The following is a 57212-nucleotide window of genomic DNA, read 5'->3' on the forward strand; positions in this document are numbered from 1 at the left end:
GCAGCGCTTCGACCTGCGTCTGGCGCGCTATCGCGCGGCCCGCAACGCCGGCCGCCGCGATGCCCTGGCCCAGCGCAGCGTCGAGCTGCTGGCGCTGGATCCCGACGACGCGGCGCAGGCGCGCGTGCAGGCCGAAGCGCTGGCCGGATTGGACGAAGCCGGGATAGCGACCGAACCCGCGCGCCGGCAGGCGCTGCTGCGCGCCTGGACCCGCGTCGGCGCGCTCGACGCGGCGGAAACGCTGCTCGATGGCGCGGCGATGGCGGCGCTGCCGCCGGAGCGTCTGGCCCAGGCGTGGCTGGAGCTGGCGTTGGCGCATCGCGACCGCGGCCAGCCGGCGGAGCAGGCCAAGCGGCTGCGGCTGGTGCTGGAGCGCTATCCCGAGCAGCCGCAGGCGCTGAAGGCGCGGTTCCTGCTCGAACACGAATTGCACGAGCCGACGTAAGGGACGTATCTCGCTGTAGGAGCGACGCGAGTCGCGACTGCGACAACGCAACTACGGCGAAACCTGCGCCGTAGTTGCGTTGTCGCAGTCGCGACTCGCGTCGCTCCTACAGGGCGAGTTCAAGCCGACGCGGGTTGCAGCGGCTTCAGCGCAGCCTCCAGCTTCTCGCGCAACGGCTCGTCCTCGCAGCGCGCGATCGCCTGTTCCAGCAACGCCCGCGCCTCGTCGTCGCGCCCCAGCCGGTCGACCAGCAACAAGGCCGCGTCGAGCGCCCAGCGCGGCGCGGCGGGGTGTTTGGGCGACTGCCGCAGCAGCGCCCGCAGCGTGTCGACGGCGGTCTGCGATTGACCGCTCATGCGCGCGCGTTCGGCCAGGCGCTCGCCGTGTTCGGTCTGCATCGGCGCGAAGTCCGGATCGGCGTCGAGCGCTTCGCGCAGCACGCCGAGGGCGCGGGCTTCCTGCTTCTCGATCATCAGCAGGTTGAGGTACTGGCGCGAGTGCTCGCTGCGTTCGGCCAGCGACGCGCCGGCGCTGCGCAGCAGGCGGTGGTAAAGATCGTGCACCGCCGGGGTCACCGCGCGGGTGCGGATCTCGCCGCGCAGATGCTCCATCGCCGCCGGGTTGTGGCCGTCGCGCACCAGTTCCTGCGCGCGCTCGAGCAGTTCGCCGTCGCGGTCGTACAGCGCCGGCAGGCGGTTGCGGTGCGCTTCGGGCTCGTAGCCCAGTTCCTCGTGGTACTGGTAGACCAGATAGCCCATCAGATGGAACGCGGCGAACAGGCCCCAGAACGACACCAGGGTCAGCAGCGGGCCGCCGAGCAGCAGCGGCACGAACTTGGCCATCCAGTAGCCGGCGGTGGCGACGCTGGCCTGGATCACGAACAACAGCCCGAACACCGCCAGGTACGGCCAGCCGACGCGGGCGACGATGCCGAAGGCGGTGGCCGGATTGAGCGCGTTGAGCAGGCTGCCGTCGATCGCCAGCGACATGATGCAGCCCGGCTGCAGGAATACGATCGCCGCGATCGCGACCACGCCGACCACCGGCCCGCCGAACAGCGCGGCGAGCAGGATCGCGACGATGTAGACGAACTGCATCGCCAGCAGCCGCCAGACCACGCCGCTTTCGATCTTGAGCACGCTCTCGGGCGGGTCCTGGTGGCCGTCGGCGGTGGCGCGCAGGATTTCGAAGGCGTACTTGTACGCGGCCATCCACACCAACAGCGCCACCAGCCGGCCGACGAGGGGCACGAAGGCGGCCAGGCTGCACAGGGTCAGGATCAGCAGGGTGATGCCGGACGCGCCGCGCAACGGGTACAGCATCATCGGCCGCAGCCGGTTCCAGAACGGGACCGGGCTGGCGGGCAACTGGGGCGTGGGCATGGCGGCTTCCGAACCGTGACGGGCGTTTGAGTTCGGCTACGGTAGCCGATTCCTGCCCTGGTAAACGGAGTCCCGCGAAAAAACGGCTCACCCCCTGTAGGAGCGGCGCGAGCCGCGACCGCGACAGCGCAACTGCGCCGAAACTGTCGTCGTGGCTGCGTTTTCGCGGTCGCGGCTCGCGCCGCTCCTACAGGGGGATACGGACCTTACTGGGCCGCGGCGGTGCGCTTGAGGCTGTGGTTGAACTCCGATTCGATCTTCTTGCCTTCCATGTCGAGCATGCGGATCTCGTCCTTGCTCAGCACTTCGAACAGGCTGTCGTCGTCGCTCTTGCTGTTGGGATCCAGGCGCACGCGCTTGCCGTTGTCTTCGGCGGTCCAGGTGCCGTCGCTCTTGGACGGGCTGCCGTCGCCCTTGCCCTGATAGATCCGGCTCAGCGCATAGCTGCCGTCGGCCTTGAGGTCCAGGGTGGTGTCGATGCTGCTGCAATCGGCGCAGGGCACGGTGCCGCGGAAGGTGCCGGCGAACGCGGCGGCGTCGGCGGCGGTCGGCTCGGCGGCGGCGACTGGGGCGGGCGCCGGCGCGGCCGGTTCGGCGGCCTTGGGCGCGTCGGCCGGGGCCGGAGCCGGCGCGGGTTCGGCGGGCTTGTTGCACGCGCTCAGCGCGAGCGTGGCGAGGCAGGCGAGGGCAAGCAGTTTCTGATTCACGTACGGCTCCTGTGCATGGGCGGTTTGCGAAAAGGGGCGGCGGTCGCGCGGCGAGGAGTGAGCGTAGAGGAGCGGGCCGCGGACGAAAGCGAGCCTTTGCTCACTTCGCGCGGCTGCGCGCCCGCTCCCGGCTCCTCAGCGCTTGCCGCCGAAGATGCCGCCGAGCAGGCCGCGCAGGATCTGCCGGCCGACCTGGGTGCCGACCGTGCGCGCGGTCTGCTTGGCCATCGTCTCGACCATGCCCTGGCGGCGCTTGGTGCCGAACACCGCGTCCTTGACCGCCTGGCCGAAGCCGCCTTCTTCCTGGTCGTCCTGCTCGCGGGTCTTGGCGGCCGGCGCCTGGGCCTGCTCGGCCGCGGTTTCGGCGCGCTTGGCCAGCATCTCGGCGGCCGATTCGCGGTTGACCGAGGTGTCGTATTTGCCGCCGATCGGGCTGCCGGCGCGGACCTGGGCGCGCTCGGCCTCGGTGATCGCGCCCATGCGGCAGCGCGGCGGCGCCACCAGGGTGCGTTCGACCGGCATCGGCACGCCCTTGTCCTGCAAGGTCGAGACCAAGGCCTCGCCGGTGCCGAGCTTGGAAATCGCTTCCGCCACGTCCAGCGCCGGATTCGGCACGAAGGTCTGCGCCGCGGTGCGCACCGCCTTCTGATCGCGCGGGGTGAACGCGCGCAGCGCGTGCTGCACGCGGTTGCCGAGCTGGCCGAGGATGTTGTCGGGGATGTCGTCGGGGAACTGCGAGCAGAAGTACACGCCCACGCCCTTGGAACGGATGATCCGCACCACTTGCTCGACCCGCTGCTGCAGCGCGGCCGGGGCGTCGTCGAACAGCAGGTGCGCCTCGTCGAACACGAACACCAGCTTGGGCCGGTCGAGGTCGCCGACTTCGGGCAGCTGTTCGAACAGTTCCGACAGCAGCCACAGCAGGAAGCTCGAATACAGGCGCGGCTTGAGGATCAGCGAATCGGCCGCGAGCACGTTGACCACGCCGTGGCCGTTCGCGGTGGTGCGCATCAGGTCGGCCAGCTCCAGCGCCGGCTCGCCGAAGAAGTGGTCGCCGCCGTCCTGCTCCAGGCGCAGCAGCGAGCGCTGGATCGCGCCGATCGACTGCGCGCTGACCAGGCCGTAGCTGGTGGAGATGTCCTTGCGTTCGTCGGCGACCAGGCCGAGCAGGGCGCGCAGGTCCTGCAGGTCGAGCAGCAGCAGGCCGCGGTCGTCGGCGAGCTTGAATACGATGTCGAGCACGCCGGACTGGGTGTCGTTGAGTTCGAGGATGCGCGCGAGCAGGGTCGGGCCCATCTCGCTGACGGTGGTGCGTACCGGGTGGCCGAGCTTGCCGAACAGGTCCCAGAACACCACCGGGCTGGCCTGCGGGGTCCAGTCGGTCACGCCGATTTCGCTCAGGCGGCTCTGCAGCTTGTCGTTGGCGGTGCCGGCGACGGCGAGGCCGGCGACGTCGCCCTTCACGTCGGCCAGGAACACCGGCACGCCCTGGCGCGAGAAGCCTTCGGCCAGGGTCATCAGGGTGACGGTCTTGCCGGTGCCGGTGGCGCCGGCGACCAGGCCGTGGCGGTTGCCCAGCTTGGTGTGCAGGAACACCTGTCCGCTTTCGGGGGTGGTTACGGCCTTGCCGATCAGGATGTCGTTCTGGGTATCGCCGGGGGTCGGGGCCATGTCCGTTTCCGTGGTTCGGGGGATGCTGCGGGGAACTCGCGAAGGGCCGATTCTAGCGGGAGGTGTGTTGGGTTCGTGAAGCGAGGTGGGATGTGGGGTACGGGGCTGTCTTTTGTAGGAGCGGCGCAAGCCGCGACCGCGCCAATGCGACTGCGACGAACGTCGCCTAAGCCGGTTGGCTACGTATGACGACAAGCCACAATCCAAAGCTTCCGGCCGCTTGCGGACGGAAGCTTTGGATTTTCGCTTGTCGTCACTCGTAGCCCCGGCAAGAGCAGCAACATCAAGTGAGTTCCGGCCTTCTCCGAAATGACGGGCTGATGGCTGCGACGCGTCGAGGCGTTACGGCGGAGTTACGCAGCTGCGGTTCCCCGAGGATGCAGGGCTTCGGAAACTGGCGGCAGGGCAACGTCGCTGCGGTTAGTCCTTGCCCCGGCCAGACCCCCGCCGTTACCCTGGCCCCCCGCAAAAAGGACCTGCCGCACGCCTCATGCCCGCCTATTCACGTCCCGCCCGCGCCTCGCGCGTCCCGGCCGGCTTCCGTGCGGCGGTCGCGCCGCTCGCCGCCGCGCTCGCGCTGTGCAGCCTCTCGCCGCAAGCCGCGGCCCTGTCCAAGCGCGATCAGACCGCGGTCGACGCGCTGAGCCAGCGCATGCAGTCGGCCGAAGCCCGTTACCAGTCGGCCCTGGTCAAGATCCGCAACGCCGACCCGACCGGCCGCCAGGACAGCGACGCCGCGCTGGAGGACATGGAGGACGTGATCGCAGCCTGCCTCAAGCAGAAGGGCTGCGCGCCGACCACCATGCTGGCCGGCTACAAGCGCCTGCTCAAGGCCAACGCCGACTCGGTCGCCAACACCGACGAGGACGCCGAGGACGCCGGCCAGCTCGACAGCGACAGCTTCGCCGCCGACGTGCCCGAGGCCGCGCGCGCGGCCGCTTTGCTCAGCGACGACGGCCAGCGCTTCGTCAAGATGGTGCAGTACAACCCGGCGGTGCAGGCCGGCATCCGCCGCTGGCTGACCGACCTGCGCGGCCCGCTGATGCAGAGCTACGACAACTATCAGTACATGCGCGGGCTGATGTGGCCGGAATTCCAGCGCGCCGGGCTGCCCGAGGCGCTGCTGTTCGGGATCATGGCCAAGGAATCCAACGGCCGCGTGCACTCGACCTCGCGCGTCGGCGCCGCCGGCCCGCTGCAGTTCATGTTCGCGACCGGCAAGCGCTTCGGCCTCGGCGACGACGGTTCGGGCTTCGACACCCGCTACGACCCCAAGCAGTCGGCGCAGGCCGCGGCCGAGTACTTGAACGAGCGCCTGGGCCAGCTCAACAACTCCATCGAGCTGTCGCTGGCGGCCTACAACGGCGGCGAAGGCCGCGCGCTGCGCATCAACAACGCCTCGGGCGGGCGCAACTTCTGGGACGAATCGGTCTACAACCAGTTCCCGGCCGAAACCCGCGACTACGTGCCGATGGTGGTCGCCGCGGCGTGGCTGTTCCTGCACCCGCGCGAGTACGGCCTGAATTTCCCCAAGGTCGACGGCAAGCTCGCGCAACTGCGCTTGAACCGGCCCAGCTCGATCTATGAGCTGACCATCTGCATGGGCGGCAGCGGCAGCCGCGACGGCTACATGCGCGCGCTGCGCAACCTCAACCCGCGCTACCAGGCCGACAGCTATCTGTCGGCCGGCACCACCCTGACCGCGACCACGCGCATGGTCAGCCTGTACAACCGCTGGTGCGTGCAGGGCAAGCGCGCGGAACTGGCGCGCACCCTGGTCGCCAGCGACGCCGCCAGCGCTGTCGTGCGCACCGGCCCGCTGACCGTGCTGCCGGCGCAGAGCGCGGGCGAGGACGGCACGCTGGCGTTCGCGGGCACCAGCGCCGCCGGCGTGCCGGTCACCATCGCCACCGGCCGTCCCGCGCCGGCGCCGAAGGCCGAGCCGAAGAAGAAGGCCGCGCCGAAGGACTACAAGGTGCAGCGCGGCGACACCCTGACCGAGGTCGCGCGCAAGTTCTCCTGCGACACCCGCGCGCTGGCCAAGGCCAACGGGCTGAAGGCGCCGCGGTATGCGGTCAAGCCGGGGCAGCGGATCAAGCTGAGCGGTTGCGGCGACTGAGGCGCATGCAGGCATGAGCACGGATGCGACTGCCGCCGGACCCGCCGCCCACCGGGGCGGCGAGTCGCCCGCCTTGCGCGATCTGTCGCCGCGGGCCCTGCGCCGCTGGACGTATCTGTCCCGCGCCTGGCTCGGCGCGATATGGGCGGTGCTGGTCGGGGCGTTTTCCTGGCTGATGTCGGGACATCAGCCGGTTTCCATGTGGCTGCTGGTCGGCGCCTCCTTGGCGGCGATGCTGTCGGTGGTGCCCGTGCACGAATGCGGGCATTGGTGGGCCGCGCGCCTGCGCCGCATGGCGGTGGCGATGGTCGTGATCGGCCCGCTGGAATTGCAGCCGCGCCGGCGCGGCGTGCGCCTGCGCTTGCTCGGACGCAAGAGCGCGCAGCGCGGCCTCGGCGGTTGGGTGGTCGCGCTGCCGGACCCGCGTCGCGATGTGCGCCGCGATGCGATGTGGATGGCCGCGGGCGGCAGCTTGGCCAATCTGCTGTTCGCCGCGGCGTGCATCGTCGCCGCGGTGTTGTTGCCGCCTTCCTCTCTGCGCCCGGTGTTGGCGCCGCTGGCTGTCGCGAACATCGCCATCGGCGTGCTGAACCTGATGCCTTATCTGATCGGCGGCCGCACGCCCAGCGACGGGTTGAATCTCTGGCGGCTTTCGCGCAATCGCTACGAAGACCTGCCCGGCTGGTCGCTGAAGCTGGTGCTGGGCCATTTCGCTGCGGGCTTGCCGGCGGATCGCCTGGATCCGGCGTTGCTGCGGCGCATGAGCAACGAGCCCGAGCCGATGCCGCTGATGCGCGATTGGCTGGAGTTCGATGCCGCGCTGCGGGCCGGCGCCGCGGACGACGCGGCCCGGGCGCTGGTGCGCGTGCGCGAACGAGCCGCGGGCTATCCGCCGCAGATGCGTGAGCTGGCGGCCGACCTGCTGGCCATGAGCGAAGTGCAGGACGTGTTTCATCGTGCGCTCGCCGGCGGCGATGACGATCCCGTGCGGGCCTTGTCGGCCCTGGATCTGCGCCAGCCAGGCTTGTGGCGCTCGCCGCAAGTGGCGCCGCGGGTGCGCGCGTTGGCGGCGGCGCTGCGCGGCGACGCCGCGGTCGCGCGGGTCGAGCTGGAACGTTCGCGGCGTTACGCCGAAAACGATCCGGTCCCCGGCGTCGCCGCGTATGAGGCGTCGCTGCGCGAGCGGATCGTTGCGCTGATGCCGCCGGCGGCGGCAACGGCCGGAGCCGCCGGATGAGCGGCCGCGTGCGCAGTTGGGCCGTCGTCGTCGCGGTGTCCGCCGTCCTCGCCATCGTTGGCGCCTACGCCGGCGGCGCGGCGATCTGGCTGCATTACCTGTTCAAACCCGCGACCACGCTGCTGATCGCGGCGATGGTGCTGCGCGCAGGCGCCGGCGCCGAGCCGCGCTACCGCCGCGCGATCTTCGCCGGCCTGTTGCTGTCGACCGCGGGCGATGCGTTCCTGATGTTGCCCGGCGACTGGTTCGTGTTCGGACTGGCCTCGTTCCTGTGCGCGCACATCGCCTATCTGGTCGGCCTGTGCCGGCGCGCGCGGCCGTTCGCCGCGGGGTGGCCGTTCCTGGCCTACGCCGTGCTCGCCGGCGCGGTGCTGGCGGTGCTGTGGCCGCATCTGCCCGGCGAACTGCGCGTCCCGGTGATCGTCTACGTGGCGGTGCTCGCGGCGATGGCGGCGCAGGCCGCGGCGGTGTGGCGGCGTCGCGCGGATGCGGCCGGCGTCGTCGCGGCGATCGGCGGCGCTTGTTTCGTGTTCTCGGACGCGACGTTGGCCATCGACCGTTTCGCCGCGCCGTTCGCTGCGGCGCAGGCGGTGGTGTTGGTGAGTTACTGGGCCGCGCAGTGGTGGATCGGGCGGTCGGCGGTGTTGGCGCGGGGTTGATCGCGAGAACAAGGGCGACGCAACTGCCTGTCGTCATTCCCGCGAAGGCGGGAATCCAGAGACTTCAGCGCCCTGTCGCGATGAAGCCCTGGATTCCCGCCTTCGCGGGAATGACGGTAGGCAGGTTGCGCTGTGTACTTGCACTTGCCCGGCGCGAGTTGGAGTCGCAACGCTCCTGCGGCTGGCATACTCGCCATCCGCTCAACGCACAGGACGTGCGCACCCGACCAGGATCGTCGAAAGCCGCCTCACGCGCCTTCGCCGTCGCGCCCTCACTGTCTCGCGCCCTCGCTGCCCGCATCGAACCGCACGTCGCGCGTTCGCGCGGCCGGGCGCCCTCGTCTTTCCACCACCCGCCAGGACCTCACGGATGACCGACCACCCTGCCTACGAAGTGCTCACCACCGCCGCCGTCGAAACCGAATTCAAGGTTTCCGGCTGCATCGAATATCCCTACCGCGAGTTCGCCGGCGAGCAGGAACAGCGCGTCTACCGCGGCGGCCTCAAGCTCGCCGGAGACTTTTGCAGCGAGCCGGGCGTGGACTGGAATCCGTACAACGTCATCGTCGACGGCGACCTGGAGATCGACGGGCAACTGCTCTGGAACGACTTCGGCGGCGGCTGCTACCTGCTGGTCACCGGCGACCTCAAGGCGCGCAATGTGGTGTTGCAGGGCTGCCCGAACGTGACCGTGCTGGGCGAGCTGATCGCCGAAGGCGCGGTCGCCGGCCGCTACGGCGACGACGGCGGCGTGCTCAACGTCGGCGGCCGCACCCGCGCGGCGCTGGTGTTGGCGACCAGTTATTTCCGCATGTCGTTCGGGCCGACGGTCGAGGCGACCCTGATCGCCGCGCCGCTCGACGTCGACATGGACGTGGATTTCAGCACCGACGAACTGCCGGCGCTGGTGCGGCCGGAGTTCCTCGACGCCGACGGCGAAGCCGACGAAGGCGCGATGTTCAAGGCGATGGCGCAGGGCTTGCCGGTGCTGCGCGACGACCTGCCGCCGGGGGCGCGCGCCGTGGCGAACTGAGCGCGCAATCTGCGCTACGCCCAACGCGGCGGCCCGGACTGTGGTCCGGGCCGCATCGCAGGCGGTTCGTGCGACGTCTTGTGCGGCGAGGCCGTATCGCGCCTCAGGCGGCGGGCCCGGCCGGTTTTTCGTCCGTTTCCTTCGCCGGAGCGTCCGGCGCCGACAGCGCCTCGCGCGCCTTGCGCCACCACCCGCCGGCGACATCGCCGGCCTGGCCCACGCCTTTTTGCAGCGATTCGCCCATCGGCTTGAGCGCCTGTTCGTCGGCGAAACGGGTCGCCGCGCGCATCGCTTCGGGGCCGTGCGCCTGCACCGCGTCCCAGGCCAGCGCGGTCAGCAGGCGCGGCATGAACGCGAACGAATCCACGTCGCCGCCCTTGGCTTCGACCTGGGCGGTGAAGCCGGCCAGTTCCTTGCGCAGGTCCGCCGGCACGCTCGGGTCTTCGCTGATCCGCTTGAGCGCGATCAGCGCGTCGCGCGGACGGCCTTCCTGCACCGCCACGCCGGCTGCGGCGATCTTGCCGAGCCACGGCGCGCGCAGCATCTGGCCGAGCGCGTCGGCGTGGATCTGGGCGCGGTCCCAGCGTTTCTCGCTGACCGCCAGGTAGCCCAGGCCCAGGTGCAGGGCCAGCATCTGTCCGGCCGGGCCTTTTTCGAAGGTCGTATCGCCTTGCGCGCTCCAGACTTTTTCGCTTTCGGCCTGGGCCAGTTGCGGCCACTGCAGGCGCTGGAACGCGACCGAGCGCAGCGACGCGGCGGCGAGGTCGTCGAACGCGGCGCAGTCCTGCGCCTCGACGATGTCGGTTTCGGCCACGGCGATGGTGGTCTTGTCGGCGCCGAGCGCGCCGTAGGCCAGCAGCAGATGGGCGATGCACAGGTCGGCGGGGCCGAGCTTGGGCAGGTCGGACGGCGCCATGCCGGCCTTGCCGCTGAGTTGCGCGCCGAAGCGGTACGCCTCCAGCGCGGCCGGCAGGCCGTTTTCGGAGACGCGGCGGTAATTGGCGTAGGTCAGGCCGTCGCGCAGGTCGGCGAGTTGTTCGGTTTCGCTTTTGGCGCCGCAGGCGGTCAAGGCGAGGGCGAGCGCGGCGAGGGCGAAGCGGCGTCCGATGCGGGTCATGCGTGTCCCCTCCGTGGGGTTTCGTGATCTACCTGTAGGAGCGGCGCGAGCCGCGACCGCGACACCACGCTTGCGACGTAGGTGTGGTGTCGCGGTCGCGGCTCGCGCCGCTCCTACAGGGAGTTTTCAGCGGGTACGGCGGGCCAAGGGCTGACCCAGGCGCACCGCAGTCTCGGCCTGCAACGCGGCGTCCAGCGTCGCCACGCCCGGCGGCAGCAGCACGATCACGGTCGAGCCGTAATTGAACCGGGCCATTTCCTCGAAGCGCTTGAGGGTGATGCCCTTGCCGCGATAGTCCTTGGTGGTGACGCGGTCGCCGTAGGCGGGGATCTCGACGCCGCTCCACACCGTTTCCACGCCCGAGACCAGCAGCGCGCCGACCATGACCAGCGCCATCGGCCCGAACTCGGTGTCGAAGTGGCAGACCAGGCGCTCGTTGCGCGCGAACAGGCGCGGCACGTTGCGCACCGCGTCGGGGCCGACGCTGAAAAGCCGGCCCGGCACGTGCACGGTTTCGCGCAGGGTGCCGGTCCACGGCATGTGCACGCGATGGTAGTCGCGCGGCGACAGGTACACGGTGGCGTAGTCGCCGTCGCGGAACGGCGCGGCCGCGGCTTCGTCGCCGCCGAGCAGTTCCAGCGCGGTGAACGAGCGGCCCTTGGCCTGGAAGATCTCGCCGGCGCGGATCGGCCCGCACTGGCTGATGCGGCCGTCGGCCGGCATCACCAGGGTGCGCGCGTCGCCTTCGGCGCGGCGCGCGCCGGGCTTGAGCGCGCGGGTGAAGAAGGCGTTGAAGGTCGGGTAGGCGCGCGGATCCGGATTGGCCGCCTCGTTGAGGTCGACGCCGAACTTCTCGGTGACCGTGTCGATCAGCCAGCGGCTGACCCGCGGGTCGTCGGAATAGGCCAGCATGCGCGCCAGGCCCGACAGGAAGCGGTGCGGCAGGACGTAGGTCAGGGTGGTGACGAGGCTCACGGCGCGGCCTCCGTCAGCGCGGCCATGTCGCGCGCGATCACGTTCGGATCGAACGGCGGCCGCACTAGGCCGGCCATGCGCCCCTGCGGGTCGAGCACGGCCATGCTGGCGCTGTGGTCCATCGTGTACTGGTCGGCCGGCGCGCCGGGCGGGGCCGGGACCTTGGCGAACACCATGCTCAGCGACTTGGCGAAGTTCTCCAACGCCGGCACGTCGGCGGTCGCGGCCAGGGTGTCCTTGTGGAAGCCGTGGGCGTACTCGCCGATCTTGTCGGGCGAATCGCGCTCGGGGTCGACCGAGACGAACAGCACCCGCGGGCGGGTCGATTCGGGGATCGCTTCCCAGGCCTTCTGCGCCACCGACATCTGCGCCAGCGTGGTCGGGCACACGTCCGGGCAGTGGGTGAAGCCGAGGAAGACCAGGGTCCAGTGGCCCTTGAGCTCGCCGGAAATCAGCTGGGTGCCGTCGGACTGGCGCAGCGAGAACGCGGGCAGGGTGCGCGGCGGGTCGAACAGGCGCACCGCCTGCGTTTGCGGCAGGTGCGAGCGCTTGACGCTGCCGAAGTATTTCTGCGCGGCCCACAGGCCCAGCGCGGCGGCCAGCGCGGCCACCAGGACGATGGCGGTAGTGCGGTTGAACATGGCGGTTCCAGCGTGAATGCCTGGCCATGATAGGGGATTCGGGATTGGAGATTCGGGATCGGCAAAGGCGGGCGGCGGGAGGGGGAGGGCTAGCCGGGCCGCCGGGCCGCCGATCCCCGAATCCCGAATCCCGAATCCCGAATCCCGAATCCCGAATCCCGAATCCCGAATCCCGAATCCCGAATCCCGAATCCCGAACAAAAGCTATACTGCGCCCCTTGTTACGCCCTGGACCCGCCGTGCCCGCTTCCGTTTCCTTCGAACAGCTGACCCTCGTCGACCTGATCCGCTACGGGGCCAGCCGCTTCAACGCGGCCGGGCTGAGCTTCGGCCACAGCTACGACAACGCCCTGGACGAAGCCACCCAGCTGGTGCTGCACGCGCTGCACCTGCCGCACGACCTGAGCCCGGTGTACGGCCAGGGCCGGGTCACCGGCGACGAGAAGGACGCCGTGCTGGCGCTGTTCCAGCGCCGCATCGACGAGCGCATCCCGGCCGCCTACCTGACCGGCGAGGCCTGGTTCGCCGGCCTGAGCTTCAAGAGCGATGCGCGCGCCCTGGTGCCGCGCTCGCCGATCGCCGAGCTGATCGAAGCCGGCTTCGAGCCCTGGCTCGGCGGCCGCGAAGTGCGCCGCGCCCTCGACCTGTGCACCGGTTCGGGCTGCATCGCCATCGCCACCGGCCACTACCACCCCGACTGGGAAGTGATCGGCGCCGACATCAACGACCAGGCGCTGTCGCTGGCCGCCGAAAACAAGCAGCGCCTGCTCGCCGACAACGTCGAGCTGCGCAAGTCCGACCTGTTCCAGGGCCTGCAGGGCGAGGTGTTCGACCTGATCGTCACCAACCCGCCTTACGTGACCGACGACGAGACCGACGCGCTGCCGAAGGAATACTCGTTCGAGCCGGAACTCGGCCTGCGCGCCGGGCACGACGGCCTGGACCTGGCGCTGAAGATCCTGCGCGACGCGCCGGACCACCTCAGCGAAGACGGCCTGCTGATCTGCGAAGTCGGCGAAGCCGAGCGCGCGCTCGGCGAACTGCTGCCGCAGCTGCCGCTGGCCTGGGTCGAATTCAAGGTCGGCCAGATGGGCATCTTCGTGGTCGAGCGCCACGATCTGGTCGAACACCGCGACGCGATCAAACGGCTCGCCGACGCGCGAGCCTGATCGAGCCGCTTCTCATCGAGCCGTTTCTCAAGATCACGCGCGTCGGCGGCTGGTAGCGCGGGGCACGAGCCTCGCGCGGCGCCGCAAGCGACGCTGACTGCACAGCATCGCCGGCGCGGACCGGCCGGAACTCGTAAGCGCCCCGCGGCGTTTGCGCGACTTCATCGCAATCGCCTGCGGACTCTTTGGAGGTCGTCGCAGGGTTGCGCGCGCCTTCGTTACAGCGGAAACCGGAGCGGTCGGCTATGGTGGCCGGAGCGGTGCGCGCGGAAGGTCGGCGTGGTCGCTGTTTGCGATTTCGGTGCTGCTTGCCTTCACCCCAGCCCTCTCCCGCAAGCGGGAGAGGGAGCAGGGTGGCCTGGACGGGCGACATTCGACCGATTACGCAAATTCACTGCCGCAAGCCGTGTCGCTGCAGGCTCAAGCCGCCCTGGCCGAAGGACTCCCTCTCCCGCTTGCGGGAGAGGGTTGGGGTGAGGGCGGCCGGCAGCGTTCTAAGCCACCGCCATCCGATCATTTCCGCCCGCCACAACCGCGCCGTACCATCGATCCGCCCTGCTGCGGCCGCGCGAACCGCGACCCGCAGCGACGACGAACCGCTTCATCCACACCACACCCATCCCCGCGATCATCGCCAACGTTCCACCCGGCACCCACCAGGATCCCCCGCAGTGGCCAGCAACAGCTTCGGAACCCTCCTCACCGTCACCACCTTCGGCGAAAGCCACGGCCCGGCCATCGGCTGCGTCGTCGACGGCTGCCCGCCGGGCCTGGAACTGGCGCCGGAGGAGTTCCGCCACGACCTCGACCGCCGCGCCACCGGCCGCAGCCGCCACACCTCGCAGCGGCGCGAAACCGACGACCTGGAAATCCTCAGCGGCGTCTACCAGGGCCGCACCACCGGCACCCCGATCGCGCTGCTGATCCGCAACACCGACGCGCGCAGCAAGGACTACGGCAACATCGTCGAACAGTTCCGCCCCGGCCACGCCGATTACAGCTATTGGCAGAAGTACGGCCATCGCGATCCGCGCGGCGGCGGCCGCTCCTCGGCGCGCGAAACCACCATGCGCGTGGCCGCCGGCGTCATCGCCAAGAAGTGGCTGGCGCAGCGTTACGGCGTGGCCGTGCGCGGTTTCATGAGCCAGATCGGCGAGATCGTGCCGGCCGGCTTCGACCTCGACGCGGTCGAGGGCAACGCGTTCTTCTGGCCGCACGCGGCCCAGGTCGAGGAACTGGAGCGCTACATGGACGCGCTGCGCAAGTCCGGCGATTCGGTCGGCGCGCGCGTCGACGTGATCGCCGACGGCGTGCCGCCGGGCTGGGGCGAGCCGATCTACGGCAAGCTCGACGGCGAACTGGCCGCGGCGCTGATGAGCATCAACGCGGTCAAGGGCGTGGAGATCGGCGACGGCTTCGCCAGCGTCGCCCAGCGCGGCACCCAGCACCGCGACGAACTGCTGCCGGCGGGCTTCGCCAGCAACCATGCCGGCGGCATCCTCGGCGGCATCAGCACCGGCCAGCGCCTGCGCTGTTCGGCCGCGTTCAAGCCGACTTCGAGCCTGCGCCTGCCGGGCCGCAGCCTGGACGTGCACGGCAACGAAGTCGAAGTGGTCACCATCGGCCGCCACGACCCCTGCGTGGGCATGCGCGCGACCCCGATCTGCGAGGCGATGGTCGCGCTGGTGCTGATGGACCAGGCGCTGCGCCATCGCGCGCAGTGCGGCGACGTCGGCACGATCACGCCGCGGATTCCGGCGCAGGCCGGCTTCGACGATGCGGGCGCCGGCGATGTCTGAGCGCCCGCGCGTCTGGGTCTCGCAGCCGCTGTTCGCCGACATCGTCGCGCGGCTGGGCGAGCACTTCGAGGTCGAAACCACCGACGCGGTCACCCAGCACGCGCCCGAGGCCGCCAACGCGATCCTGCGCCGCATGGACGGCGCGCTGGTGACCCTCAACGACCCGGTCGGCGCGGCGCAGATCGCCGGCGCGCCGCGCCTGCGCGCGATCGCCAACGTCGGCGTCGGCTACAACAACCTCGATCTGGCCGCGCTCAGCGCCGCCGGCATCCTCGCCAGCAACACCCCCGACGTGCTGACCGAGACCACCGCCGATTTCGGCTTCGCCCTGATGATGGCGACCGCGCGCCGCATCGGCGAGGCCGAGCGCTGGCTGCGCGAGGGCCACTGGCAGCGCTGGAGCTTCGACAGCCTGCTCGGCGCCGACGTGCACGGCGCGACCCTCGGCATCCTCGGCATGGGCCGGATCGGCCAGGCCATCGCGCGTCGCGCGACCGGCTTCGGCATGCGCACGCTGTACCACAACCGCAGCCGCTTGCCGGAAGCGGTGGAAGCCGAGTGCAAGGCGCAGTACGTCGGGTTCGACGAACTGCTGGCGCGCGCCGATCACCTGATCCTGGTGCTGCCGTATTCGCCGCAATCGCATCGTCTGATCGACGCGGCCGCACTGGCGAAGATGCGGCCGCACGCGACCCTGACCAACATCGCCCGCGGCGGCATCGTCGACGAGGACGCGCTGTGCGACGCGCTGGAGCAAGACCGCCTCGGCGCCGCCGGCCTCGACGTGTACGAAGGCGAGCCGCGGCTCAATCCGCGCCTGCTGCAGCAGCGCCGCGTGGTGCTGACCCCGCACATCGCCAGCGGCAGCTTGGCCACGCGCCGGGCGATGGTCGCGCTGGCGGTCGACAACCTGATCGCCGCGCTCGGCTTCGGCCCGCGCGCGGGCGATCCGCCGAGCCCGCTCAATGCCGTTGTTCGGGATTAGGGATTAGGGATTAGGGATTCAAAGCGAAGGGTCGGCGGCGACGCAGCCGCCTTGCGAATCCCGAATCCCCAATCCCGAATCCCCGCTTCACCGCTTCACCGCTCCACCCGCCGGAAATGGGTCCGGCGGTCCCCACAAGCCAGGTAACTCAGAACAGATGAACGCCAAGACGTCCTGCAATGTCGCCGTAGTCGGTGCCACCGGCGCGGTCGGTGAAACCATGTTGAAGGTGCTGGCCGAGCGCAAATTCCCGATCGGCAAACTGCACCTGCTGGCGAGCGAGCGTTCGGCGGGCGAGAAAATCGAGTTCGAAGGCCAGACCCTGGTGGTCGAAGACCTGGCCAAATTCGACCCGCGCGGCGTCGACATCGCCCTGTTCTCGGCCGGCGGCTCGGTGTCGAAGGAATACGCGCCGAAGTTCGCCGCCGCCGGCGCGGTGGTGATCGACAACTCCTCGGCCTTCCGCTACCAGGACGACGTGCCGCTGGTGGTCAGCGAGGTCAATCCCGACGCGCTGAAGAACCGTCCGCTCGGCATCGTCGCCAACCCGAACTGCTCGACCATGCAGCTGATGGTCGCGCTGGCGCCGATCCACCGCAAAGCCAAGCTCGAACGCATCAACATCGCCACCTACCAGTCGGTGTCGGGCACCGGCAAGCGGGCGATGGAGGAACTGGGCCGGCAGACCGCGGCGCTGCTGAGCTTCCAGCAGGCCGAGCCCGAGATCTACCCGGTGCAGATCGCCTTCAACGTGATCCCGCACGGCGGCGACTTCACCGACAACGGCTACACCACCGAGGAAATGAAGCTGGTCTGGGAGACCCGCAAGATCCTCGGCGACGACAGCATCGGGGTGAACGCGACCGTGGTGCGGGTGCCGGTGTTCTACGGCCACTCCGAGGCGGTGCACATCGAGACCCGCGACAAGCTCTCCGCGGTCGAGGCGCGCGCGCTGCTGGAAAAGGCGCCGGGGCTGGTGGTGGTCGACGAGGCCAAGGGCGGCGGCTACCCGACCCCGGTGACCCACGCCTCGGGCGAGGACCCGGTGTTCGTCGGCCGCATCCGCGACGACATCTCGCATCCGCGCGGGCTGTCGCTGTGGGTGGTCGCCGACAACATCCGCAAGGGCGCGGCGACCAATGCGGTGCAGCTGGCCGAGCTGGTGTGGAACGAGCGCTGAGGCGTTCGTCGGAGACATGAAATCGGGCCCTGCGGGGCCCGATTTTTTGTGCGCGGCGCGGCCCTGCCGGATCGCTTGGGTTTTTCTGGCGGGGCCTGAAGGCACTCCCGCGACAGCCAGGGCCCAGCCGGCCGGCCATCGGCACGGGCGGCTTCCCCACCGCCAGTCAACGGCTTAGGATGAAAACTTAACGAACGCGTTGCACATTCAGCCCGTACACCTTTAGAGTCGCCGCCTGACTTCGGATTGGGACCGCTCGTGAGATCAGGTTTCGCACGCTCCGCTTTGGGCCTGGCGCTGGCATTGGCCAGCGGAGCGGCCTGCGCGTTGGGTCTGGGCCAGATCGAGGTCAAATCGCGCGCCGGCCAGCCGCTGCTGGCGGAGATTCCGGTCATCGCCAGCGGGCCGGAAGAACTGGCCCAGCTGCGCGCCGGCCTGGCCTCGCCGGAGACCTTCCAGCGCATCGGCCTGGAGCCGCCGCAGGGCATCGTCACCGACCTGCGCTTCACCCTGGCGGTGGACCGCGCCGGCAAGCCGGTCATCCGCGTCACCAGCACCCAGCCGGTGCAGCAGCCGCTGCTGACCTTTTTGATCGAAGTGGACTGGGGCCAGGGCCGCCTGACCCGCGAATACTCGGCCCTGCTCGACGCGCCGCGCACCGCCTCGGCGCCGATGCAGCCGCCGATCCAGGCCGCGACCGGCGCCAATCCGAACACTATCGAACGTCCGCTGGAGGCGCCGCTGCCGTTCGGCGCGCAGCCGCTGCCGGCCGAGCCGCTGGCGGTCGAGGGCCAAACGCCGGGTTACGACCCGGGCAATCTGGCCCAGGCCCCGGCGTTGCCGCCGGAGGCCGTCGCGGCCCAGCCCGAGCCGATGCCTCAGCCCGAGGCCGCGCCGGCGCCCGTACCGGCGCAGCGCCCGAACGCCGGCCGCATCGCCCGCGAACCGCGGCCGCAGCCGGCCGCGAGCGCGCCGAGGATTCCGGCCGACGGCGAAATCACCGTCGCCCAGGGCCAGACCCTGTCCGGCATCGCCGCGCAGATGGGCGGCGCGCAGAGCCTCAACCAGACCATGATCGCGCTGCTGCGGGCCAATCCCGAGGCCTTCGTCGGCGGCAACATCAACCGCCTGCGCGCCGGCGCCGTGCTGCGCCGTCCCGGCGGCGGCGAGACCGCCGCGATCGACCCGCGCGAAGCCAACGAACTGGTGCGCGCGCAGATCCAGCAATGGCGGCAGTCGCCGCAACGCGCGGTGCCGCAGCCGCTGACCGTCGACGCCGACCGCGTCGCCAAGGCGCCGGTCGCGCCGGCCGCGCGCGACGCCGGCCGCGCCAGCGACGCGCGCCTGGAAATCGTTCCGCCCGGCGCCGAACGCGCGAAGGCCGGGGCACAGTCCGGCATCAGCGCCGGAGGCGAGGGCCAAATGGTGCGAGAACAAGTGCAACAGGCCAACGAAACCATCGCGGTGCGCGAGCAGGAACTGGCGGACCTCAAGAGCAAGGTCGCCGAACTCGAGAAGCTCAGCACCGACCAGCAGAAGCTGATCGCGATGAAGGACAGCGAGCTGGCCGCGACCCAGCAGCGTCTGGCCGAGAACCAGGCGCGCGCCGACAGCGGCTCGCCGCTGCCGTGGATCTTCGGCGGCCTCGGCCTGCTGGCGCTGTTGGCCGGCGGTTGGGTGCTGAGCCGGCGCGAGCCGAAGCGGCCGAATTTCCGCGCCGCCGGCCCCGCGCCGTTCGGCGCGCCGGAGCCGGCGCCGTTCGCCGCGCCGGCGGAGCCGCCGGTGGATCCGGTCGAAACCCTGCGGCGCAAGCCCGGCGGCGTGGCGGTGGTCGATCCGGTCGCGCAGTTGCTCGGCCGCGAGCGCGACGAGCCGGCGGCCGACATCGACGACGAAGCCGGGCGCGACGACGCGCCGCGGCATGCGCTGGACGAGCCCGGGTTCGCAGGCGCCGGGTTCGAGACGCGCCGCGAAGACACTCGTGTCGACGAACCGCGCGCCGATGCGGCGCACGCCGATGCGGCGCATGCCGATTCAACGCATGCCGATGATGAACCGGCCGGCGCCGCGTCGAGCGCCGCGCCCGCCGAACCGGCCGTGCCGCCGCAATGGACCGCGCCGGTCAGCGAACCCAAGGCTTCGGCGCGGGTGCCGACCTGGCATGCGGGCGGCGCGACCCGCACCGCGGGCGGCGATGAGTCGGTGGCAGCGGCTTCGTCGGGCCCGGCGCCGTTCGGCTCGACGGCGTCTTCGCCGGCGCGGGTCGATCCGGTGCCGGTGGCGCCGGTCGCGGTGCCGCCTGCGGCGGTTCAAGCGCCGGTGGTTGAACGGGCTTCGGCCAAGTCTGCGGCGGCGGGGCCTTCTGCGGCTTCGGTTGGCCTGGAACGTATCGAACTCGCCCGCGCCTACCTCGACCTCGGCGATGAAGGCAGCGCCCGCCAGTTGCTCGGCGAAGTGCTGATCAACGGCGACCACGCCGCGCGCCAGCAGGCCGCGCGCCTGCTGCGCGAGCTGGAGGCCGCCGGCGGAGACCGGATCGGCTGAGTCGGGGCAGGGCGGCAGAGCAGGGCATGAACGATTCCGACACCGCGACCGTCGCCGCGCCGCTGCGGCGCTACGCCCTGGGCGTGGAGTACGACGGCAGCGAATTCTCCGGCTGGCAGCGGCTGGTGCGCCCCGGCGAACCGGACCTGCGTGGCGAAGCCACCGTGCAGACCACCCTCGAGCAGGCGCTGAGCTTCGTCGCCGGCACCGGCATCGACGTGGTCTGCGCCGGCCGCACCGACGCCGGCGTGCACGCCGCGTGCCAGGTCGTGCATTTCGACAGCCCGGTCGAGCGCGACCCGCGCGGCTGGACCCTCGGCGCGACCTCGCGCCTGCCGCCGTCGGTGTGCGTGCGCTGGTGCGTGCCGGTGGCGCCGGACTTCCACGCCCGTTTCTCGGCGCGCGCGCGCCGCTACCGTTACCGCATCCTCAACCGGCCGGTGCGGCCGGCGCTGCAACGCCAGTACCTGAGCTGGGAGCGGCGCCCGCTGGACGCCGACGCCATGCACCGCGCGGCCCAGGCGCTGCTGGGCGAGAACGATTTCTCGGCGTTCCGCACCGTGCACTGCCAGGCCCCGCACGCGCGCCGCGACCTGCAGTCCATCGCGGTGCGCCGGGACGGCGACATCGTGGAAATGGAAGTCCAGGCCAACGCCTTTCTTCACCATATGGTGCGCAACATTGTCGGAAGCTTGCTGCCGGTCGGCCGCGGCGACCGGCCCGAGGGCTGGATCGCCGAGTTGCTGGCCGGGCGCGACCGCACGGTCGCCGGTCCGACCGCTCCGTCGGCGGGACTGGTGTTCGTCGGGCCGCGCTACCCCGCCGAATGCCAGTTGCCTGCCGAGGTCCGCCTTTGAATCCGTCCCGCACCCTGTTCCGCACCCGCATCAAGTTCTGTGGTTTCACCCGCCCGGGCGACGTGCGCCTGGCCTGCGAGCTCGGCGCCGACGCGATCGGCTTCGTGTTCGCCGCCGGCAGCAAACGCCGGGTCGCGCCGGAGGAGGCGCGGGCGATGCGCCAGGCGCTGGCGCCGCTGGTCGACGCGGTCGCGCTGTTCGCCGACAACCCGGTCGAGGAAGTGCGCGAGGTGGTGCGCCAGGTCCGGCCGAGCCTGCTGCAGTTCCACGGCAACGAAGACGACGCCTATTGCCGCGGCTTCGGCGTGCCGTACCTCAAGGCCATCGCGATGGGCGGCGAACTGGCCACCCAGCACCCCTCGGCGCTTCTGATGCGCTATCCCGGCGCCGCCGGCTTCCTGTTCGACAGCCATTCCGAAGGCGGCAGCGGCGGCAGCGGCAAGACCTTCGACTGGAAGCGGATCCCGGTCGGCGTGCAAAAACCCTTCGTGCTGGCCGGCGGCATCACCCCCGACAACGTGTTCGAGGCGATCCTGGCGACCCTGCCGTGGGGCGTCGACGTGTCCAGCGGGATCGAGAGCGCGCCGGGGCTCAAGGACGGCGACAAGATGCGCCAGTTCGTCGAGGAAGTGCGGCGCGCGGACTGTCACGTGGAGTGAGCGCCTTTGGCGCTCACGGGATTGGGGATTAGGGATTCGGGATTGGCAAAGGCGGCGGCGCTGCGCCGTGCCGCCTGTTTCCGGGTCTTCAGCGCTATGCCCCGGTGCCCATCCCGAATCCCGAATCCCCAATCCCGAACTTTGCCGACCCCGTCACCCCGGAACCGGACCGCCATTCCGAGGTCGCCGAAACGGTACGGTCGACCCGTCGATGCCCTAAACTCCCAGGTTCCGCCGCGCGTGGCGCGGTGCTCCTGTAGTGATGGCCGCTGCCGATGTCCGCCGAACCCGCCGCCGATCTGCCGATCGATTTCTACGCCTACCCCGACGCCAACGGCCACTTCGGCCGCTTCGGCGGCCGTTTCGTCGCCGAGACCCTGATCGCGCCGATCGAGGAACTGGCCCGGGCCTACGACGCGGCCCGCGTCGACCCGGCCTTCATCGCCGAATTCGAGCGCGACCTGGCCCATTACGTCGGCCGGCCGAGCCCGATCTACCACGCCCAGCGCCTCAGCGACGAAGTCGGCGGCGCGCGGATCCTGCTCAAGCGCGAAGACCTCAACCACACCGGCGCGCACAAGATCAACAACACCATCGGCCAGGCGCTGCTCGCCAGCCGCATGGGCAAGACCCGGATCATCGCTGAGACCGGCGCCGGCCAGCACGGCGTCGCCAGCGCCACCGTGGCCGCGCGCCTGGGCCTGGAGTGCGTGGTCTACATGGGCGCCACCGACATCGAGCGGCAGAAGATCAACGTCTACCGGATGAAGCTGCTCGGCGCGACCGTGGTGCCGGTGACCAGCGGTTCGCAGACGCTCAAGGACGCGCTCAACGAAGCCATGCGCGACTGGGTCACCAACGTGCGCGACACCTTCTACATCATCGGCACCGTCGCCGGCCCGGATCCGTACCCGCGCATGGTCCGCGACTTCAACGCCGTGGTCGGGCGCGAGGCCAAGGCGCAGATGCTGGCCGAATACGGCCGCCTGCCCGACGCGGTGACCGCCTGCGTCGGCGGCGGCAGCAACGCGATCGGCCTGTTCCACGCCTTCCTCAACGACCGCGATGTGCGCATCGTCGGCGCCGAAGCCGCCGGCGACGGCATCGACACCGGCCGCCACGCCGCCTCGCTGGCCGCCGGCCGCCCCGGCGTGCTGCACGGCAACCGCACCTATGTCTTGTGCGACGACGACGGCCAGATCGTCGAGACCCATTCGGTCTCCGCCGGCCTGGACTACCCCGGCGTCGGCCCCGAGCACGCCTTCCTCAAGGACACCGGCCGCGCCGAATACGTCGGCGTCACCGACGAGGAAGCGCTGGCCGCGTTCCGCACCCTGGCGCGCACCGAAGGCATCCTCGCCGCGCTCGAATCCAGCCACGCCATCGCCCAGGCGATCAAGCTCGCGCGGACCATGCCGAAGGACCAGATCGTGCTGTGCAACCTGTCCGGGCGCGGCGACAAGGACGTGCATACGATCGCCGGTCGCGAAGGCCTGCATTTCTGATCGACTGCCTTCTCCCGCGTGCGGGAGAAGGCGCCCGCAGGGCGGATGAGGGCAGCGCGCGAGCATCCGGCGCTTCGTCTTCCGCTGGCGGCCCTCACCCCAACCCCTCTCCCGCAAGCGGGAGAGGGGCTTAAAAAAAGCAAAGCAAAAAACCTTCAGCCATGAACCGCATCGACGCCAAGTTCCAACACCTGCAAGCCACCGGCCGCAAGGCGCTGATTCCGTTCCTGACCGCCGGCGATCCCTCGCTGGAAGCGACCGTGCCGGCGATGCATGCGCTGGTCGAGGCCGGCGCCGATGTGCTCGAGCTCGGCGTGCCGTTCTCCGATCCGATGGCCGACGGCCCGGTGATCCAGCGCAGCTCCGAGCGCGCGATCGCGCGCGGCGCGGGCCTGGGCTGGGTGCTGCAGGCGGTCGCGCAGTTCCGTCAGGACGACGCGACCACGCCGGTGGTGTTGATGGGCTATCTCAACCCGATCGAAATCCGCGGCGCGCAACGCTTCGCCGCCGATGCGGTCGGCGCCGGCGTCGACGGCGTGCTGCTGGTCGACCTGCCGCCGGAAGAAGCCGCCGAGCTGCGCGCGGCGTTCGCCGCGGCCGGGCTGGCGCTGATCCTGCTGGCGTCGCCGACCACCACCGACGAACGCCTGGCGCTGCTGTGCGACGGCGCCCAGGGCTACCTGTACTACGTCAGCTTCGCCGGCGTGACCGGCGCCGACCGCCTCGACGCCGGCGCCGCCAACGACCGCCTGCACCGGATCCGCCAGCGCGCCAAGGTGCCGGTGGTGGCCGGCTTCGGCATCAAGGACGCGGCCAGCGCTGCGGCGATGGCGCGCGAAGCCGAGGGCGTGGTGGTCGGCAGCGCGCTGGTCGCGGCCCTGGCCGAGGCCGGTTCGGCCGAGGCCGCGGCGCGCACCGCGCACGCGTTCCTGGCTCCCCTGCGCGGCGCGCTCGACGCCGCCTGAACAGCGGCGGCCGGAGCCCGCGGCCCGCTGCGCTAGACTGCTGCGTCGGAACGGCACCGGCGCGGCGCATACGCTCCACCGCCTGTCCATTCTTCGTCAGTCAGAACGCCGTCCATCAAACGTCGTCAGTCAAAACAGGAAGATCCCAACGCATGTCGTGGCTCAAGAAACTCATGCCGTCCGGCATCCGCACCGAGACCGGCGCGGCCAAGCGCCGCAGCGTCCCGGAGGGCCTGTGGGAGAAGTGCGAGCGCTGCGGCGCCGTGCTCTACCGTCCCGAACTCGAGGAAAACCTCGAGGTCTGCCCCAAGTGCAGCTTCCACATGCCGATCCGCGCGCGCGCGCGCCTGAGCGCGTTCCTCGACGCCGGCAGCGGCGAGGAAATCGCCGCCGAGCTGAGCCCGGTCGACGTGCTCAAGTTCAAGGACCAGAAGAAGTATTCCGAGCGCTTCAAGGCCGCGCAGAAGGCGACCGGCGAGCGCGACTCGCTGATCGCGATGGCCGGCACGCTGAAGCAGCGTCCGCTGGTCGTCAGCGCGATGGATTTCGCCTTCATGGGCGGCTCGATGGGTTCGGTCAGCGGCGAGCGCTTCGCCCGCGGCGCCGAGCGCGCCCTGGCCGACGGCGTGCCGATGGTCTGCTTCGCCGCCAGCGGCGGCATGCGCATGCAGGAAAGCCTGTTCTCGCTGATGCAGATGGCCAAGGCCTCGGCCGCGCTGGGGCGCATGCGCGACGCCGGCCTGCCGTTCATTTCGGTCATGACCCATCCGACCTTCGGCGGCACCACCGCCTCGTTCGCGATGCTCGGCGACCTCAACCTGGCCGAGCCCGGCGCGCTGATCGGCTTCGCCGGCCCGCGCGTGATCGAGCAGACCGTGCGCGAGAAGCTGCCGGAAGGCTTCCAGCGCAGCGAGTTCCTGCTCGAGCACGGCACCGTCGACCAGATCTGCGACCGCCGCGAAATGCGCGACCGCATCTCGCACCTGCTGGCGCTGCTGACCCGGCAGCCGCAGCCCGAGGACGACGTCGAAGCGGCCTGAGGCCGCTTCGACAGGCTCGGCTGATTTGATATCGGCGATCCCCAAAAGCGACGCCATCGGCGCGAACGCGCCGGTCGCGTCGCTTTTGACGTTCGGGCCCGCGGAGCCTCCGCAGCCCGCGATCCGAAACCTGCGAACTGTGAGCGCCGAAGCGCAACGCGGCGGCGTTCAGCCGCGCGCCGGCGCCGCGCGCCGCGCATGCGGCACACTCCTGCGGCGGCGCTCCCCCGACGGCGCGTTCATGTCCGTTCGCCGCATCATCGCCAATCCCCGTTCCCCTCATTCCCCGTTCCTCTCATTCCGATTTCCCGACTCAATCCTATGACCCGCAAATATTTCGGCACCGACGGCATCCGCGGCCGCGTCGGCGAGGGCGCGATCTCGGCCGACTTCGTCCTGCGCCTGGGCAACGCCTACGGCCACGCGCTGCAGCGCCGCGACTGGCGCAACCCGATGGTCATCATCGGCAAGGACACCCGCATCTCGAACTACATGTTCGAAGCCGCGCTGGAAGCCGGCCTGGTCGCCGCCGGCGTCGACGTGCAGCTGATGGGGCCGATGCCGACGCCGGCGGTCGCGCACCTGACCCGTTCGCTGCGCGCCGACGGCGGCATCGTCATCTCGGCCTCGCACAACCCGCATTACGACAACGGCATCAAGTTCTTCTCCGCCGACGGCGAAAAGCTCGACGACGACACCGAACTGGCGATCGAGGCCGCGCTGGAGCAGCCGTTCAGCACGGTCGAATCCGAACGCCTCGGCCGCGCGATCCGCACCCGCGACGCCATCGGCCGCTATCTGGAAGCGTGCAAGGGCTCGGTCTCGCGCGGCTTCGACCTCAGCGGCCTGCGCATCGCCCTGGACTGCGCCAACGGCGCCACCTACCAGGTCGGCCCGCTGGTGCTGCGCGAGCTCGGCGCGCGCGTCGACGCCATCGGCGTGGACCCCAGCGGCCTCAACATCAACGACGGCGTCGGCTCGACCCATCCGCAGACCTTGGTCGCGAAGGTCAAGGCCAGCGGCGCGGACCTGGGCATCGCCTTCGACGGCGACGGCGACCGGGTCATGTTCGTCGACAGCGAAGGCCGCGTCTGCGACGGCGACGACCTGCTTTACATCCTCGCCACCGACTGGCAGGACAGCGGCCGCCTGCGTGGCCCGGTGGTCGGCACGCTGATGACCAACTACGGCCTGGAGCGCGCGCTGGAACAGCGCGGCATCGGCTTCATCCGCGCCAAGGTCGGCGACCGCTACGTGCATCAGCAACTGATGGCGCACGGCGGCATGCTCGGCGGCGAAGCCTCCGGCCACCTGCTGTGCCTGGACCGCACCAGCACCGGCGACGGCATCGTCAGCGCGCTGCAGGTGCTGGAAGTGCTGACCCGGCGCAAGCTGTCGCTGCGCGACGCGCTGGCCGGGTTGCAGCGGGTGCCGCAGAAGACCGTCAACGTGCGCTACGAGGGCACGAGCAAGCCAACCGAAGCCGCGTCGGTGAAAGAAGCGCTGAAGCTCGCCGAAGCCGCGGTAGCCGGCCACGGCCGCGCGTTCCTGCGTCCGTCCGGCACCGAGCCGGTGGTTCGCGTGACCGTCGAAGCCGACGACGCGACGCTGATGCAGAACACGCTCGATGCGCTGTCGGCGGCGGTGAAAGCCGCGGTCTGAGTCTTTTCGCTCATGCCGTAAACGACGAAGGCCGCTTGCGCGGCCTTCGTCGTTTCTACCGGTTCTACCTGTAGGAGCGACGCGAGTCGCGACCGCGCCAACGAAACGACGGCGCACGCCTCAACGCCGTTGCGTTATCCGGCCGGCGTCGGCCCGGAGCGCCAGACCTCCATCGCCCGCCGGCGTTTCATTGCCGCGGTCGCGGCTCGCGCCGCTCCTACAGGGGGGCGCCGAAGCTGCAGATCAACGCTGCTGAAACCGCGTCAACATCTCCCACGACTGGCTCACCGCCGCCGCATCCACCTTCGCGTCCGGCAGCGGCCGGTAGTTGCGGTCGACCACCGTCGCCGCGCCGTAGTTGTCGAACAAATAGATCCGCTCGCCATGGCGGATGCCGCGCTGCGACCAGCTTTCCACCAGCAACGGCCGGTCCGGCTTGCCCGGACCCAACAGGTCGCGCCCGGTGCTGTAGTCGGCGCTGTCGTTGCGGCAGCCCAGCGCATGCGTCATCAGCGTCGGCACCAGGTCTTCGTGCGAGGTGACGTGGCCGATCTTGCGCGCGGCCTTGCCCGGCCAATACAGCACGAACGGGGTGCGCAACTGGTAGTCGGAGAAGTTGCCGTTGTGGCCCCAGTAGTTCTGCTTGAGGTCGTTGAACTCCTCGCCGTGATCGCCGGTGACCACCACCACGGTGTTGTCCGCGAACGGCCCGGCTTGCAGCGCGCGCACGAACGGGCCGATCAGCGAGTCGGCGTAGTGCGCGGCGGTGCGGTAACGGTTGAAGTCCGGCAGCGGGTCGTGGTCGGGCCCGAAGTCGATCGGGTTGATCGATTCGGCCATCGGCTTGAACAGCGGCGGATAGCCCTTGGGCATGTAGTAGGGCTGGTGGGTCGAATCCAGGAACACGAAGCCGAAGAAGCGCTGCTGCGGCGCGGTCGCGGCGATGTCGCGCTGCAGGTCGGCGAGGATCGCGCGGTCGCGCTCGGCGCTCTTGCGCTCGCTCGGGCCGTTGACCAGGCGGTCGCGCACCTCGGAGAACACGGTGCGGTCGAACTCGGGGTTGTACAGCGGCGCGCTGCCGTAGATGTGCATCGCATAGCCGTCTTTCTTCATCTGGCCGATGAAGGCCGAACCGCGCTGCTCGGCCAGCATCGGATGCCAGTAACCGCCGGGCAAGCCGTAGAGCAGGCCGAACAGGCCGAAGCGGGTGGCGTTGCCGGAGCTGTAATGGTCGTCGTACCACTGCGAACGCTGCGCCAGCGCCCAGGTGTTGGGCATCACCTGCGGGTTGAGCGCGTCGTGGCGCAGCGATTCGAGCAGGATCACCACCACGTTGAGCTTCGGCGCGGTCTCGCACTGCAAGGGCTTGAGCGGGTACTTGAGCAGGCCTTCGCCGGCGCTCGGCGCGCGCGCGTTCGGGTCGCTCTCCACGCCGAAGCGGCGCAGCGAATCCTTCAGCGTGATCGGCTGCGCCCACGGGATGTACGGCAGCTGCGACAGGATCACCCGGTCGCCGCGCGCATCGTAGTAGGCGACCATCGCCTGGCCGAACAGCATCACCGCCGCGGCCAGCCACCACGCGCGCACGATCCGGGTCAGTCCCTGGCGCCGGCGCAGCGCGCGCCACCACAGCCAGGCGGCGGCGATTTCCAGCGCCAGCACCAGCGTCACCGCCAGCGCGATCAGCGCCCACACCGAGCCCGACAGCACCACCTGGTCCTGCATGGCGCCGCCGAACACCATGTTGGCGACCATCGCGTTGAGGTGGAACCGGTACAGCGCGAACACCTTGGCGTCGGCCGCCAGCAGGCAGATCCACGCCGCCTGCAACACCACCGCGGCCGCGGTCATCGCGCCGTAGCGGCGGGTCAGCACGCCCAGCAGCAGCGGCAGCAGGCCGAGCAGGGCGCCGAAGAAGACGAAGTGGCCGGGCAGGGCTAGGGTCAGGAACAGCGCCGCCTTCCAGTGCCCGGCCAGATGGGCGAAGGGAATGTTGAAGGCGGCGATGGCGATCGCGGCCGCGGCGTTGGTCAGGGTGAAGCCGGTCAGCCAGGCCAGGGCGCGGCGCGTCTGGAAGGCGGAAGCGGCGGCGGGTACGTCCATTCGGTACGGCGCTCGAAGTGGCAGGGGCCGGGTCGGGCGGCGACTTTAGCGTGTAACAAAGCCCCGGAACACCGCCGGAGGGCGGGCGGTCGCCCGCTCGGGTGAACGGCGCTGGCGGCCGTTCAGCCGGCACCGGCGAGGACGGCCGGCGCGTGTGCCGGACGCGGCCGGCCGGGGTGCCGGAACGGTCGCGGCGCGGCGCCTGTCGCGCGTCCGGGCCGGCTTGAGCGAAGATAACGGCTTACCCGGAAGACACAGACCAGGCAGGAACGCACAGTGAGTCAGATTCCCACCCTCGACATCCGCCGCTTCAGCGACCCCAGTAACGGCAGCGACCGCGAGGCCTTCGTCGCCGAACTCGGCGCGGCCTACCGCGAATGGGGCTTCGCCGGCATCCGCGGCCACGGCATCGGCGACGCGCAGATCGACCGCGCCTACGACGTGTTCAAGCGCTTCTTCGCCCTGCCCGACGAGGTCAAGCGGCAGTACCACGTGCCCGGCGGCGGCGGCGCGCGCGGCTACACCCCGTTCGGCGTGGAGACCGCCAAGGACTCCAAGCACTTCGACCTCAAGGAGTTCTGGCACGTCGGCCGCGAGATCGCGCGCGACTCCAAGTACGCCGCGGACATGCCGGCCAACCTGTGGCCGAGCGAGATCGCCGAGTTCAAGGAGGTCGCCTACGGCCTGTACACCACCCTCGACAATCTGGGTTCGCGCGTGCTCAGCGCGCTGGCCCTGCACATCGGCCTGCCGGAGAACTACTTCGCCGACAAGACCGACTCGGGCAATTCGATCCTGCGCCCGATCCACTATCCGCCGATCACCGCCGACGATATCCCCAACGTGCGCGCCGGCGCGCACGAGGACATCAACCTGATCACCCTGCTGGTCGGCGCCAGCGCCGCCGGCCTGGAAGTGAAGTCGCGCCAGGGCGAGTGGGTGCCGTTCACCGCCGACGCCGACACCATCGTGGTCAACATCGGCGACATGCTGCAGCGCCTGACCAACCACGTATACCCCTCGACCACCCACCGCGTGGTCAACCCGCCCGGCGAACAGGCGCGCCAGCCGCGTTATTCGACCCCGTTCTTCCTGCATCCGAATCCGGATTTCCTGATCGACGTGCTGCCGTCGACGATCACCGCGGACAATCCGAAGCGCTATCCGGAGCCGATTACGGCGCAGGGGTATCTGGAGGAGCGGTTGCGCGAGATCAAGTTGAAGTAAGGCAAGACAAGAAGCAAAAGCGGGAATAAAGCGGGGAATGGGGATTGGGGAACTGTGAGGGCGCGGGTGATTGGTTTTCTGCGTCCTTCGGCCGGATGGCGTTTGCTGGTGTCGGCCCGAAGACCACGATCTCTTGAACAAGAAAAAGCCGGCTTGCGCCGGCTTTTTCTTTGCGGGTCGAACCGGGAGATCCGGCGGATCCAGGAAGCAGGAACCGAACCACAGTTCCCAAATCCCTAATCCCGCTTCATTCCCCGCTCTCAATCAGCACCCGATCGCCGTGCACAACGCCACGATGTTGTCGTCGTTGAACCGCGCGCCGACCCAGGCGGTGCCGAACGCGCCGATGTGCGGGCCGCTGACGACGCTGTTGACCTGGTTGCCGGCGTTGGAATTGGGCGTGTAGTTGATCAGCCACGCGCCGCCGCTGGCGCCGTAGGTCATGTCGCAGCCCTGCACGACGACGTTGGTGCCTTCCGACGGCGCGTCGTAGGTCTGGCCGGCGCAGATGTTGGTGTACTGCGTGCTCAGGTTGCTGGCGTAGCCGTGCGAGTAGGTGTACAGCGAATACGGCTGGTTCCAGGCGCGGCCGAGCCAGCCGACGTAGTTGATGACCGGAATGCCGGTGGTCTGCTCGCCGGTCAGCTTGATCACCGCCACGTCCCAGCGCCGGGTGCCCTGGCTGATCCAGTTGGTCGGCACGCGCGCGGTGCTCCAGCCGAAGCGGCCGTACGGCGCCTCGCCGTAGCGTTCGGCCGGCACGAACACGAAGTTGGAGTTCCAGCCCGCGCCGAAGGTGTAGACGCAATGCGCGGCGGTGGTCAGCACGTTGGTGCCGCTGGAAACCTGCGCGGTGCAGTACGAGCTGCCGCCGCCGGGCACATTGAAGTACAGCTTGCCGATCTTGTTCCACGGCGAAGCCTTCCACTGGCTCTCGTAGTAGTTGCCGGGGAAGCGGGTGTAGGCGTAGTGCGCGCCGTCCTTCTCGCCGCCCACGGCCGCGGCCGGCGCGGCGCCCTTGCGCGCGTCCAGCGCGTCGAGCTTGTTCCACACCTGCGGAAAGTGCTGGCGGGCGAGGTAGTTGTTGAACGCCGGCGCGGCGCCGCCGGGGGCGCTGGCGGCCGGGCCGGTCGGCGCGTCGACTGCCTTGAGCGCGGCGGCGTCGGGTTCGCCGCGGGTCGTCCAGACCAGCGGCTTGACCGCGGCGCGCTGGCGCGCGGTCGCGAACGGCGCGGCCTGGGCGGCCTTGGCCGCGGCGGCGCTGCCGGGCTTGGGCGCGTCGAGCGCGGCGACGTCGCCGTGGGCGGTGCGGATGATGGTTTCGCCGGCGCTGGCGGCGCCGGCCAGGGTCAGCAGGGCCAGGCCGGCGAGGGCGGCGAGGCGGCGGGCGGGGGCGTGCGGGGCGTTGCGATGCGGCTTCATGTCGGAAACTCCTTGAGGTATCGCTCCATGGGCGACGGATGGATCGTCGGTACAGCGCCGCCGCGCGCCTCGATCCGTGCGGCGCGGGCGGCTCCGGGCGAACGCCGGGCGGGCTCGTACAGGCGAGTCCGGCCGGTTGCGCGCTCGCCGCGGACGGCGGGGCGGGCGGTTCGTCGGTGGCGGGAGCCCTAGGCGGGCGGCCACCCCAGGAAACGCCGGGGTCGGGGCGGGCAGGACAGCCGTGGGCGATGGACAGGTGCGGCGCCGATGTCGTCGCAGCGCGGTCTGGGACGGCTGCGGTGCAGGCGGGGCAAGGGTTTCGGGCGAAAGGCCGGGGTGGCGGCGGGGGCGAAATGTTGCGTCGGTGCAACAGCGGCGGCCGACGAACGGGTGGGGCGACGGGCGCGGGAAGGGTTCGTCGGCGCGCAATTGGCGCGGTCGCGGCTTGCGCCGCTCCTACAGTCGGATCACGCAGCGGCCGCAGCCCCCTGTAGGAGCGACGCAAGTCGCGACCGCGGGGTCTCGTCCTCGCGCCGAACCCTTCACCCCTCGCGCAAACGCACCCCGGCCGCGCGCAACGCCTCGCGCCACGCCTCCAGCTTCATCGCCGCGCCCTGCGAGGCATTGGCCGGGCTGGTCGACGGCAGCCGCACCAGGCTCAGGTCCGGCCGCGCCAGGGTCGGCGCGACGAAGCGGCGGAAGCTCTGCTCGGCCTTGGCGCCGTTGAACAGGATCGTGCCGACCTGCGGATGGCGGGTCAGGAAACCGGGAATATCGTTGGCCACCGCGGTGTCGTCGCGGATCGCCGAATCCAGGCTGCCCTCGCGTTCGCACTGCGCCAGCACGTCCCACAGCGCGATCCCGGCCGCGGCCAGCGCCGCGACGCGTTGCGGAAACTCCAGCTCCGGGCCCGCGCCGACCAGTTCGCCCATGAACGGCCAGAACCGGTTGTGCGGATGCGCGTAGTAGCGCCCGGCCGCGAGCGAGGCGGCGCCCGGCATGCTGCCGAGGATCAGCGCGCGGGCGCCGGGGACTTCCATCGGCGGAAAGCTGCGGACCAACATGGGCGGCGCTGCCGAAGCGGGGGAACCGAGGATGTGAGGGCGCCGCGCCGCCGCACAACCGCCGGCGCCGGCGCGGCTGCGTTTCGCCGATCGCGCCCAGCCATTAGACTGCGCCCCGTCCACGCATCAACGGAGAAGCCATGCGCCGCAGGATCGTCGCCGGAAACTGGAAGCTGCACGGCAGCCGCGAGTTCGCTTTCGCCCTGCTCGACGAAGTCGCCGCGCAGATCCCGCCGGCCGGGGTCGAGCGGGCGATCCTGCCGCCGCTGCCGTACCTGGGCGAGCTGGTCGAGCACTACGGCGAACGCGGCCTGGCCTTCGGCGCGCAGGACGTCAGCAGCAACGTCAAGGGCGCCTACACCGGCGAAGTCTCCGCGGCGATGCTCAAGGAAGTCGGCGCGGTCTACGGCCTGGTCGGCCATTCCGAGCGCCGCCAGTACCACCGCGAGAGCAGCGAACTGGTCGCGCGCAAGTTCGCGGCCGCCCGCGACGCCGGCCTGGTGCCGATCCTGTGCGTCGGCGAGACCCTGGAGGAGCGCGAAGACGGCAAGACCGAGTGGCGCCTGCAGGAACAGCTGGCGCCGGTGCTGGAGTTGCTGGGCGTGGCGGCGCTGGACGGCGCGGTCGTCGCCTACGAGCCGGTCTGGGCCATCGGCACCGGCCGGACCGCCACTCCGGAGCAGGCACAACAGGTCCACGCATTCATCCGTAGCGAAATCGCTTCGCACGATGCTAGAATCGCTGGCTCGCTTCCGATCCTTTACGGCGGAAGCGTGAAAGCCGACAACGCCGCCGCGCTGTTTTCCCAGCCCGACGTCGATGGCGGACTGGTCGGAGGCGCCTCCCTGGTTGCGTCCGACTTCAACGCCATCGCTGCCGCGGCGGCGCCCTGATCGCAACGAACGGCGAACTCCGCCGCCCCGGAACGGTCGTAACGAGCTGTCACTGAGCGAAGAATCCGAACGATGCTGTTGTTCCTCAACGTCATCTATGTGTTGATCGCGATCGCGATGATCGCCCTGATCCTGATGCAGCGCGGCGCGGGTGCGCAGGCCGGCTCGGGTTTCGGCGGCGGCGCTTCGGCGACCGTGTTCGGTGCCCGCGGTTCGTCGAACTTCCTGTCCAAGTCGACCAAGTGGCTGGCGATCGCGTTCTTCGCGATCAGCCTGTTCATGGCCTGGCAGGCGAGCCGCACCGCCCCGGCGCAGCTGGGCAAGCCGGACATGGGCCTGATGGGCCAGGTCAAGGAACAGCCCGCAGCGGCTCCGGCCGCCGCGCCGGCCGCGGTTCCGCAGGCTCCGGCCAGCGGCGTGCCGCAGGTCCCGGCGAATGTCCCGGCCGCGCCCGCCACGGCTCCGGCCGGCGGCGCGACGGTTCCGGCGCCCGCGCCGGCGGCCACTCCGGCCGCGCAGCCGGCGGCGTCGGCGCAGCCGGCAGCCCCGGCAAAACAGCCGGCTAACGGCGGCTGAATAAACAGGTTAAAATACGGTTTCAGCCCCGCCCGGACGGCAGGGCAGGTCAGCGATGACCTAGGCGGCGCGGGTTCCCCGCAATGCCCGGCCAGGATGGCGTAAGCAGGTTGGCAGTGCCCAGATGGCGGAATTGGTAGACGCACTACCTTGAGGTGGTAGCGACTTAGGTCGTGGGGGTTCGAGTCCCCCTTTGGGCACCACATCCAACCGATAGCCGAACTAGAAGCTGTTTCAGCAATTCGCACCACGGTACGCAGGTGCGGCACGCACGGCGGGCCGCTCCGCGCGTCCGAACGTCTGGGCGCCGCGGCGCCAAGCCAAGGGTTCGCGTGACACGCGCCCCCATGTAGCCGAACAAGTAGCCGAGAGAACACCGCGTGCTGGCCGAATACCTGCCGACTCTGTTGTTCCTGATCGTCGCCAGCGGTATCGGCGTCGCCCTGTTGGTAGTAGGCAATGTGCTCGGGCCCAAGCGCCCGACCGCGGAGAAACTGTCTCCGTACGAATGCGGCTTCGAAGCCTTCGAAGACGCGCGCATGCAGTTCGACGTGCGCTACTACCTGATCGCCATCCAGTTCATCATCTTCGATCTGGAAATCATCTTCATCGTGCCCTGGGCCACCGTGTTCCGAGATCTCGGCGTGGTCGGCCTGATCGAGATGGGCATTTTCGCCAGCATGCTCCTGCTCGGCTTCGTTTACGTCTGGAAGAAGGGAGCGCTCGAATGGGAGTGATCCAAACCGTCGGCGACACCGTCTCCGGGTTGATGCACAACCCGCTGCCGGAAGGCCGCCTCGACGACATCCTGCGCCCCGAGGGCGAGAACCCGCTGCTGCAGCAGGGCTTCGTCACCACCAATCTCGATACCCTGTGGAACTGGGCGCGCACCGGCTCGATGTGGCCGATGACCTTCGGCCTGGCCTGCTGCGCGGTCGAGATGATGCACGCCGGCGCCGCGCGCCTGGACCTGGACCGCTACGGCGTGGTGTTCCGCCCGTCGCCGCGCCAGTCCGACGTGATGATCGTGGCCGGCACCCTGGTCAACAAGATGGCCCCGGCGCTGCGCAAGGTCTACGACCAGATGCCGGACCCGAAGTGGGTCATCTCGATGGGCAGCTGCGCCAACGGCGGCGGCTACTATCACTATTCCTATGCGGTGGTGCGCGGCTGCGACCGCGTGGTCCCGGTCGACGTCTACGTGCCGGGCTGCCCGCCGACCGCCGAAGCGCTGGTCTACGGCATCCTGCAGTTGCAGCGCAAGATCCGCCGCGGCACCAACTTCGGCGACGCCAAGCAGGGGCTGCGCGAATGAGCCCGGCCGATCTCGCCCAGCGCCTGGACGCGCGCTTCCCGCAGGCCAACATCGTCGTCGCGCAACCGCGCGGCGAAATTACTTTGGAAGTCGCCCACGACCAATGGCTCGACGCCGCGCGCGCCCTGCGCGACGAATTCGGCTTCGAGCAGTGCGTCGACGTCAGCGGCGTGGACTACCTGACCTACGGCAGCGACGAGTGGGACACCGACGTGTCCTCGGAAGGCTTCTCGCGCGGCGTCGAAGGCAAGAGCGCCGGCCGCTTCCGCTGGGGCGAAGAACCCAACGGCGCCGAAGACTACAAGCCGGCGCGGCGCTTCGCCGCGGTCGCGCACCTGCTGTCGTACCAGCACAACGCGCGCCTGCGCCTGAAGACCTACGCGCCGAGCGACGACCTGCCGGTGGTCGCGTCGCTGACCTCGGTCCATCCGGGCGTCAACTGGTTCGAGCGCGAGGCGTTCGACCTGTACGGCATCGTGTTCGAAGGCCATCCGGACCTGCGCCGGATCCTGACCGACTACGGTTTCGTCGGCCATCCGTTCCGCAAGGATTTCCCGCTGATCGGCAACGTCGAAGTGCGCTACGACGCCGAAAAGCGCCGCGTGGTGTACGAGCCGGTGTCGATCGAGCCGCGCGTCGGCGTGCCGCGCGTGATCCGCGACGACGCGCGTTACCAGACGGCGCAAGGCGAAATCTCGCAGCGCGAGGTGAAGTGAGATGAGCAACCCCGCCAGCGACATGCCCCTGGTCAACGCCAGCACCTCCGGCCTCAACAACGCCGAAATCCGCAACTACACCTTCAACTTCGGTCCCCAGCATCCGGCCGCGCACGGCGTGCTGCGCCTGATCCTGGAGATGGACGGCGAAGTCGTGCAGCGCGCCGATCCGCACATCGGCCTGCTCCATCGCGGCACCGAGAAGCTCGCCGAGTCCAAGCCGTTCAACCAGTCGATCGGCTACATGGATCGCCTCGACTACGTGTCGATGATGTGCAACGAGCACGCTTACGTGCGCGCGATCGAGACCCTGCTGGGGATCGAGGCGCCGGAGCGCGCGCAGTACATCCGCACGATGTTCGACGAGATCACCCGGATCCTGAACCACTTGATGTGGCTGGGTTCCAACGCGCTCGACCTCGGCGCGATGGCGGTGTTCCTGTACGCCTTCCGCGAGCGCGAGGAGCTGATGGACTGCTACGAAGCGGTCTCCGGCGCGCGCATGCACGCGGCCTACTACCGTCCCGGCGGCGTCTACCGCGACCTGCCGGACCGGATGCCGAAGTACAAGGAATCGCCCTGGAAGAAGGGCGCCGGCCTCAAGCGCTTCAACGAGTGGCGCGAAGGCTCGATGCTCGATTACCTGGATGCGTTCGCCGACGACTTCCCCAAGCGCGTCGACGAATACGAAACCCTGCTGACCGAAAACCGCATCTGGAAGCAGCGCACCGTCGGCATCGGCGTGGTCTCGCCCGAGCAGGCCCTGGCCTGGGGCATGACCGGCCCGATGATCCGCGGCTCCGGCATCGCCTGGGACCTGCGCAAGAAGCAGCCCTACGCCAAGTACGCGGAAGTCGATTTCGACATCCCGGTCGGCGTCAACGGCGACTGCTACGACCGCTACCTGGTGCGCGTCGCCGAGCTGCGCGAATCCACCCGCATCATCAAGCAGTGCGTGAAGTGGCTGCGCGCCAATCCCGGTCCCGTGATCGTCGACAACTTCAAGGTCGCCCCGCCCAAGCGCGAGGAGATGAAGGACGACATGGAAGCGCTGATCCACCACTTCAAGCTGTTCTCGGAAGGCTATTGCGTGCCGGCCGGCGAGACCTACTGCGCCGTGGAAGCCCCGAAGGGCGAATTCGGCTGCTACCTGGTCTCCGACGGCGCCAACAAGCCGTTCCGCGTCAAGCTGCGCGCGCCGGGCTTCGCCCACCTCTCGTCGATGGACGAGATCGTCAAGGGCCACATGCTGGCCGACGTGGTGGCGATGATCGGCACCTACGACATCGTGTTCGGCGAGATCGATCGCTGATCTTGCCGCACTGAAGGTTTGTCCCAGATCGGGCGCCGGGGGCGCGCGGTCGCAGAGGAAAGAAGAAATGAAGGCGACAGGCAATTTCGAGGCCGCACAGCACGTCGATCCGATGGTGGCGTTGTCCGATGCGACGCGCGCGCACATCGATCACTGGCTGACCAAGTTCCCGCCCGACCGCAAGCGTTCGGCGGTGCTGCAGGGTCTGCACGCGGCGCAGGAGCAGAACGGCGGTTGGCTGACCGACGAGCTGATCGCCGCGGTGGCCAAGTACCTGAGCCTGCCGCCGGTGTGGGCGTACGAGGTGGCGAGCTTCTATTCGATGTTCGAAACCGAAAAGGTCGGCCGCAACAACGTCGCCTTCTGCACCAACATCAGCTGCTGGCTCAACGGCGCGCAGGACCTGGTCGCGCACGCCGAGAAGAAGCTGGGCTGCAAGCTCGGCGAATCCACCGCCGATGGCCGGGTCTTCCTCAAGCGCGAGGAAGAATGCCTGGCCGCGTGCTGCGGCGCGCCGGTGGTCGTCGTCAACGGTCATTACCACGAGAAGCTCGACGCGGCGAAAGTCGACGAGCTGCTCGACGGTCTGAAGTGAGGTCGGGCGAGATGGCGCACGGTCACCACGATTATTCCAAGGGCTACGGCCCGGTCGGCCCGGCTCCGCAGGAGCACCAGGTCGTCTACACGACGCTGCATTACGACACGCCCTGGTCGTACGAGAACTATCTCAAGACCGGCGGCTACAGCGCGTTGCGCAAGATCCTCAGCGAGAAGACGCCGCAGGACGAGATCATCAACGCGGTCAAGGCCTCGGGCCTGCGCGGCCGCGGCGGCGCGGGCTTCCCGACCGGCCTGAAGTGGAGCTTCATGCCCAAGGGCAGCGGCACCCAGAAGTACATCCTGTGCAACTCGGACGAATCCGAGCCGGGCACGGCCAAGGACCGCGACATCCTGCGCTTCAACCCGCATTCGGTGGTCGAGGGCATGGCGATCGCCTGCTACGCCACCGGTTCGACCGTGGCCTACAACTACCTGCGCGGCGAGTTCCATCACGAGCCGTTCGAGCATTTCGAGCAGGCGCTGAAGGAAGCCTACGAGAACGGCTGGCTCGGCAAGAACATCCTCGGCAGCGGCGTGGACATCGACATCTACGGCGCGCTCGGCGCCGGCGCCTACATCTGCGGCGAAGAGACCGCGCTGATGGAGTCGCTGGAAGGCAAAAAGGGCCAGCCGCGCTTCAAGCCGCCGTTCCCGGCCAACTTCGGCCTGTTCGGCAAGCCGACCACGATCAACAACACCGAGACCTACGCCTCGGTGCCGGCGATCCTGCGCAACGGCGCGGAATGGTTCGCAGGCCTCGGCAAGCCGAACAACGGCGGCCCGAAGATCTTCTCGGTGTCCGGCCACGTCGCCAACCCGGGCAACTTCGAGATCCGTCTCGGCACGCCGTTCTCCGAGCTGCTGCAGCTCGCCGGCGGCATGCGCGAAGGGCGCAAGCTCAAGGCGGTGATCCCCGGCGGCTCCTCGATGAAGGTGCTGCCGGCGGCGACGATCATGGAATGCACGATGGACTACGACTCGCTGCAGAAGGCCGGTTCCGGCCTCGGCTCGGGCGCGGTCATCGTGATGGACGAGACCGCCTGCATGGTCCGCGCCTGCCAGCGCATCGCCCGCTTCTATTTCAAGGAAAGCTGCGGCCAGTGCACGCCGTGCCGCGAAGGCACCGGCTGGATGTACCGCATGCTGACTCGCATCGCCGAGAAGCAGGCGACCCTGGAAGACTTGCAGATGCTGCGCGCCGCCGCGGGCCAGATCGAAGGCCACACCATCTGCGCGTTCGGCGAAGCCGCCGCGTGGCCGGTGCAGGGCTTCCTGCACCACTTCTGGGACGAGTTCGAGTACGCGATCGTCAACAAGCGGTTCCTGGTGGACGATCAGGCAGCCGGCACCGTGGTCGAGAAGAAGGTGGCGGCATGAGCGCGCAGCCCGTAAATCCGAATCTGCCGCCCGACCACGTCACCGTCTTCATCGACGGCGTCGAAATGGCCGCGCCGAAGAATTCGATGATCATCCATGCCGCCGACAAGGCCGGCATTCCGATTCCGCGTTTCTGCTACCACGACAAGCTGGCGATCGCCGCGAATTGCCGCATGTGCCTGGTCGACACCGAGGTCGGCGGCCGCGCCGCGCCGAAGCCGTCGCCGGCCTGCGCCACCCCGGTGATGGACGGACTGAAGGTGTTCACCCGCAACGAGCGCGCGCTGAAGTCGCAGCGCAACGTGATGGAGTTCCTGCTCGCCAACCACCCGCTGGACTGCCCGATCTGCGACCAGGGCGGCGAGTGCGAGCTGCAGGACGTGTCGATGGGCTACGGCCGCTCGGTCAGCCGCTACGCCGAGCGTAAGCGCGTGGTGCCGGACGAGGACATCGGTCCGCTGGTCGCCACCGAGATGACCCGCTGCATCCAGTGCACCCGCTGCGTGCGCTTCACCGCCGAGATCGCCGGTACGTATGAACTCGGCGGCATGTACCGCGGCGAGAACCTGCAGATCGGCACCTTCGACGGCAAGCCGCTGACCACCGAACTGTCCGGCAACGTCATCGACGTGTGCCCGGTCGGCGCGCTGACCAACAAGGTGTTCCAGTTCAAGGCGCGTCCGTGGGAACTGACCGCGCGCGAGTCGCTCGGCTACCACGACGCGCTCGGCAGCAACCTGTTCCTGCACGTGCGCCGCGGCGACGTGCTGCGCACCGTGCCGCGCGACAACGAAGCGGTCAACGAGTGCTGGCTGTCGGACCGCGACCGTTACTCGCACCAGGGCCTGTACGCGGAAGACCGCGCCCAGCGTCCGCTGGTGAAGGACGGCGGAGAGTGGCGCGAAGCGTCTTGGGAAGAAGCGCTGGGCCGCGCCGCCAAGATCCTGCGCGACAACGGCGGCGACAACCTCGGCGTGCTCGCGCACCCGGCGACCTCGAACGAGGAGGGCGCGCTGCTGGCGCGTCTGGCCGAAGCGCTGGGCACCGGCAATATCGATCACCGCATCTCGCAGCACGATTTGTCCGACGCAGCCGTGGCCGAAACCTTCGCCATGCCGGTCGCCGAAATCGAGCAGGCCGACGTGGTGATCGTGGTCGGCAGCAACCTGCGCCATGAACTGCCGCTGGTGCAGCAGCGCGTGCGCAAGGCTTACAACCGCGGCGCCAAGGTGCACGTGGTCAATCCGGTCGACTTCGATTTCACTTTCGACCCGGCCAGCAAGCGCATCGTCGCGCCGTCGCAGCTCGCCGCCGCGCTCGGCGACGAGGCGCTGCGCGAGATCGCCAAGGGCGGCAACCACGTCGCGCTGATCGTCGGCGGCGTGGCCGAGAACGGCCCGTACGCGGCCGCGATCCGCGCCGCGGTCAAGGCCTTCGCCGAAGCCACCGGCGCCAAGCTGTGCCGCATCCCGCAAGGCGCCAACGCGGTCGGCCTCGCCCGCCACGGCGTGCTGCCGAGCGCGCGCGACGCGGGTTCGATGCTCAGCGATGCGCGCGCCGCGTACATCGTCTACGGCATCGAACCGGGCCTGGATTTCGCCGACACCGAAAGCGCGCTGCGCGCGCTCGGCGCGGCCCAGGTCGTGGCCTTCAGCCATTACGCCTGCCGTTCGACCAAGGCGGTGGCCGATGTGATCCTGCCGATCGCGCTGCTGCCGGAAACCGATGCGACCCTGACCAACCTCGACGGCCGCGACCAGCAGGCCAGCGCCGGCGGCAAGCTGCCGGGCCAGGCCCGCGCCGGCTGGCGCGTGCTGCGCGCGCTCGGCGGCGAGCTGAGCGCGGCGGGTTTCGAGTTCACCGACTTCGCCGGCCTGCGCGCGAGCATCGCGCCGCGCACGGTCGCGCCGGCCGCCGGCCGCGCGCCGAACCCGGCGGGCGAGGGCCTCGAACTCGCGGTCTCCACCGCGATCTACCGCAGCGACGCCACCGTGCGCCGCGCGCCCGCATTGCAATCGCATCCGCTGAATCTCGAGCCGCGCGCCGTGCTCAATCCGGCCGACGCCGCTGCGCTGGGCTTCGGCGACGGCATGGTCGGCAAGTTCGGCGCCGGCGCCGGCACCGCGACCCTGCCGGTCGCGATCAGCGCCAAGGTCGCGCCGGGTACGGTGTGGATCGAAAGCGGCCACGGCGCGACCGCGCCGCTGGGCGCGGGCCGCGTGCAGGCGGGGAGGGCCTAAGCCATGACGGACGGAATGTTCATGACCCACGTGGTCGACCCCCTGCACAACTTCTTCCTGTCGCTGGGTATGGCCGGCGCGGTGCTGTGGATCGTGCTCAAGATCCTGCTGATCGCCATGCCGGTGATCGTCACCGTGGCGTTCTACGTGGTCTGGGAACGCAAGCTGATCGGCTGGATGCACGTGCGCCACGGGCCGATGTACGTCGGCATGGGCATCCTGCAGGCCTTCGCCGACGTGTTCAAACTGCTGTTCAAGGAAGTGATCCAGCCGGCCAAGGCCGAGTCCTTCCTGTACAAGCTGGCGCCGTTGCTGGCGCTGGCGCCGGCCTTCGCGGCGTGGGCGGTGGTGCCGTTCGACGCCAAGATGGTGTTGTCCAACGCCAACGCCGGCCTGCTGTACCTGCTGGCGATGACCTCGCTCGGCGTGTACGGCATCATCCTCGCCGGCTGGGCGTCGAACTCGAAGTACGCCTTCCTCGGCGCGATGCGCGCCGCGGCGCAGGTGGTGTCGTACGAAATCGCGATGGGCTTCGCGATGGTCGGCGTGATGGTCGGCGCCGGCAGCCTCAACCTCACCGACATCGTCATGGCCCAGTCGGGCAACGCCGGCGCGCTGGAATGGTTCGCGCTGCCGATGCTGCCGCTGTTCGTCGTGTACTTCATTTCCGGCGTGGCCGAGACCAACCGCGCGCCGTTCGACGTGGTCGAAGGCGAGTCGGAAATCGTCGCCGGCCACATGGTCGAGTATTCGGGGTCGGCGTTCGCGCTGTTCTTCCTGGCCGAATACGCGAACATGATCCTGATCAGCTTCCTGACCTCGATCTTCTTCGTCGGCGGCTGGCTGAGCCCGTTCCAGGGCCTGGGCATTCCGTTCCTGTCGGTCGACGGCTGGTGGTGGCTGCTCGCGAAGGTGTTCTTCTTCGCCAGCTGCTTCATCTGGTTCCGCGCCTCCTTCCCGCGCTATCGCTACGACCAGATCATGCGTCTGGGCTGGAAGGTGTTCATCCCCTTGACCATCGCCTGGATCGTCGTGGTCGCGTTGATGTCGTACTACGGCATCTTCCTGCCGGGACAGTGAGGCGGAGCAACTCATGAATCGCATCGTTTCCTATTTCAAGAGCCTGCTCCTGATCGAGCTCGCGCAGGGCCTCGGGCTGACGCTCAAGTACCTGTTCAAGCCCAAGTACACGCTGATGTACCCGATGGAGAAGACCCCGCAATCGCCGCGCTTCCGCGGCGTGCACGCGCTGCGCCGCTATCCCAACGGCGAGGAGCGCTGCATCGCCTGCAAGCTGTGCGAAGCGGTGTGCCCGGCGTTGGCGATCACCATCGATTCGGAGAAGCGCGCCGACGGCACCCGCCGTACGACCCGCTACGACATCGACCTGTTCAAGTGCATCTTCTGCGGATTCTGCGAGGAATCCTGCCCGGTCGACTCGATCGTGGAGACCCACATCCACGAGTACCACTTCGACCAGCGCGGACAGAACATCGTCACCAAGCCGCAGCTGCTGGCGATCGGCGACCGTCTCGAAACCGAGATCGCCGAACGCCGCGCCGCCGACGCCGCCTTCCGCTGAGTGCACGCCATGGATCTCGCCCAGATCGCCTTCTTCGTCTTCGCCGCCTTGGCCACGCTTTCGGCCGTGGCCGTGATCAGCGTCAAGAACCCGGTCCATGCCGCGCTCAGCCTGGTGCTGACGTTCTTCTCGGTCGCCTGCGTGTGGATCATCGCCGGCGCCGAATTCCTCGGCGTGGCCCTGATCCTGGTCTACGTCGGCGCGGTGATGGTGCTGTTCCTGTTCGTGGTGATGATGCTCGACATCGACGTCGCCCCGCTGCGCGAAGGCTACGTGCGCTACCTGCCGGTCGGCCTGCTGGTCGCGGTGGTGATGCTGGTCGAGATGCTGACCCTGATCGGGGTCAAGGCCGCGCTGGTCGCGCCGCTGACCGCCGATCCCTCGGGCGGCTCCAACACCAAGTGGCTGGCGATGGCGCTGTTCACCGACTTCCTGCTGCCGTTCGAGATCGCCGCGGTGATCCTGACGGTCGCGGTGATCGCCGCGGTCATGCTGACCCTGCGCCGCCGCCCGGGCGCCAAGCACCAGAACCCGAGCGAGCAGGCGCGCGTGCGCGCCGCCGATCGCATCCGCATCATCAAGATGGACGCCGTCAAGCCCGCCGCCGCTCCGGCGCCGGCCGCGGACGCGGCGCAGGAGGCCAAGCCGTGAGCGAATTCTTCGGGTCGGGCCTCGCCCTCGGCCACTTCCTCGCCCTGGGCGCGGTGCTGTTCTGCATCAGCGTCGCCGGCATCTTCCTCAACCGCAAGAACGTGATCGTGCTGCTGATGTCGATCGAGCTGATGCTGCTCGCGGTCAACATCAACTTCGTCGCGTTCTCGCGCCAGCTGGCCGATCCGGCCGGTCAGGTGTTCGTGTTCTTCATCCTGACCGTGGCCGCGGCCGAGGCCGCGATCGGCCTGGCCATCCTGGTCACCCTGTTCCGCAACCGGCGCACGATCAACGTCGCCGAAATCGACTCGATGAAGGGCTGATCCGACATGGAATCCGCAATCTCCAAGTCCATCCTGCTCGCCATCGTGCTCGCGCCTTTGCTCGGCGCGGTCCTGGCCGGGCTGTTCGGACGCAAGATCGGCCGCGCCGGTTCGCACACCGTCACCATCCTCGGCGTCGCCGCGAGCTGCGCGATGTCGGTGTACGTGCTGTGGCAGCTGGTCGGGCACGGCGCCGCGCCGTTCAACGAGAACGTCTACACCTGGTTCCAGATCGGCGGCTACGAGGCCCACGTCGGCTTCATGATCGACAAGCTGACCGCGATGATGATGGTGGTGGTGACCTTCGTCTCGCTGCTGGTGCACGTCTACACCATCGGCTACATGGCCGAGGACGACGGCTACCAGCGCTTCTTCAGCTACATCTCGCTGTTCACCTTCTCCATGCTCATGCTGGTCATGAGCAACAACTTCCTGCAGCTGTTCTTCGGCTGGGAAGCGGTGGGCCTGGTGTCGTACCTGCTGATCGGCTTCTGGTTCAAGAAGCCGACCGCGGTGTTCGCCAACCTCAAGGCCTTCCTGGTCAACCGCGTCGGCGACTTCGGCTTCCTGCTCGGCATCGGCGCGGTGCTGTGGGCGACCGGCTCGCTCGATTACGGCACCGTGTTCGCCAACGCCCCGACCCTGGCCGAGCGCACCATCACCATCTGGAACAGCGCCGACCCGATCGTCTGGTCGCTGCCGACGGTGATCTGCATCTGCCTGTTCATCGGCGCGATGGGCAAGTCGGCGCAGGTGCCGCTGCACGTGTGGCTGCCCGATTCGATGGAAGGCCCGACCCCGATCTCGGCGCTGATCCACGCCGCGACGATGGTGACCGCCGGCATCTTCATGGTCGCGCGCATGTCGCCGCTGTTCGAGCTGTCGCAGACCGCGCTGAACTTCGTGCTGTTCATCGGCGCCACCACCGCGTTCTGGACCGGCCTGATCGGCATCGTGCAGAACGACATCAAGCGCGTGGTCGCGTACTCGACCCTGTCGCAGCTGGGCTACATGACCGTCGCGCTCGGCGTGTCGGCGTACTCGGCCGCGGTGTACCACCTGATGACCCACGCCTTCTTCAAGGCGCTGCTGTTCCTGGCGGCCGGCTCGGTCATCATCGGCATGCACCACGAGCAGGACATGCGCAAGATGGGCGGCCTGCGCAAGTACATGCCGATCACCTACTGGACCAGCCTGCTCGGCACCCTGGCCCTGGTCGGCACGCCGTTCTTCGCCGGCTTCTACTCGAAGGACACCATCATCGAGGCGGCCGCGCACGTGGCCCACGGCGAGCACGCCACCTGGGTCTCGCAGTACGCCTACTGGGCGGTGCTGCTGGGCGCCTTCGTGACCTCGTTCTACAGCTTCCGCCTGCTGTACATGACCTTCCACGGCAAGGAGCGCTTCCGCGACGCGCACGGCCATGACGACCATGCGCAGGGCCACGACGATCATGCGGCGCACGCGCACGACGATCATGGCAAGAAGCACGACGACCATGGCCACGACGACCATGGCCACCACGGCGCGCACGAGCCGCACGAGTCGCCGTGGGTGGTGACCCTGCCGCTGATCCTGCTGGCGATCCCGTCGGTGCTGATCGGCTTCTTCACCGCCGGCCCGATGCTGTTCGGCACCGACTGGTCCGGCCACGTCAAGCAGCTGCCGTACTTCCTTGGCGCGATCGATCTGCTGCCCGAGCGCGACACCGTCGCCGAGATGGCCGCCGAAGCCTGGCACGGCCCGGTCGCGTTCGCCCTGCACGGTTTCATGGCGCCGGCGTTCTGGCTGGCCTTCGGCGGCTTCGCCCTGGCCACGGTCATGTACCTGTGGAAGCCGGAACTGCCGGCCAAGGCGGCCAAGCTGTTCGCGCTGCCGATCCGCATCCTGGAAAACAAGTACGGCATGGACAACCTCTGGATCGACGGCTTCGCCGGCGGCGGCGTCAAGCTCGGCAAGGCTTCGCGCGCGGTCGACAGCAAGCTGATCGACGGAGCCGTGGTCAACGGCGGCGCCGGCCTGGTCGGCTTCATCGCCAACCTGACCCGTCACGTCCAGTCCGGTTATCTCTACCACTACGCCTTCGCGATGATTGTCGGCCTGATCGCTCTGCTCGCCGTCGTCATCAAGTTCTGGCACTAAACGACAAGGACACCCGACGTGATCCCCGTGCCCTTGCTTAGCCTCCTGATCTGGCTGCCGATTTTCGGCGGCTTCGCCACCCTGGCCTTCGGCCAGCGCGCCAACGCGGCGCGCTGGTTCGCCCTGATCGTGGCCATCGCCACGCTCGGCCTGAGCCTGCTGATGTTCACCCATGCCGACTTCGGCACGGCGAGCATGCAGCTGGTCGAACAGAAAGCCTGGATCCCCTCGTTCGACATCCGCTACCACCTCGGCGTCGACGGCATCTCGGCGGCGCTGATCGCGCTGACAACGCTGACCTCGATGCTGGTGCTGATCAGCGCCTGGACCTCGATCGACAAGCGCGTCAGCCAGTACTACGCCGCGTTCCTGATCCTCGAAGGCCTGATGGTCGGCGTGTTCGCCGCGCTCGACGCGATGCTGTTCTACGTGTTCTTCGAGGGCATGCTGATCCCGATGTTCATCATCATCGGCGTGTGGGGCGGCCCGCGCCGCGTCTACGCCTCGGTGAAGTTCTTCCTGTACACCTTCCTCGGCTCGGTGTTCATGCTGGTCGGGCTGATCTACCTGTACCTGAAGGGCGGCAGCTGGCAGATCGCCGACATGTACGGCCTGCAGCTCAGCGCGACCGAGCAGATGTGGATCTTCTTCGGCTTCCTGATCGCGTTCGCGGTCAAGGTGCCGATGTTCCCGGTCCACACCTGGTTGCCGGACGCGCACGTGGAGGCGCCGACCGCCGGTTCGGTGATCCTGGCCGCGATCATGCTGAAGATCGGCGGCTACGGCTTCCTGCGCTTCGTCCTGCCGATCGTGCCCGACGCCGGCCACGAGTGGGCCTGGCTGGTGATCGCGCTGAGCCTGATCGCGGTGGTCTACGTCGGCCTGGTCGCGCTGGTCCAGGACGACATGAAGAAGCTGATCGCGTATTCGTCGGTCTCGCACATGGGCTTCGTCACCCTGGGCACCTTCATCGCCTTCGGCCTGGTCCACAGCGGCGACGCCCACGGCGCCGACGCCGCGCGCCTGGGCCTGCAGGGCGCGATGGTGCAGATGATCAGCCACGGCTTCGTGTCGGGCGCGATGTTCACCTGCGTCGGCGTGCTCTACGACCGCATGCACAGCCGCATGATCAAGGACTACGGCGGCGTCGCCAACGTGATGCCGTGGTTCGCCGCGTTCGTGGTGCTGTTCGCGATGGCCAACTCGGGCCTGCCGGGCACCTCGGGCTTCGTCGGCGAGTTCATGGTCATCCTGGCCTCGTTCCAGAAGCACCCGCTGATCGGCTTCGCCGCCGCCACCACCCTGATCATCGGCGCGGGCTACACCCTGTGGCTGGTCAAGCGGGTGATCTGGGGCGAAGTCGGCAACGCCCACGTCGCGGAGATGGAAGACATCAACCCGCGCGAGGCGCTGGTGCTCGGCGTGTTCGCCGCCGGCGTGCTGATCCTGGGCGTGTGGCCCAAGCCGCTGACCGACCTGATGGAGCCGGCGATCGCCAATCTGGCCACCCAGATCGTCGCCAGCAAGCTGTAAGCCGGCGCGGGTCCGCCCGCGCCGTCGCGTCAACGCAAGTGAGTAGAAGCGGGAACCGAGGAAAGAGGGAATAGCGCGCTCGTCCGCCGCTGGCTTCCCGCCGTTCCGCGCCCGTTTCCAGTGCAAGGCTCGCCCGAGCCGGATCCGCCAAGAGATTCGCTAATGAACATGCCCGTACGGACCTTCGCCGATGTGATGCCCCTGCTGCCCGAACTGGTGGTCGTCGTCGGCGCGTTCGCGTTGCTGATGCTCGATCTGTTCGTGGAGGAGCGCAACCGCATCGTCTCCCACGTCTTCTCGATCCTGGTGGTCGCGCTGGCGACCGCGCTGATCGCCTTCGACGTGGGCGGGCAGGGCACCGTGCTCAGCGGCATGTTCGTACGCGACACCGCCGCCGACGTGCTCAAGCTCGGCATCGGCGTGGTCGGCATCCTGTCGCTGATCTACACCTGGCCCTACCTGCGCGCGCGCGGCCTGTACAAGGGCGAAGTCGGCGTGCTGATGCTGTTCGCGATCGCCGGCATGATGTTCCTGGTCTCGGCCGGCAGCCTGACCATGGTCTACGTCGGCCTGGAAATGCTGGCGCTGTGCTCGTACGCGCTGGTCGCGGTCGACCGCGACAGCCCGCTGGCCTCGGAAGCGGCGATCAAGTACTTCGTGCTCGGCGCGCTGGCCTCGGGCCTGCTGCTGTACGGCCTGTCGCTGATCTACGGCGCCACCGGCAGCCTGATGCTCGACCAGATCGCCACCGCCGCCGCGGTCGGCCCGCGCTCGATGCTGCTGATCACCGGCGTGGTGTTCGTCGTCGCCGGCATCGCCTTCAAGTTCGGTGCCGCGCCGTTCCACATGTGGCTGCCGGACGTGTACCAGGGCGCGCCGACCCCGATCACCTTGTTCATCGGCGCCGCGCCGAAGCTGGCCGCGTTCGGCATGACCTACCGCCTGCTCGAAGTCGGCGCGCACGGCCTGGACGACCACTGGCGCCTGCTGCTGGCCGGCCTGGCGGTGCTGTCGCTGGCGATCGGCAACCTCAGCGCGCTGCTGCAGACCAACCTCAAGCGCCTGCTCGCGTACTCGACCGTGTCCCACGTCGGCTTCCTGTTCGTCGGCATGGCCGGCGGCGGCGCGCAGGGCTTCGCCGCGGCGATGTTCTACGCGATCAGCTATGCGGTCATGACCAGCGCCGCGTTCGGCGCGATCATCGTCATGTCCAGCCGCGGCTTCGAAGCCGACAAGATCGACGACTACAAGGGCCTCAACGCGCGCAACCCGTGGCTGGCCGGCATGATCCTGTGCGTGATGGCCTCGCTGGCCGGCCTGCCGCCGTTCCTGGGCTTCTGGGCCAAGCTGGCGGTGCTCAAGGCCGCGCTGCAGGGCGACATGCTGTGGCTGGCGATCGTCGGCATCGTGTTCGCGGTGATCGGCGCGTTCTACTACCTGCGCGTGATCAAGGCGATGTACTTCGACGAGCCGGAAGGCAAGCTGCCGGCGCCGAGCGAAGACCGCCCGCTGCGCGTGGTGTTCGGCGTCAACGCGCTGGCGCTGCTGGCGCTGGGCATCGCCTGGAACCCGATCATGGAGTGGTGCCAGCGCGCGTTCGCGGCCTGAGCGGGCCGCGCCGCCGCTGCGAGACGAGGGCCGCCGCCGTGCGGCCCTTTTCTTTTGCGCGGGGCCTGCGTCGCGCAGGAAGGCGCGCAGCCGTCGTGGGAGAGTCCTCGCGCCCGACGCTCGCGTGTCGGATCGCGGCGGCCCGAGCGGAGCGCGCCGGGCCTGAAAGCCCTTGGCCACGGCCGGGCAGAGCGGGGGCGCGCACCCTCCGCGACCATGCTCAATCGGTCGTGAGAAAAATAATCGACACGAAACTGTCTTCGGGGCTTGAATTATTTTGAACACGCCATTAAATTGCCGGCCTGCGAACGCGATGCGGTTTTCGCGAAACACCGGGAAACACCGGACGCGTTCGAAGGGCAGGCGGCAATCATGAAACTTTGATTGCAGGCTTGCGGAAAGTTAAGCCGATCGTTACACTAGTCGGCCTGATGCGGGGTGGAGCAGTCTGGCAGCTCGTCGGGCTCATAACCCGAAGGTCGCAGGTTCAAATCCTGCCCCCGCTACCACTTTTGGCTGTCACGGCCGCGCTTTAAGCAGCGGCCGTTTCGATCGAAAGTCGGGCTTTGTATCGTCGCTCTGCTCGCGCCGATACGCCGAAATCCAGTTGTACGGACAAGGGGCCCGATGGGCCCCTTGTTGTTTTCGGCTTTCCGCGATTCGTCCTTGCGAATGCGGCGGCGGTGGATGCACCGGCCGCCTCTGGCGAGCGTTCGACGGAAGCATTGCATCGCCAGGATGGGTTTTACCGGTCGCACCCCTTCAGGAGTTCAGGCGCGTGACGGACAAGGCAACACAAATCGCCGAATTGCTGGCGCCCACGGTGGCGTCGCTGGGCGTGGAACTGCTCGGCATCGAATACCTGCCCGCACCCGGCAGCGCGACGCTGCGCGTGTACATCGACGTGCCGGCCGCGGAAGCCGACGCGACCGCCGAAGGCGAGCAGCCGCGCTCGGTGACCATCGAAGACTGCGAGGCGGTCAGCCGCGAGATCTCGGCCCAGCTCGACGTCGAGGATCCGATCAGCGGCAACTACACCCTCGAGGTGTCCTCGCCGGGCATCGACCGTCCGCTGTTCACGCTCGAGCACTACCGCCGTTTCGCCGGCGAGCGCGCCAAGGTCGGGCTGAAGCTGCCGCACGAAGGCCGCCGCCGCCTGCAGGGCGAGATCGTCGGCGTGGAAGGCGAGCAGGTGGTGTTCGCGATCGACGGCGTCCGCTACGCGGTGCCGTTCTCCAATATCGACAAGGCCCGGATCGTGCCGGACTGGGAAGCGCTGGGCTTCGCCCCGAGCAAGCCCGGCAAGGGCAAGTCCGGCGCCAAGGACAAGGCCGGCAAGCCGGACGCGTCCGGCAAGTAAGCTTCGAAACCTTCAATTACCAACCCGAGAGCCGGCGGCCCACGCCGAACCGTGCGGAGTGACGAGATGAGCAAGGAACTGTTGCTGGTGGTGGACGCGGTCGCCAACGAGAAGGGCGTGCCGCGCGAAGTCATCTTCGAGGCGATCGAAGCCGCGCTGGCGTCGGCGGCGAAGAAGCGCTACCACGACGAAGACGTGCTGGTGCGCGTGTCCATCGACCAGAAGGACGGCAACTACGAGACCTTCCGGCGCATGGAAGTGGTCGCCGACGACGTGGTCATGGAATCGCCGGACCGGCAGATCCGCCTGATGGACGCGATCGACGAAGTCGAGGGCGTGGAAGTCGGCGACTACATCGAAGAACAGATCGAGAACCCCGAATTCGGCCGCATCGCCGCGCAGGCCGCCAAGCAGGTGATCGTGCAGCGCGTGCGCGAGGCCGAGCGCGCCCAGGTCGTGGACGCGTGGAAGGACCGCGTCGGCGAGCTGGTCACCGGCATCGTCAAGCGGGTCGAGCGCGGCAACATCTACGTCGACCTGGGCGGCAACTCCGAGGCGATCATCCCCAAGGACAAGGGCATCCCGCGCGACGTGCTGCGCGCCGGCGACCGCGTCCGCGGCTACCTGTTCGACGTGCGCACCGAGCCGCGCGGCCCGCAGTTGTTCATCAGCCGCGCCGCGCCGGAATTCATGATGGAGCTGTTCAAGCTGGAAGTGCCGGAAGTCGGCCAGGGCCTGGTCTCGATCAAGGCCTGCGCGCGCGACCCGGGCGACCGCGCCAAGATCGCGGTGCTGGCGCACGACAACCGCACCGATCCGATCGGCGCCTGCATCGGCATGCGCGGTTCGCGCGTGCAGGCGGTGTCGAACGAGCTCAACGGCGAGCGCGTCGACATCGTGCTGTGGTCGGACAATCCGGCCCAGTTCGTCATCAACGCGATGGCGCCGGCGGAAGTGCAGTCGATCATCGTCGACGAGGAAAAGCATTCGATGGACCTGGCCGTGGCCGAGGACCGCCTGGCCCAGGCGATCGGCAAGGGCGGCCAGAACGTGCGCCTGGCCAGCCGCCTGTCGGGCTGGCAGCTCAACGTCATGACCCAGGACCAGGTCACCGCCAAGTCCGAGGCCGAGCAGAACGCGGCGCGCCAGCTGTTCCAGGACAAGCTCGAGGTCGACGAGGAAATCGCCGGCATCCTGGTGTCCGAGGGCTTCAGCACGGTCGAGGAAATCGCCTACGTGCCGGTCGGCGAGCTGCTGGCGGTGGAGGGCTTCGACGAGGACATCGTCGAGGAACTGCGCGCCCGCGCCCGCGACGCGCTGCTCAACGAAGCGCTGGCGGCCGAGGAGGAGATCGACGAACACCAGCCGGCCGCCGACCTGTTGTCGCTGGAAGGCATGGACGAAGGCCTGGCCTTCACCCTGGCGGCGCGCGGCGTGGTCACCCGCGACGATCTGGCCGATCTGGCCTCCGACGAGTTGACCGATATCGAAGGCGTGGACGAGGAACGTGCCGCCGCCCTGATCATGGAAGCGCGCAAGCACTGGTTCGAATGAGGTGAGGAAGGCCGCAAGAGGTCCACAGGGGCGTCTTGCGGCAAGCCGGCCACGGCCCTTGGGGCCCGGCCGGATTCGCAGGACCGGGCAACGGCCCGGTCCGCGAACAGGCCGCGATGGCCTGCGCGAGCCGGACCTGCGGCGCGCGCGGAGCTAGAATGGCGCCATCACGCGCGGGATGCGTCCCGCGCCAAGAGGACACGGAAAACCGAATGTCGCAGCAAACCACCATCCGTAAGCTGGCCGAACTGGTGAACACGCCGGTCGAGAAGTTGCTGGAACAGCTGGCCGAAGCCGGCATGAAGTTCAGCGGCCCCGACCAGGTCGTGACCAGCATCGAGAAAGTCAAGCTGCTCGGCTTCCTCAAGCGTTCGCACGGCAAGGCCGACAAGCCCGCCGACAGCGACGAAGCGGCCAAGAAGATCACCCTCAACCGCAGCCGCAAGCAGGAAATCACTGTCGGCGGCGGCAAGAACCGCACCACGGTCGATGTGGTGGTGCGCAAGAAGGTGACCCTGGTCAAGCCGAACGAGGCCGGCGGCCCCGTCAGCGAGAGCGAGGAGCGCGCCGAGATCCTGCGCAAGCTGGAGGAATCCAAGCAGCGCAACCTCGCCGAGCAGCAGCGCCTGGCCGCCGACGACAAGCGCCGCGCCGACGCCGTCGACGCGGCCCGCCGCGCCGTCGAGGACGCCGCCCGCGCCAAGGCCGAGGAGGAGGAGGCCGCGCGCAGCGCCGCCGCCGCCGCCAACGCCGCGGCCGCGCCGAAGACGCCCGCAGCGACGCCGGCGACGCCCGGGGCTGCCGCCGCCGGCGCCGATTCCGCGCGCAAGCCGGCGACCACGACCCACGGCCACGGCCATCCCAAGCCGGCCCGCGCCGAGCCTGCGCGCCCGGCCGACGACCGCAACGCCGCCGCCGCGCGCCACAAGACCCGCGGCTCGCACGCGATGGTCGCCGGCGTCGAGGACGACGACGCGGCCAACCGCTTCGCCGGCCAGTTGCACCTGTCGCCGTCCGACCGCGCCCGCCGCAGCAACAGCAACACCCGCGGCAAGGGCGGCCGGATGCAGCAGAACCGGCGCCAGAACGAGCAGTCGCGTTCCGGCGGCGGCCAGCACGGCTTCTCGCGTCCGACCGCGCCGATCGTGCGCGAAGTCGCGATCGGCGAGACCATCACCGTGGCCGACTTGGCGCAGAAGCTCGCGCTCAAGGGCGGCGACGTGGTCAAGGCGATGTTCAAGATGGGCGTCATGGCGACCATCAACCAGAGCATCGACCACGACACCGCCGCGCTGGTGACCGAAGAACTCGGCCACGTCGTGGTCAAGGCCCTGGGCAACGACGCCGAGGACGCGCTGCTGGCCCACGCCGAAGAGGCGCAGGGCGACAAGGCGCCGCGTCCGCCGGTGGTCACCATCATGGGCCACGTCGACCACGGCAAGACCTCGCTGCTGGACTACATCCGCCGCACCAAGGTCGCCTCCGGCGAAGCCGGCGGCATTACCCAGCACATCGGCGCGTACCACGTGGAAACGCCGAAGGGCGTGATCAGCTTCCTCGACACCCCGGGCCACGCCGCCTTCACCTCGATGCGCGCGCGCGGCGCCAAGCTGACCGACATCGTGGTGCTGGTGGTCGCCGCCGACGACGGCGTCATGCCGCAGACCAAGGAAGCCGTGCAGCACGCCAAGGCCGCCGGCGTTCCGCTGATCGTGGCGATCAACAAGATCGACAAGTCCGACGCCGATCCGCTGCGGGTCAAGAACGAGCTGTTGGGCGAGGAAGTGGTCGCCGAGGAGTTCGGCGGCGACACCCAGATGGTCGAACTGTCGGCCAAGACCGGCGCCGGCGTCGACAACCTGCTCGATGCGATCTCGCTGCAGGCCGAAGTGCTCGAACTGCGCGCCGCTCCGGTCGGCCGCGCCACCGGCACGGTGATCGAATCCGCGCTCGACAAGGGCCGCGGCCCGGTCGCGACCGTGCTGGTCCAGCAGGGCCAGCTGAAGAAGGGCGATTACCTGGTGTGCGGCGTGCATTACGGCCGCGTGCGCGCCCTGTTCGACGAAACCGGCAAGCAGGTCGAACAGGCCGGCCCGTCGATTCCGGTGCAGGTGCTGGGCCTGTCGGGCGTGCCCGACGCCGGCGACGACTTCGTCGTGGTCGAGGACGAGCGCCTGGCCAAGGACGTGGCGCAGCAGCGCGACGCCAAGCGCCGCGAATCGCGCCTGGTCGCCGCCGCCGGCAACCGCATGGAAGACATCATGGCCCAGATGGGCAAGGGCGAGGGCCAGCTGAGCCTCAACCTCGTCGTCAAGGCCGACGTGCAGGGTTCGGTCGAGGCGCTGCGCCAGGCCTTGATCGCGCTGTCGAACGAGCAGATCCGCATCAACGTGATCAGCTCCGGCGTCGGCGGCATCACCGAATCCGACGCCAACGCCGCGGCCACCGCCAAGGCCACGGTGATCGGCTTCAACGTCCGCGCCGACGCTTCCGCGCGCCGCATCATCGAGGCCAACGGCGTCGACCTGCGCTACTTCTCGATCATCTATGACGTGATCGATCAGGTGAAGCAGGTCGCCTCGGGCATCCTCGGCGTGGAAATCCGCGAGGAGATCATCGGCATCGCCCAGGTCCGCGACGTGTTCCGCAGCTCCAAGTTCGGCGCGGTCGCCGGCTGCATGGTGGTCGAGGGCGTGGTCAAGCGCTCCAAGCCGATCCGCGTGCTGCGCGACAACGCGGTGATCTTCGAAGGCGAACTCGAATCGCTGCGCCGCTTCAAGGAAAACGTCGACGAAGTGCGCAACGGCACCGAATGCGGCATCGGCGTGAAGGCGTACAACGACGTCAAGCCGGGCGACCAGATCGAGTGCTTCGAGCGCATCGAGGTCCAGCGCACGCTGTAAGGCCGGGATTCGGGATCGGGGATTCGGGATTCGCCCAGCGGATCCCGAATCTTCCCGACTCCCGCTTACTGCTTCGACCAATCCCGAATCACGAATCACGAATCCCTGATGCCCAGCAAATCGTTCCACCGCACCGACCGCGTTTCCGCCCAGCTCCGCCGCGAGCTGGGCACGCTGGTGCGCGAGGCCGTGCGCGAGCACGGCCTGCCGTCGGTCAGCGTGTCCGACGTCGAAATCACCCGCGACCTGGCCCATGCCAAGGTGTTCGTCACCGCGTTGCAGCCGGAGCGTTCGCTCGAGGCGGTCAAGGCGCTGAAGGAACTCGCGCGCGAGCTGCGTTTCCATCTCGGCAAGGCGATGAAGCTGCGGCACGTGCCGGAACTGCATTTCCACTACGACGATTCGGTCGACCGCGGCGAGCGCATCGAGCATCTGCTGCGCGAGGCGGCCGATAGCGACGCCGCCGAGCGCGAAGACGATCGCGAAGAAGACGAAGGGCAGGGCAAGGACCCCGCCTGAGTCGGGCGCGGTGCGCCGGCGCGCCGGCATCGGTCGGAGCCCGCGTCGCGACGACTCGTCAGCGAGCCCGGATCGCCCGCTGCGATCACCCACCCGCTCCCGCCGCCGGTCGGCTCCGGCCGTCGGGCCGCGTACGCGGCGCGCTTCACGCGTCCGTTCCGGCGCACTATGCGAGCATCCCGAGACGTAGACCCGCGCGCCGGCATCCGGCCGCCATCCTGGGGCGAAGGTCCTGCTTGAATACGACGCGCTCGAATCCGCAGCGTAAACGCACCTGGCGCAACGTCGACGGCCTGCTGCTGCTCGACAAGCCGCAAGGCCTGAGTTCGAACCAGGCCCTGCAACAGGCGCGCCACCTGTTCCGCGCCGAGAAGGGCGGCCACACCGGCAGCCTGGATCCGCTCGCGACCGGCCTGTTGCCGCTGTGCTTCGGCGAGGCGACCAAGATCGCCGGGCTGCTGCTCGGCGCGCGCAAGGCCTATACCGCCACCGCCGTGCTCGGCCTGACCACCGACAGCGACGACGCCGACGGCGCGCCGCTGCGCGAACGGCCGGTGCCCGAATTCGACGACGCGCAGATCGAAGCCGCGCTGGCGCCGTTGCGCGGCGCGATCCTGCAACGCGCGCCGATCTTTTCCGCGCTCAAGCAAGGCGGCGAGCCGCTGTACGCCAAGGCCCGCCGCGGCGAGGCCATCGAGGCGCCGGAACGCGAAGTCGTCGTGCACTCGCTGAGCCTGACCGGCCGCGACGGCCCGCGCCTGGAACTGCACATCGAATGCGGCTCCGGCACCTACGTGCGCAGCCTGGTCCGCGACCTCGGCGAAGCGCTGGGCTGCGGCGCGCACGTGGCGACGCTGCGGCGGTTGTGGGTCGAACCCTTCATGCAGCCGGCGATGATCACCCTCGAACAGTTGCGCGAGCTGGCCGAACGCGGCGACGAGCGCATCCTCGACGCCCTGCTGCTGCCGATCGAGGCCGGCCTGAACGGCTTCGACCGGGTCGCCCTGGATCTGGCCGCCGCCGAGCGCCTCGGCCACGGCCAGGCGGTCGCCTGCGCCGACGGCGAGCCCGGACTGGTCGCGATCTACGGCGAAACCGGGCGCTGCCTCGGCCTCGGCGTGCGCCAGGCCGGCGGGCGCCTGCAGCCGCAACGCCTGTTTCGCTGGGCCGCGCAGGGCGGCTGAGCCGCCGGCGCGGCCGCGACAAACTGAACAGGCGGCGGGCAGTGCCGCCGAGGTGCCCGCGAATCGCCGCGACGGTTCCGATCCGTATCGGCCAAAGGTCGCAATCGTCGCAGCGGGCTGTTACAATCTCGCCGCTTTTCAAGCACTTCCAACCGAAGCCGGCTTGAACAGCGATCCCCAACCATAGCAAGCGGCGGGCCAGGCGGTGCGTCGGAGCGGCAACGGCCGCGCCGATTCGCTTCTGCGGGCCGCGCATCTGAAAGAGAAAACATCATGTCGATCGACACCCAGAAAGTCATTGAAGACAACAAGCGCGGCGCCAACGACACCGGCTCGCCGGAAGTCCAGGTCGCCCTGCTGACCGCCCGCATCGAACAGCTGACCGGCCACTTCAAGGCCCACAAGCAGGATCACCACAGCCGTCGCGGCCTGCTGATGATGGTCAACCGCCGTCGCAGCCTGCTCGACTACCTCAAGCGCAAAGACAACGAGCGCTACAAGGCCCTGATCGAGAAGCTCGGTCTGCGCCGCTAATCGGACACCCAACCGCGGCGCAGCGATGCGCCGCGGTTTGTTTTGGCGGGGACGAAAACCCCGTATGGCGCTGCAGGACGCAACGCCGCCAGCGACGAAACGCGAGCGCGATCGTCGAACTGG

The 57212-nt window shown here is 69.2% G+C and carries 48 protein-coding genes, 2 tRNA genes and 2 pseudogenes (1 of these 52 running past the window's edge); 42 read left to right on the forward strand and 10 right to left on the reverse strand.

Going from position 1 to position 57212, the window contains the following annotated elements:
- Window positions 1-445 carry the 3' end of a rhomboid family intramembrane serine protease gene (locus JHW38_RS01960; protein WP_207524363.1) on the forward strand. The gene continues 1031 nt to the left of window position 1, outside the view, so 445 of the gene's 1476 nt are visible here — the last part of the coding sequence; its start codon lies beyond the left edge, outside the window; it ends in the stop codon at window positions 443-445.
- A gap of 119 nt (window positions 446-564) precedes the next feature.
- On the opposite strand, the gene JHW38_RS01965 is transcribed toward JHW38_RS01960, so the two are convergent.
- The 3 genes from JHW38_RS01965 to JHW38_RS01975 form a co-directional block, all read right to left on the reverse strand.
- The gene (locus JHW38_RS01965) at window positions 565-1827 is read right to left on the reverse strand and encodes a DUF4013 domain-containing protein (protein WP_207524364.1); all 1263 of its coding nucleotides are present in this window, start codon (window positions 1825-1827) and stop codon (window positions 565-567) included.
- A gap of 206 nt (window positions 1828-2033) precedes the next feature.
- Entirely contained in the window at window positions 2034-2534 is a 501-nt protein-coding gene (locus tag JHW38_RS01970) for a copper resistance protein NlpE (protein ID WP_207524365.1), read from the reverse strand.
- 135 nt (window positions 2535-2669) lie between these two features.
- Window positions 2670-4205 carry a helicase HerA-like domain-containing protein gene (locus tag JHW38_RS01975; protein WP_207524366.1) on the reverse strand — a complete coding sequence of 512 codons (1536 nt, stop codon included), beginning with the start codon at window positions 4203-4205 and terminating at the stop codon, window positions 2670-2672.
- 490 nt (window positions 4206-4695) lie between these two features.
- On the opposite strand from JHW38_RS01975, the gene JHW38_RS01980 reads away from it, so the two are divergent.
- The 4 genes from JHW38_RS01980 to JHW38_RS01995 all read left to right on the forward strand — a co-directional run bounded on the left by JHW38_RS01980 (window position 4696) and on the right by JHW38_RS01995 (window position 9253).
- Window positions 4696-6324 (forward strand): transglycosylase SLT domain-containing protein, encoded by a 1629-nt coding sequence (locus JHW38_RS01980; RefSeq protein WP_207524367.1) that lies wholly within the window; start codon window positions 4696-4698, stop codon window positions 6322-6324.
- Window positions 6325-6397: 73 nt separating this feature from the next.
- On the forward strand, window positions 6398-7561 hold the full coding sequence (locus tag JHW38_RS01985; RefSeq protein WP_207524368.1) for a M50 family metallopeptidase: 1164 nt from the start codon (window positions 6398-6400) through the stop codon (window positions 7559-7561).
- Window positions 7558-8220: a lysoplasmalogenase gene (locus JHW38_RS01990; RefSeq protein ID WP_207524369.1), complete on the forward strand. Its 663-nt coding sequence runs from the start codon at window positions 7558-7560 to the stop codon at window positions 8218-8220. The genes JHW38_RS01985 and JHW38_RS01990 overlap by 4 nt, the downstream gene beginning before the upstream one ends.
- A gap of 370 nt (window positions 8221-8590) precedes the next feature.
- Window positions 8591-9253 (forward strand): hypothetical protein, encoded by a 663-nt coding sequence (locus tag JHW38_RS01995; protein WP_207524370.1) that lies wholly within the window; start codon window positions 8591-8593, stop codon window positions 9251-9253.
- Between the two features lie 103 nt (window positions 9254-9356).
- On the opposite strand, the gene JHW38_RS02000 is transcribed toward JHW38_RS01995, so the two are convergent.
- From JHW38_RS02000 to JHW38_RS02010, 3 genes are all read right to left on the reverse strand, one after another.
- On the reverse strand, window positions 9357-10370 hold the full coding sequence (locus JHW38_RS02000; RefSeq protein ID WP_207524371.1) for a hypothetical protein: 1014 nt from the start codon (window positions 10368-10370) through the stop codon (window positions 9357-9359).
- Window positions 10371-10496: 126 nt separating this feature from the next.
- Window positions 10497-11345, reverse strand: coding sequence for an archaetidylserine decarboxylase (asd, locus tag JHW38_RS02005; protein WP_207524372.1), 849 nt, complete (start codon window positions 11343-11345; stop codon window positions 10497-10499).
- The gene (locus JHW38_RS02010) at window positions 11342-11986 is read right to left on the reverse strand and encodes an SCO family protein (protein ID WP_207524373.1); all 645 of its coding nucleotides are present in this window, start codon (window positions 11984-11986) and stop codon (window positions 11342-11344) included. Before JHW38_RS02010 ends, asd begins: the two co-directional genes overlap by 4 nt.
- Window positions 11987-12225: 239 nt before the next feature.
- Here JHW38_RS02010 and prmB point away from each other — a divergent pair, with 239 nt between their 5' ends.
- From prmB to glmM, 11 genes are all read left to right on the forward strand, one after another.
- Window positions 12226-13155, forward strand: a complete 930-nt coding sequence (gene prmB, locus JHW38_RS02015) for a 50S ribosomal protein L3 N(5)-glutamine methyltransferase (RefSeq protein WP_207524374.1) — start codon at window positions 12226-12228, stop codon at window positions 13153-13155.
- A gap of 671 nt (window positions 13156-13826) precedes the next feature.
- Entirely contained in the window at window positions 13827-14954 is a 1128-nt protein-coding gene (gene aroC, locus JHW38_RS02020) for a chorismate synthase (RefSeq protein ID WP_207524375.1), read from the forward strand.
- Window positions 14947-15939 carry a 2-hydroxyacid dehydrogenase gene (locus JHW38_RS02025; RefSeq protein ID WP_207524376.1) on the forward strand — a complete coding sequence of 331 codons (993 nt, stop codon included), beginning with the start codon at window positions 14947-14949 and terminating at the stop codon, window positions 15937-15939. The genes aroC and JHW38_RS02025 overlap by 8 nt, the downstream gene beginning before the upstream one ends.
- Before the next feature lie 157 nt (window positions 15940-16096).
- The gene (locus JHW38_RS02030) at window positions 16097-17119 is read left to right on the forward strand and encodes an aspartate-semialdehyde dehydrogenase (RefSeq protein WP_207524377.1); all 1023 of its coding nucleotides are present in this window, start codon (window positions 16097-16099) and stop codon (window positions 17117-17119) included.
- A gap of 258 nt (window positions 17120-17377) precedes the next feature.
- Window positions 17378-19663, forward strand: coding sequence for a FimV/HubP family polar landmark protein (locus tag JHW38_RS25670; protein ID WP_207524378.1), 2286 nt, complete (start codon window positions 17378-17380; stop codon window positions 19661-19663).
- A gap of 26 nt (window positions 19664-19689) precedes the next feature.
- Window positions 19690-20520: a tRNA pseudouridine(38-40) synthase TruA gene (gene truA, locus JHW38_RS02040; protein ID WP_207524379.1), complete on the forward strand. Its 831-nt coding sequence runs from the start codon at window positions 19690-19692 to the stop codon at window positions 20518-20520.
- Window positions 20517-21179 (forward strand): phosphoribosylanthranilate isomerase, encoded by a 663-nt coding sequence (locus tag JHW38_RS02045; RefSeq protein WP_242691144.1) that lies wholly within the window; start codon window positions 20517-20519, stop codon window positions 21177-21179. The genes truA and JHW38_RS02045 overlap by 4 nt, the downstream gene beginning before the upstream one ends.
- Before the next feature lie 275 nt (window positions 21180-21454).
- Window positions 21455-22684, forward strand: coding sequence for a tryptophan synthase subunit beta (gene trpB, locus JHW38_RS02050; RefSeq protein ID WP_207524381.1), 1230 nt, complete (start codon window positions 21455-21457; stop codon window positions 22682-22684).
- Window positions 22685-22845: 161 nt separating this feature from the next.
- Window positions 22846-23649, forward strand: a complete 804-nt coding sequence (gene trpA / locus JHW38_RS02055; protein ID WP_207524382.1) for a tryptophan synthase subunit alpha — start codon at window positions 22846-22848, stop codon at window positions 23647-23649.
- A gap of 152 nt (window positions 23650-23801) precedes the next feature.
- Entirely contained in the window at window positions 23802-24689 is an 888-nt protein-coding gene (gene accD / locus JHW38_RS02060) for an acetyl-CoA carboxylase, carboxyltransferase subunit beta (RefSeq protein ID WP_207524383.1), read from the forward strand.
- A 321-nt stretch (window positions 24690-25010) separates the two neighbouring features.
- Window positions 25011-26351: a phosphoglucosamine mutase gene (glmM, locus tag JHW38_RS02065; protein WP_207524384.1), complete on the forward strand. Its 1341-nt coding sequence runs from the start codon at window positions 25011-25013 to the stop codon at window positions 26349-26351.
- Between the two features lie 243 nt (window positions 26352-26594).
- Here glmM and JHW38_RS02070 read toward each other — a convergent pair whose 3' ends face one another.
- Window positions 26595-28454 (reverse strand): DUF3413 domain-containing protein, encoded by a 1860-nt coding sequence (locus JHW38_RS02070; RefSeq protein WP_207524385.1) that lies wholly within the window; start codon window positions 28452-28454, stop codon window positions 26595-26597.
- 276 nt (window positions 28455-28730) lie between these two features.
- On the opposite strand from JHW38_RS02070, the gene JHW38_RS02075 reads away from it, so the two are divergent.
- Window positions 28731-29681 (forward strand): isopenicillin N synthase family dioxygenase, encoded by a 951-nt coding sequence (locus JHW38_RS02075; protein ID WP_207524386.1) that lies wholly within the window; start codon window positions 28731-28733, stop codon window positions 29679-29681.
- A gap of 264 nt (window positions 29682-29945) precedes the next feature.
- On the opposite strand, the gene JHW38_RS02080 is transcribed toward JHW38_RS02075, so the two are convergent.
- Entirely contained in the window at window positions 29946-31103 is a 1158-nt protein-coding gene (locus JHW38_RS02080) for a trypsin-like serine peptidase (protein WP_207524387.1), read from the reverse strand.
- Window positions 31104-31645: 542 nt separating this feature from the next.
- Complete coding sequence (locus tag JHW38_RS02085; protein ID WP_207524388.1) at window positions 31646-32167, reverse strand: DNA-deoxyinosine glycosylase; 522 nt, start codon at window positions 32165-32167, stop codon at window positions 31646-31648.
- 140 nt (window positions 32168-32307) lie between these two features.
- Between JHW38_RS02085 and tpiA the strand changes: the two genes are divergently transcribed.
- The 17 genes from tpiA (at window position 32308) to nuoN (ending at window position 49035) form a co-directional block, all read left to right on the forward strand.
- Window positions 32308-33060 (forward strand): triose-phosphate isomerase, encoded by a 753-nt coding sequence (tpiA, locus tag JHW38_RS02090; RefSeq protein ID WP_207524389.1) that lies wholly within the window; start codon window positions 32308-32310, stop codon window positions 33058-33060.
- 72 nt (window positions 33061-33132) lie between these two features.
- Window positions 33133-33636: a preprotein translocase subunit SecG gene (secG, locus tag JHW38_RS02095; protein WP_207524390.1), complete on the forward strand. Its 504-nt coding sequence runs from the start codon at window positions 33133-33135 to the stop codon at window positions 33634-33636.
- A 118-nt stretch (window positions 33637-33754) separates the two neighbouring features.
- Window positions 33755-33839: transfer RNA gene (locus JHW38_RS02100), tRNA-Leu, on the forward strand.
- Between the two features lie 177 nt (window positions 33840-34016).
- Window positions 34017-34373, forward strand: coding sequence for an NADH-quinone oxidoreductase subunit A (locus JHW38_RS02105; protein WP_057947326.1), 357 nt, complete (start codon window positions 34017-34019; stop codon window positions 34371-34373).
- Window positions 34364-34951 carry a NuoB/complex I 20 kDa subunit family protein gene (locus JHW38_RS02110; RefSeq protein ID WP_207524391.1) on the forward strand — a complete coding sequence of 196 codons (588 nt, stop codon included), beginning with the start codon at window positions 34364-34366 and terminating at the stop codon, window positions 34949-34951. Before JHW38_RS02105 ends, JHW38_RS02110 begins: the two co-directional genes overlap by 10 nt.
- Window positions 34948-35667, forward strand: coding sequence for an NADH-quinone oxidoreductase subunit C (locus JHW38_RS02115; protein ID WP_207524392.1), 720 nt, complete (start codon window positions 34948-34950; stop codon window positions 35665-35667). The genes JHW38_RS02110 and JHW38_RS02115 overlap by 4 nt, the downstream gene beginning before the upstream one ends.
- A 22-nt stretch (window positions 35668-35689) precedes the next feature.
- The gene (locus JHW38_RS02120) at window positions 35690-36979 is read left to right on the forward strand and encodes an NADH-quinone oxidoreductase subunit D (protein WP_207526216.1); all 1290 of its coding nucleotides are present in this window, start codon (window positions 35690-35692) and stop codon (window positions 36977-36979) included.
- A 67-nt stretch (window positions 36980-37046) separates the two neighbouring features.
- Window positions 37047-37574: an NADH-quinone oxidoreductase subunit NuoE gene (nuoE, locus tag JHW38_RS02125; protein WP_207524393.1), complete on the forward strand. Its 528-nt coding sequence runs from the start codon at window positions 37047-37049 to the stop codon at window positions 37572-37574.
- An 11-nt stretch (window positions 37575-37585) separates the two neighbouring features.
- Window positions 37586-38956 (forward strand): NADH-quinone oxidoreductase subunit NuoF, encoded by a 1371-nt coding sequence (nuoF, locus tag JHW38_RS02130; RefSeq protein ID WP_207524394.1) that lies wholly within the window; start codon window positions 37586-37588, stop codon window positions 38954-38956.
- Entirely contained in the window at window positions 38953-41196 is a 2244-nt protein-coding gene (nuoG, locus tag JHW38_RS02135; RefSeq protein ID WP_207524395.1) for an NADH-quinone oxidoreductase subunit NuoG, read from the forward strand. Before nuoF ends, nuoG begins: the two co-directional genes overlap by 4 nt.
- A gap of 15 nt (window positions 41197-41211) precedes the next feature.
- Window positions 41212-42276, forward strand: coding sequence for an NADH-quinone oxidoreductase subunit NuoH (nuoH, locus tag JHW38_RS02140; protein ID WP_207526217.1), 1065 nt, complete (start codon window positions 41212-41214; stop codon window positions 42274-42276).
- A gap of 13 nt (window positions 42277-42289) precedes the next feature.
- Window positions 42290-42778 carry an NADH-quinone oxidoreductase subunit NuoI gene (gene nuoI / locus JHW38_RS02145; protein ID WP_057947332.1) on the forward strand — a complete coding sequence of 163 codons (489 nt, stop codon included), beginning with the start codon at window positions 42290-42292 and terminating at the stop codon, window positions 42776-42778.
- Window positions 42779-42787: 9 nt separating this feature from the next.
- Window positions 42788-43429, forward strand: coding sequence for an NADH-quinone oxidoreductase subunit J (locus tag JHW38_RS02150; RefSeq protein WP_207524396.1), 642 nt, complete (start codon window positions 42788-42790; stop codon window positions 43427-43429).
- Window positions 43426-43752: an NADH-quinone oxidoreductase subunit NuoK gene (gene nuoK / locus JHW38_RS02155; RefSeq protein WP_057947334.1), complete on the forward strand. Its 327-nt coding sequence runs from the start codon at window positions 43426-43428 to the stop codon at window positions 43750-43752. The genes JHW38_RS02150 and nuoK overlap by 4 nt, the downstream gene beginning before the upstream one ends.
- A gap of 6 nt (window positions 43753-43758) precedes the next feature.
- On the forward strand, window positions 43759-45894 hold the full coding sequence (gene nuoL / locus JHW38_RS02160; protein WP_207524397.1) for an NADH-quinone oxidoreductase subunit L: 2136 nt from the start codon (window positions 43759-43761) through the stop codon (window positions 45892-45894).
- An 18-nt stretch (window positions 45895-45912) separates the two neighbouring features.
- Window positions 45913-47427 carry an NADH-quinone oxidoreductase subunit M gene (locus tag JHW38_RS02165; RefSeq protein WP_207524398.1) on the forward strand — a complete coding sequence of 505 codons (1515 nt, stop codon included), beginning with the start codon at window positions 45913-45915 and terminating at the stop codon, window positions 47425-47427.
- A 162-nt stretch (window positions 47428-47589) separates the two neighbouring features.
- Window positions 47590-49035, forward strand: a complete 1446-nt coding sequence (gene nuoN / locus JHW38_RS02170) for an NADH-quinone oxidoreductase subunit NuoN (RefSeq protein WP_207524399.1) — start codon at window positions 47590-47592, stop codon at window positions 49033-49035.
- Here the strand turns inward: nuoN and JHW38_RS25850 are convergent.
- Window positions 49001-49240, reverse strand: a complete 240-nt coding sequence (locus JHW38_RS25850; protein ID WP_428995282.1) for a DUF6053 domain-containing protein — start codon at window positions 49238-49240, stop codon at window positions 49001-49003. The two genes, nuoN and JHW38_RS25850, sit on opposite strands and share 35 nt — an antisense overlap.
- Window positions 49241-49467: 227 nt before the next feature.
- Between JHW38_RS25850 and JHW38_RS02175 the strand changes: the two genes are divergently transcribed.
- The 8 genes and pseudogenes from JHW38_RS02175 (at window position 49468) to rpsO (ending at window position 57089) form a co-directional block, all read left to right on the forward strand.
- A tRNA-Met gene (locus JHW38_RS02175) sits at window positions 49468-49544 on the forward strand.
- Window positions 49545-49813: 269 nt separating this feature from the next.
- A complete protein-coding gene (gene rimP, locus JHW38_RS02180) occupies window positions 49814-50395 on the forward strand; it encodes a ribosome maturation factor RimP (RefSeq protein ID WP_207524400.1) in 582 nt (193 codons plus the stop codon).
- A 66-nt stretch (window positions 50396-50461) separates the two neighbouring features.
- Complete coding sequence (gene nusA / locus JHW38_RS02185; RefSeq protein ID WP_207524401.1) at window positions 50462-51949, forward strand: transcription termination factor NusA; 1488 nt, start codon at window positions 50462-50464, stop codon at window positions 51947-51949.
- 212 nt (window positions 51950-52161) lie between these two features.
- Window positions 52162-52986 (forward strand): annotated as a pseudogene (locus JHW38_RS25855) (translation initiation factor IF-2); the annotation flags it as partial.
- 69 nt (window positions 52987-53055) lie between these two features.
- Window positions 53056-54852 (forward strand): annotated as a pseudogene (gene infB / locus JHW38_RS02190) (translation initiation factor IF-2); the annotation flags it as partial.
- Between the two features lie 108 nt (window positions 54853-54960).
- Entirely contained in the window at window positions 54961-55371 is a 411-nt protein-coding gene (gene rbfA, locus JHW38_RS02195) for a 30S ribosome-binding factor RbfA (RefSeq protein WP_207524403.1), read from the forward strand.
- Between the two features lie 236 nt (window positions 55372-55607).
- Entirely contained in the window at window positions 55608-56555 is a 948-nt protein-coding gene (gene truB, locus JHW38_RS02200) for a tRNA pseudouridine(55) synthase TruB (protein ID WP_207524404.1), read from the forward strand.
- Between the two features lie 273 nt (window positions 56556-56828).
- Window positions 56829-57089: a 30S ribosomal protein S15 gene (rpsO, locus tag JHW38_RS02205; RefSeq protein WP_057947342.1), complete on the forward strand. Its 261-nt coding sequence runs from the start codon at window positions 56829-56831 to the stop codon at window positions 57087-57089.
- Window positions 57090-57212: the final 123 nt, after the last annotated feature.

The sequence above is a fragment of the Lysobacter enzymogenes genome, assembly GCF_017355525.1.
Classification (GTDB): Bacteria; Pseudomonadota; Gammaproteobacteria; order Xanthomonadales; family Xanthomonadaceae; genus Lysobacter; species Lysobacter enzymogenes_C.

What these genes read in the sequence shown, in the direction of transcription:
- JHW38_RS01965 (WP_207524364.1), bottom strand. Translation starts at nt 1,827, where the DNA reads ATGCCCACGCCCCAGTTGCCCGCCAGCCCGGTCCCGTTCTGGAACCGG.
- JHW38_RS01975 (WP_207524366.1), bottom strand. Translation starts at nt 4,205, where the DNA reads ATGGCCCCGACCCCCGGCGATACCCAGAACGACATCCTGATCGGCAAG.
- JHW38_RS01980 (WP_207524367.1), top strand. Translation starts at nt 4,696, where the DNA reads ATGCCCGCCTATTCACGTCCCGCCCGCGCCTCGCGCGTCCCGGCCGGC.
- JHW38_RS01990 (WP_207524369.1), top strand. Translation starts at nt 7,558, where the DNA reads ATGAGCGGCCGCGTGCGCAGTTGGGCCGTCGTCGTCGCGGTGTCCGCC.
- JHW38_RS01995 (WP_207524370.1), top strand. Translation starts at nt 8,591, where the DNA reads ATGACCGACCACCCTGCCTACGAAGTGCTCACCACCGCCGCCGTCGAA.
- JHW38_RS02000 (WP_207524371.1), bottom strand. Translation starts at nt 10,370, where the DNA reads ATGACCCGCATCGGACGCCGCTTCGCCCTCGCCGCGCTCGCCCTCGCC.
- JHW38_RS02010 (WP_207524373.1), bottom strand. Translation starts at nt 11,986, where the DNA reads ATGTTCAACCGCACTACCGCCATCGTCCTGGTGGCCGCGCTGGCCGCC.
- JHW38_RS02025 (WP_207524376.1), top strand. Translation starts at nt 14,947, where the DNA reads ATGTCTGAGCGCCCGCGCGTCTGGGTCTCGCAGCCGCTGTTCGCCGAC.
- JHW38_RS02030 (WP_207524377.1), top strand. Translation starts at nt 16,097, where the DNA reads ATGAACGCCAAGACGTCCTGCAATGTCGCCGTAGTCGGTGCCACCGGC.
- truA (WP_207524379.1), top strand. Translation starts at nt 19,690, where the DNA reads ATGAACGATTCCGACACCGCGACCGTCGCCGCGCCGCTGCGGCGCTAC.
- trpB (WP_207524381.1), top strand. Translation starts at nt 21,455, where the DNA reads ATGTCCGCCGAACCCGCCGCCGATCTGCCGATCGATTTCTACGCCTAC.
- trpA (WP_207524382.1), top strand. Translation starts at nt 22,846, where the DNA reads ATGAACCGCATCGACGCCAAGTTCCAACACCTGCAAGCCACCGGCCGC.
- accD (WP_207524383.1), top strand. Translation starts at nt 23,802, where the DNA reads ATGTCGTGGCTCAAGAAACTCATGCCGTCCGGCATCCGCACCGAGACC.
- glmM (WP_207524384.1), top strand. Translation starts at nt 25,011, where the DNA reads ATGACCCGCAAATATTTCGGCACCGACGGCATCCGCGGCCGCGTCGGC.
- JHW38_RS02070 (WP_207524385.1), bottom strand. Translation starts at nt 28,454, where the DNA reads ATGGACGTACCCGCCGCCGCTTCCGCCTTCCAGACGCGCCGCGCCCTG.
- JHW38_RS02080 (WP_207524387.1), bottom strand. Translation starts at nt 31,103, where the DNA reads ATGAAGCCGCATCGCAACGCCCCGCACGCCCCCGCCCGCCGCCTCGCC.
- JHW38_RS02085 (WP_207524388.1), bottom strand. Translation starts at nt 32,167, where the DNA reads ATGTTGGTCCGCAGCTTTCCGCCGATGGAAGTCCCCGGCGCCCGCGCG.
- tpiA (WP_207524389.1), top strand. Translation starts at nt 32,308, where the DNA reads ATGCGCCGCAGGATCGTCGCCGGAAACTGGAAGCTGCACGGCAGCCGC.
- secG (WP_207524390.1), top strand. Translation starts at nt 33,133, where the DNA reads ATGCTGTTGTTCCTCAACGTCATCTATGTGTTGATCGCGATCGCGATG.
- JHW38_RS02110 (WP_207524391.1), top strand. Translation starts at nt 34,364, where the DNA reads ATGGGAGTGATCCAAACCGTCGGCGACACCGTCTCCGGGTTGATGCAC.
- JHW38_RS02115 (WP_207524392.1), top strand. Translation starts at nt 34,948, where the DNA reads ATGAGCCCGGCCGATCTCGCCCAGCGCCTGGACGCGCGCTTCCCGCAG.
- JHW38_RS02120 (WP_207526216.1), top strand. Translation starts at nt 35,690, where the DNA reads ATGCCCCTGGTCAACGCCAGCACCTCCGGCCTCAACAACGCCGAAATC.
- nuoE (WP_207524393.1), top strand. Translation starts at nt 37,047, where the DNA reads ATGAAGGCGACAGGCAATTTCGAGGCCGCACAGCACGTCGATCCGATG.
- nuoF (WP_207524394.1), top strand. Translation starts at nt 37,586, where the DNA reads ATGGCGCACGGTCACCACGATTATTCCAAGGGCTACGGCCCGGTCGGC.
- nuoG (WP_207524395.1), top strand. Translation starts at nt 38,953, where the DNA reads ATGAGCGCGCAGCCCGTAAATCCGAATCTGCCGCCCGACCACGTCACC.
- nuoH (WP_207526217.1), top strand. Translation starts at nt 41,212, where the DNA reads ATGTTCATGACCCACGTGGTCGACCCCCTGCACAACTTCTTCCTGTCG.
- nuoI (WP_057947332.1), top strand. Translation starts at nt 42,290, where the DNA reads ATGAATCGCATCGTTTCCTATTTCAAGAGCCTGCTCCTGATCGAGCTC.
- JHW38_RS02150 (WP_207524396.1), top strand. Translation starts at nt 42,788, where the DNA reads ATGGATCTCGCCCAGATCGCCTTCTTCGTCTTCGCCGCCTTGGCCACG.
- nuoL (WP_207524397.1), top strand. Translation starts at nt 43,759, where the DNA reads ATGGAATCCGCAATCTCCAAGTCCATCCTGCTCGCCATCGTGCTCGCG.
- nuoN (WP_207524399.1), top strand. Translation starts at nt 47,590, where the DNA reads ATGAACATGCCCGTACGGACCTTCGCCGATGTGATGCCCCTGCTGCCC.
- nusA (WP_207524401.1), top strand. Translation starts at nt 50,462, where the DNA reads ATGAGCAAGGAACTGTTGCTGGTGGTGGACGCGGTCGCCAACGAGAAG.
- rbfA (WP_207524403.1), top strand. Translation starts at nt 54,961, where the DNA reads ATGCCCAGCAAATCGTTCCACCGCACCGACCGCGTTTCCGCCCAGCTC.
- rpsO (WP_057947342.1), top strand. Translation starts at nt 56,829, where the DNA reads ATGTCGATCGACACCCAGAAAGTCATTGAAGACAACAAGCGCGGCGCC.